The following is a 57671-nucleotide window of genomic DNA, read 5'->3' on the forward strand; positions in this document are numbered from 1 at the left end:
AGATTAGGTTATAAAACTCCGAAATTTAAGCCATTTAGAGAGTTTAGACTCCCAGTAGGATTCATGTGGTTCTTTTTAATTGTAATGCTCTTTTCATTCTTCAATTTGAAACAAAGTAGTTTCCTCAGTATAGCAGTGATTAACTTAACATATGTACTTCAAATATTACTGCTCGTTCAAGGTTACGCATCGATCTTTTATTTTAGTTATTTAAAACATTTTTCTAAAGCGGTACCAATTATTATATTAATCGCAAGTTTTATCATTCAACCATTAATTTATATTGTTTTACTAATTGGAATTGTCTCGATTGGAATATTTAATAGAAGAAAAATTTAAACTTAAAAACATATTTGTTACTAATTTGTTTTGAAAAAGTGAATAAACTTTAATATGTAAGTTAGATTTTATTTGGCTTAGGGGTTGAACATATGCAAGATTTTCATAAGAAACAGATGTTTCTTATACCCGTCTATCTTTTAACTGCTCTTTCAGTGTTTCTGATCGGAACTGTGGTCTATATTCAACCTAAAATAGGGATAGTTTTTATCGTTATCTTTTTATGCGTTATTTTTCTAGTTGTAAAGTTAGAAATTAAGTATCGCTATGTTTTAGATATGTATATAGAATCAGTTATGTCGAGAGTGAAGAATTTAAGTAATGAAGCAATTACAGAAATGCCAATTGGAGTATTACTTTATGATAGAGAGTACCATATTGAATGGGGCAATCAATATATTTTAAATATTTTAGACGATCGTTCATTAATTGGTAAACACATATATGACCTATCTGAAGGGTTAATGGCTTTAATTTCGAAAAAAGAGAAAAAAGAAGATGTATTGAATATAAGTAAAAGAACATATCGCGTAGTTATTAAAAGGGAAGAGCGATACATTTATTTATTTGATGTGACAGAACAGGCACAATTAGAGAAGTTATACGAAGATCAAAGAACAGTAATCGGAATTATTTTATTAGATAATTACGATGAAATGACACAGGGCTTAGATGACCAGGAGCGTTCTAGTGTAAATGGTGCAGTAACAACCATGTTAAATAGTTGGGCTAATAGCCATGGTATGTTCTTGAAACGTGTTTCATCCGATCGATATAGTGTAGTTTTAAATGAAGGAATTCTGGCAGCATTAGAAAATAACAAATTCTCTATACTAGACCAAGTAAGAGAAGAGACTACAAAGCGTAATTTACCTCTTACTCTAAGCGTCGGTGTCGGAGTAGGCAGTTTGAATTTAACCGAACTTGGCCAACTAGCTCAATCTGGTTTAGATTTAGCACTAGGGCGCGGGGGAGATCAAGTAACTGTTAAAAATATTAACGGTAAAGTGAAGTTTTTTGGTGGAAAAACAAACCCTGTAGAAAAGAGGACGAGGGTTAGAGCGAGAGTAATCTCGCATGCATTAAGAGATTTAATGAAGAGTAGCGCCAATGTTATGATAATGGGTCATAAGTTACCTGACATGGATGCTCTTGGTTCAGCAGTCGGTATCTTAAAAATGGTAATGCATAATGAAGTGGATGGTTATGTAGTAATTGATAAAGATGAAGTAGATAAAAGTGTTAATCGTTTGATGAGGGAAATGTCTAAAAATGAACAATTTATGTCTTGTTTTATTACACCCGACAAAGCAAAAGAACTTATTTCTGAAGATACATTAATAATTGTAGTAGATACTCATAGACCTACAATGGTTGAAGAAGAGTCACTTTTAAATGAGACAGATAAAATTGTTGTGATAGACCATCATCGAAGAGGAGAGGACTTCATTAAGGATGCAATTCTCGTTTATATGGAGCCGTACGCTTCCTCTACTGCAGAATTAGTAACTGAGTTATTGGAGTACCAACCGAAGAAAATAAAATTAAGCATGCTTGAGGCAACAGCCTTACTTGCAGGTATCATTGTTGATACAAAGAGTTTTACTTTCCGAACAGGAGCACGAACTTTTGACGCAGCGTCTTACTTGCGTTCTAACGGCGCAGATACGATCCTCGTTCAAAATTTACTAAAACAAGATATGAATGAATATATTCGCAAAGCAGAATTGATAGAGGAAGCCTATATGTACAAAGAGGGCTTTGCGATTAGCTTTGGGAAAGACAATGTAAACTATGATCAAGTTTTAATCGCCAAGGCTGCAGATACATTATTAACGATGACTGATGTCATTGCATCTTTTGTTATTGCGAAAAGGTCAGATAATGTTGTTAGTATCAGCAGTCGTTCATTAGGGAATATAAATGTTCAATTAATAATGGAAGAGCTTGGTGGTGGCGGTCACTTAACAAATGCTGCTGCGCAAATTGAATCTTCTTCAATCAGAGAAGTTGAACAACGTTTATTGAGAATAATCGATGAATATATTGAAGGGAGAACAAACAAATGAAAGTAATTTTCTTAAAAGATGTAAAAGGAAAAGGTAAAAAAGGAGAAACTAAAAATATCGCAGATGGCTATGCAAGCTTCTTAATCAAAAATGGAGATGCTATTGAAGCTACTGCAGGTAATATGAAAACTCTTGAAGCGAAAAAAAATAAAGAATTAAAAGATGCACAAATCGAATTAGAAAACTGTAAAAAGTTAAAAGAAACAATTGAAACTTTAACAGTAGAACTAAAAGCTAAATCAGGTGAGGGCGGTCGTCTATTCGGGTCAATCACAAGCAAGCAAATTGCAGATGAGCTTAATAAAGTACATGGTATTAAACTAGATAAGCGTAAATTCGAAATGAATGATGCGATTAGAGGACTAGGTGTAACAAATATTAAAGTAAAATTGCATCCTGAAGTAAGTGCAACTTTAAAAGTACACGTTAAAGAACAATAAGAAAAACAAGCATCTGGAGGACTAGAAATGAGTGATTTGCTAAATGATCGTACTCCACCACAGAATATAGAAGCTGAACAGGCTGTATTAGGAGCCATACTGTTAGATTCAGAGGCGCTGATATCAACTTCAGAACGGCTTTTACCAGATGACTTTTATCGAGCTGCCCATCAAAAAATATTTGAAGCGATGCTTAAGATTGCTTCAAGGAATGAGCCTCTGGATGTTATCACGCTAACTTCTGAACTAGCTAATCAAGGAGTGTTAGAAGAAGTAGGAGGAGTATCATACTTAAATGATTTGCTGGCTTCAGTACCAACGGCATCTAACGTTGAATACTATGCGAAGAGCGTTGAAGAAAAATCTACTTTAAGAAGATTAATAAGAACCGCTACAAATATTGTAACGGAAAGCTATGCACCAGATACTCCAGTGGATGTTGTACTAAACGAGGCTGAAAAAAGTATCTTAAAAGTAGCTCAGCGCACAAACGTTTCTGGTTTTCAAAGTATTAAAGATGTAGTATTTACTACATTTAGTAAAATTGAGACTTTATTTAATCAACGTGGAGAAATTACAGGTGTACCGACAGGATTTACTGATTTAGATCGTATGACAGCGGGATTTCAGCCCAATGATTTAATTATAGTAGCTGCCCGTCCTTCAGTAGGTAAAACAGCTTTTGCGTTGAATATCGCACAAAACGTAGCGACTAAGACAGATGAAAACGTAGCAATTTTCAGTCTCGAGATGGGATCAGACCAGCTTGTTATGCGTATGCTTTGTGCAGAAGGGAATATTAACGCACAGGCACTACGTACAGGTAATCTTGAACAAGAGGATTGGAATAAGCTAACGATGGCTGCTAGTAGCTTAGCTGGTACAGGTATATATATCGATGATACACCTGGTATTAGAGTAAATGACATACGTGCTAAGTGTAGAAGGCTGAAGCAAGAGCATGGCTTAGGAATGATCCTAATTGATTATCTGCAGCTTATTCAAGGTAACGGCAAAAGTGGAGAAAATCGTCAACAAGAAGTATCTGAAATTTCACGATCTCTTAAAGGACTAGCGAGGGAATTAAAAGTACCTCTAATAGCCTTATCTCAGCTATCACGAAGCGTTGAGTCAAGACAGGATAAACGTCCAATGATGTCTGATATCCGTGAATCAGGAAGTATTGAGCAAGATGCGGATATTGTTGCGTTCTTATACCGAGACGATTACTATGATAAAGAATCAGAGAATAAAAATATTATTGAAATCATTATTGCTAAACAAAGAAATGGTCCAGTAGGTACTGTTTCATTAGCATTCGTAAAAGAATATAACAAGTTCGTAAACTTAGAACGAAGGTTTGATGAGCAAGCACCAGGTGCCTAAAAATAGTTTGGAATCAGACAGGCGCAAATATCTTCAATCGTCTGATTGGGATCTCATCTAAAAAATAATCACATAGTGAATCTATGTGATTATTTTTTTTTGTTAGGGCAAACTATTTTTATCAAATTCTTTAGTTTGTATTTACGAACAAATAAAACTTAGAATGGAATTATTTAAAGAGATTTATTGACAAATTCCGTAAGTTTGATATACTAGTTTTGGTTTTAGTTCGGAAATAGCGTAATTTAATCGGAGGTGCAGTACATTGTCATCAGTAGTAGTAGTTGGTTCTCAATGGGGAGACGAAGGAAAAGGAAAAATTACCGACTTTTTATCACAACAGGCAGAAGTAGTTGCTAGATATCAAGGTGGTAACAATGCAGGTCATACAATCGTATTTAATGGTGAAAAGTACAAACTTCACTTAATTCCATCAGGTATTTTCTTCTCAGATAAAATTTGTGTTATTGGAAATGGTATGGTTGTAGATCCTAAAGCTTTAGTTCAAGAGCTAGCATACCTACATGATAAAGGTGTTTCAACTGACAACTTACGTATTAGTAATCGTGCTCATGTTATCTTACCTTATCATTTAAAACAAGATGAGTTAGAAGAAGAGCGTAAAGGTGATAATAAAATCGGTACTACTAAAAAAGGTATTGGACCAGCTTATATGGACAAAGCTGCTCGTGTGGGAATCCGTATGGCAGACCTTTTAGATAAAGAAGAGTTTTACGAAAAATTAAAACGTAATCTTGAAGAGAAAAATAATTTATTTGAAAAAATGTATGATTCAAATTCATTAAATATCGAAGAGATTTTTGAAGAATATTATGAGTTCGGACAACAAATTAAAAAATATGTGTGTGATACTTCCGTTGTATTAAATGATGCAATTGATGGTGGAAAGCGCGTATTATTTGAAGGTGCACAAGGTGTAATGCTAGATATCGACCAAGGTACATACCCGTTCGTTACTTCTTCTAACCCAGTTGCAGGTGGAGTAACAATTGGATCTGGTGTTGGTCCGACAAAAATTAATCATGTTGTTGGTGTATGTAAAGCTTACACTACTCGTGTTGGTGAAGGTGCATTCCCAACTGAGCTTTTCGACGAAATTGGAAATACAATTCGTGAAGTAGGTCGTGAGTACGGAACAACTACTGGAAGACCAAGACGTGTAGGTTGGTTTGATAGTGTAGTAGTTCGCCACGCTCGTCGCGTTAGTGGTATTACTGATTTATCACTTAACTCAATTGACGTATTAACAGGTCTAGAGACTGTAAAAATTTGCGTTGCTTATAAGTTACGTGGAGAAACAATTACTGAGTTCCCTGCTAGCTTAAAACAACTTGCAGAATGTGAGCCAGTTTATGAAGAACTTCCAGGTTGGACAGAAGATATTACAGGAGTAAAAACTCTTAATGAACTACCAGTTAATGCAAGACATTATGTAGAACGAGTGTCTCAATTAGTCGGTATTCCGTTATCTGTATTCTCAGTAGGTCCAGATCGTAACCAAACAAATATCGTACGTAACGTTTACGGAGCTTAATATAATAAAGCCCTTAAATAAAAATTTAGGGGCTTTTATTATTTTTTTAAAAAACTATTGCCAAATTATTAGAAAGTATGATAAGATAAATCTTGTCGTCATAACTAGTATATAGCTTATGAAGTTAATCATTTTATGAGCCATTAGCTCAGTAGGTAGAGCATCTGACTTTTAATCAGAGGGTCGAAGGTTCGAATCCTTCATGGCTCATCTTTTCTTAAATTAATGTGGCCCGTTGGTCAAGCGGTTAAGACACCGCCCTTTCACGGCGGTAACACGGGTTCGAGTCCCGTACGGGTCATCCTTTTTTAATAAAATTATCATGGTCCCGTGGTGTAGCGGTTAACATGCCTGCCTGTCACGCAGGAGATCGCCGGTTCGATCCCGGTCGGGACCGCCATATAATGGCTCGGTAGCTCAGTCGGTAGAGCAGAGGACTGAAAATCCTCGTGTCGGCGGTTCGATTCCGTCCCGAGCCATCATAAAAACTACTGTATATACAGTAGTTTTTTATTTTATATCAACCTTATTGAAAATAGAATTAAACAGTTCGATTTTACAAAAAAACCTACTTAATTTAAAATAGAAGTAAGTGGAGTAGACCTCTAGCAACAAGCTAGAGGTTTTTTTCAAAAATCTAGTGTTTATATACAAAAAAAATAACACGTCAGATCGTATTCGTATTATATTTAGAGAGATAATCCACAAAACGAAATTACTATGATAAGTTTATTTGTTGCCTAATTTAATATGAAATTGCAAAAGATATGTATAGAATTGACGGTAGCGAAAACTGACTAGAAAAGGAGTGCGGGGAATGAATAAAAAAATATTAATAGTCGATGATGAAAAACCAATTGCTGATATATTGAAGTTTAATTTAGAAAAAGAAGGTTTTGAAATTGTTTGCGCGTATGATGGAGAGGAAGCATTACAAAAAGTAGATGAGTTTCTTCCTGACCTAGTTTTATTAGATATTATGTTACCAATTAGAGATGGTTTAGAAGTTTGTAGAGAAATTAGAAAGAACCATGAAATGCCGATCATTATGATTACAGCAAAAGACTCAGAATTAGATAAAGTACTAGGGTTAGAAATGGGAGCAGATGACTACGTAACAAAACCATTTAGTACACGTGAGTTACTTGCCAGAGTAAAAGCAAATTTACGTAGACACCAAACAGGAACTCCATCTGAAAAAGAGGAGTCAGTTGAAGTTATTATTGGCTCACTTGTTATCAATCCAAATGCTTATATCGTAACAAAACGTGGCGAGAAGATCGAATTAACTCACCGCGAATTTGAACTACTATATTATTTAGCGAAGCATATCGGACAGGTAATGACGAGAGAACATTTACTCCAAACTGTTTGGGGTTATGATTACTTTGGAGATGTACGAACTGTCGATGTAACAATTCGAAGACTTCGTGAAAAAATTGAGGACAATCCAAGTTATCCACTTTTCATTGTAACAAGAAGAGGAGTAGGATATTACCTGCGTGATCCGGAGCAAGATTAATGGCAGCTTATAATAAAGTTGGTTTATTTAAATCAATTGTATTTAAATTTGTACTTGTTTATATTTTACTCATCTTGGTAGCTATGCAAATTATTAGCGTTTATTTTTCAAGAGAGCTTGAAAAGCAGCTCGTAAACAGTTTTACAGTTGCGATAAACGAACGTGCTAAACTACTGGCTTATAATATAAAAATAGAGTATGAAAAAAAGAAAACTCTGGACGACCCAGAAGTAAAAGCTAATATCCAAAAAATAGTTTCAGACTTCGGAAAGAATATTGGAATATCGGACGTAAGAGTTATTAACCAAAATAGTGAAGTCATTGCTACTTCGGATTCTAGTAATCGGTCTATTGTTGGTAAAAGAACTACTGATATTTTAGTAAAAAGAGCTCTTTTAGTAGGTACTAGAACTGAGAAAGTGTTAATTGATCCTAAAAATGGTCATCGAATGAAAACGATTGTTACCCCAGTAATGGAAGGTGACGAAATTGTTTCAGCCATTTACACAAGTGCTTCAATGGAAAGCACTTATGAAAGAATGGAATTAATTAACCGTATTTTTTCAACTGGTACACTTATAGCAGTCGCGATTACATCCATTTTAGGTATATTGTTGGCTAAAGCAATTACGAAGCCAATCTCTGAAATAAGAAGACAGGCCCAAGAAATGGCGAAAGGAAACTTCTCTCGCAAATTAAAGGCCTATAGTGAAGATGAGATTGGTGAATTAACGATATCATTTAATAATCTATCACGTAATCTACAGCAAGCCAGAGCTTCAACTGATGGAGAAAGAAGAAAGCTTCAATCAGTACTAGAACATATGTCAGATGGGGTTATTGCTACTGACCGTAGAGGGAAAATTATTCTCTTAAACGATCCAGCTGAAACGATGCTTAATGTTTCACGTGAAACAGTATTAAATAAATCGATCTTAGAGGTATTGGGAATCGAAAAGATTAATACTTTAGATGATTTATACGATGAGCCAGATTCAATCATGTTAGATTATAGTAATAATAAGAGACCAATGATTATACGAGCTAGTCTTTCAACTATTCAAAAAGAATCCGGTAAAGTTAACGGTCTAATCGCTGTACTTTATGATGTAACTGAACAGGAAAAAATAGAGCAAGAACGTAGAGATTTTGTCTCCAATGTATCACATGAATTAAGAACGCCGTTAACAACGATGAGGAGTTATTTAGAAGCATTGTCAGATGGAGCTTGGGAGAATAAAGAAATTGCACCTAAGTTTTTACAAGTAACTCAAGATGAAACAGAACGAATGATTCGATTAGTAAATGACTTATTACAATTATCTAAGTTAGATAGTACAGAATATCGTTTAATGAAAGATTGGGTTAACTTTACAGAGTTATTTAATCGTATAATTGATCGACATGAAATGAGTAAGTCTCAAGAAGTATCGTTCAAACGCGAGTTCATAAGTAAGACAAGATTTGTATTTATAGATGAAGATAAAATTACACAAGTGTTAGATAATATTATTTCAAATGCACTAAAGTATTCACCAGAGGGTGGGACTGTAACTTATCGTATTAAGGAGTCTAGAGATCAAATATTAGTTAGTATTACTGACGAAGGTATGGGAATTCCAAAAGAAAATCTATCAAAGATATTTGATCGTTTCTATCGAGTAGATAAAGCTAGATCGAGACAAGTTGGGGGCACTGGCCTAGGGCTTGCTTTGGCAAAAGAAATGATTTACGCGCACGATGGTCATATATGGGCTAAGAGTGAAGAAGGAAAGGGTACAACAGTCTATTTCACACTTCCAGTGGCTGATGACCAAGAGGATGAGTGGGAATGAGAAGAGAACATATAAAATCAGTTATATTAACTACTCTTGTTGTAGTAAGTTTAGTACTTTCATATAGCTTATGGTCATATCAACCAACATACGATGTACTTCAAAATCAAGACTATGTCCAAAAAGTTTCGATTGGTGCAAAGAGAGACTTTAAGGACATAGTAATTCCGAATTTATTAGTTGTACATGAATCAAATAAAAATTATGAAACAACTAAACAGGGCAATATATCACCAATTTATAGATCATTGCAGAAATCCGAAATCACAAATTTTGAAAACCTGACAAATAAAACATCTGAAGTTGCCTATCAATCAATTACAAAAGGAAAAAATAAATTAGAAATTATTTTTCCAACTGTAGTACCAGTAGAGACATTAGGTAAAGTTCTTAATCTAGATGCAAAACGATTACAAAATGTTTTATTTGACCGAATAATCATCAATTTATCTACTAAACAGGATTCTTCAGCAAGGATCTATTTTTCAAATGAAGCACAAAATATTCTCTATGGAGCAACCTTTGATAACTCTTCAATTATTGCTTCAGTTGAAAAGATTAGAGACAATTACGAAAGCTTTACTGAAAGCTTAAGATATAAGTTAGATTCAGGTAAAATAATTTATTTACCTAAAAAACCAATTAAATTAACTACGATGGAGTTTCTTACAACGGATATAGATGTTGATAAATTAAAAGATGCAATATTTAGTGATCCTTCAAATGTCCGAAAAGAAAGTACTGATTCAGGAGATACATTCACAGACGGTACTAGATTAATGTCCGTTTCACCATTAAATCGTTCGATTTCCTTTGTTAACCCGACAACACCTGAAAACAATAATAATCAAAGTCCTAATTTATTAGTCCAAAGAAGTGTTGATTTTATTAATGCTCATGGTGGTTGGACTGATGGATATATTTTGTCTGGGGTTAAACCTGAGAATAATGAAGTTTCATTTAGACTTTTTGTAAATAATTTACCTGTGTATAATAATTCAACAATTACGACGAGTTGGGGAGTAGACGATATAGAAACCTTTAAACGTCCATTATATAAATTTAGAATTCAGGTGGACAAGAAGGAAAGTGAAATGGAATTAATGGCTGGTCCTCAAATTATGGAGATCATCTCTAATAATAAGTCGATTAATAAATCCCTTATTAAGGATATTAGCTTAGGGTACGAGACGATATTTGATGAAGATAAATCAACCATTAATCAGCCGTACTATAATAGAGCAATCCAGCTAAAACCTGTTTGGATTATAAATTACGATGACACTTATAAAAAGATTGATCAAGATTTGCTAAGTAGAACTGGGGTGAATATTGTTGGATTGGAGTAGGATCAAAACAATATTTATTTTAACTTTCTTAGTACTAGATTTATTTTTAGCGATTCAATATTATCAAAAGCGAAGTAGCGATCAGTTTGATACGATGGCAGAATCGAGTATTGAGGAGCAATTAAAGGAAAATGATATCACGTATGTGACATTACCTAAAAATTCTTTAAAGGAATCTTATATATCAGGTAATAGTAAGGATTTCTCCAAGAAAACTATTGCTGATAGAAAAGGGCAGAATATACAAATCTACAAAGATGTATTACAAAGTCAATTGAAAAAACCAGTTCCAATTGCAGAGACAAATAAAATACTCTTCTTAGAAAACTTTGTGAAGGAGTATGTTTGGAATGGTGGTAACTATCGTTATTGTCAAATTGATTCAACATCAAAAACGATATACTTCTGTCAAACCTATAAAGATCGCCTAATTTATAATATCGAAAGCTCAGTAGTTGAAATAAAGTATAACGATAATAATGAGATTTACGGGTATCGCCAAAGATATTTAGAAAACTTAAAAGAAATGATCGATAAAAAGAATGTGCAAGAAGCTTTACCGGCAATTAAAGCCATTGAAAATTTATTTGTAAAAGATGAATTAAAACCGAGTGATCGTATTACAAAAGTTGATTTTGGCTATTATACAGTAATCCCGTTATCAAATGGAGTTAAATTCATAGCACCAGCGTGGCATATCGTTGTCAATGAACAGCAGGATTACTTTGTTAATGCCATTGAGGGACAAATAATTAAGATAGATAATGAACAATGGAGTGAATAGCGATGAGTCTGCATTTTAGTGTACTTGCAAGTGGAAGTACCGGAAATGCGTTATACGTTGGGACGGAGAAAACTAAGCTTTTAGTTGATACAGGACTAAGCGGTAAAGCGATGGAGTCTTTATTTAAAGAAATCAACAGGGATATAAAAGAAGTTTCCGGTATTCTAGTCACGCATGAGCATAGTGATCATATTAAAGGACTTGGAGTTCTTGCCAGAAGATATCAAATCCCAATTTACGCGAATGAAAAAACATGGAAAGCAATGAACCATTTAATTGGAGAAATTCCAACAGAGCAAAAGTTCATTTTTAACATGGAAACGACGATTCAGTTTGGGGATATACAAGTTGAATCATTTGGTGTATCGCATGATGCTGCTGAACCAATGTTTTACGTATTTCATCATAATGAGAAAAAATTTGTTACAATTACGGATACAGGCTATGTAAGTGACCGAATGAAGGGGATTATTTCTAACGCAGATATGTACATTTTTGAAAGTAACCATGATGTCGAAATGCTACGCATGGGTAGATATCCATGGAGCATTAAACGCCGTATTTTAAGCGATGTTGGTCACGTATCAAATGAAGATGCTGCACTAGCAATGTCAGATGTAATTGGAGATAAAACAAAACGTATTTATCTTGCTCATTTAAGCCAAGATAATAATATGAAAGAGCTTGCCAGAATGTCTGTTACACAAACATTAGAGGGAAAAGGATTTGAAGTTGGGATGCAATTTGAAATTCATGATACGGACCCTCAAAAACCAACAGATATAGTGTATGTATAAAACAAAGCGCATACTAAGGGGAGAGTTTACTTTCTCCTCTTTTTTTTACGTTAAAAATTATAAATTGGGCAGTAGGGAGTAGTACTCGACATAGTAGCCAAATTAGGAATTAGGTATAAGTGCAACTACGCCTCTGACTTCGCCTAAAAGGCTCGTCAATCGACGAGTTTTCTTTATGTGCTAAAAAAAGGAGCTGTGTATAAGTGGAAAAAATAATTTTAAGCTGTGATGAGCATATAGAATGGGCTCTTGACGATTTTGTGGATAAGTACAGTGAAACACCACTGTTGAATAAAGTCGAAAAAACGCATAATATATCCACAACCTGTGAATATTGTCAAAATGATGCCATATATATTGTATCGAACATAGATTCCCCCACTAAATGTGGATAGAAATTGTGGGTATGTGGATAACTTTTGTGTATAACTTGTTCGTAAAGTGAGGATATAGTGTGAATATCTCAATTATCAGTGTTGGAAAGTTAAAAGAGAAGTATTTAAAGATGGGGATCGATGAATACATAAAACGATTATCTAGTTATGCCAAAATGGATATAATCGAAGTCCCTGATGAAAAGGCACCAGAGAATTTAAGCGAGGCAGACATGCTAATCGTAAAGGAAAAAGAAGGCGAAAGAATTTTAAGTAAAATAGCAGAAGACGCTTATGTAATTGCATTAGCAATTAAGGGGAAGGAACATACGTCTGAATCACTAGCTAAAAAAATAGATCAACTTGCCACATATGGAAACAGCAAAGTAGCATTTGTAATTGGTGGGTCATTAGGTCTAAGTGATGCGGTGATGAAAAGAGCGGATGATACATTGTCATTTTCAAAAATGACTTTTCCACATCAATTAATGAAATTGGTTTTAGTCGAGCAAATCTATCGTTCGTTTAGAATTAATAGGAATGAGCCGTATCATAAATAGAGATAGTTTATTTTAAAATAGAAAAGGGAATGTGCTACCAAAAGTTTTCTGGATCACATTCCCTTTTCTATATATTTAGTCTAATTTTCCATCATAAGTGAAGAAACTATTATCTTATCTAGACTTAATTTGTAGGACCATTGTCAACGCTAGCTTCTACGGCACTTTGAACGTTAGCCGGCACCGAGGATAGGAAGTCATAACCCGTCATAGACTCAATTGAATCTACACTTACTCTATAGTAGCTCCAAGGATGGCTAGAAGTTGTTTGATCATTTGGCAGCACTACTGCGATTACCCTCGTAGAAGTAGCAACACGACTTATATCACTATTCCCATTAGGTAGTACAACAATTACTTTCCATGTTTTTGCTGGTACGACAACACCATTCCCAACAGTAGTTTTATATCCATTAGGCCCAGTGCCCCCGGATCCATAGCCGCCAGATATTACATATAATTCGTTTCCAGCTGATACAAGTGAACGACTATACTCCTCTAAATTTGCCCAAGTAATTTCATTGTTATTTGGAGCTTGAGGAATCATATTGCTCATTAGAAAAGTTGCTGAATTATTAGCAACAGTAGATGTACGGTCAGCGGATGGACACATGTGACCTCGATCAAATCCACTTCCTGAAAATTCACTAGCAGTGACTTGATACCACCCTGATGGCAATGTAATATCAGCACGGAAGTCATCCTGACGAGCCACACTTCCAAGATCAGAGGAACCTATGTGCCAGCTAACCCAGTTAGGCTCGTGTTTGCTATTGTTATAAGATAAATCATACTGAGGTTTAACCATCAAATAATTATTAGAGTTAGAGATATTATTTGTAGCACCACTTGGATTCCCCAGTCCTATATGATCATTATCAGTGCCTGTCTGTGTTTCTGTTGAAGGTTCAGCTGTTGAAGACGAATTTTGAGGAACTAAACTGCTTGTAACAACAAAGTCATTAGCATTATTATTCGTGTCCCAACCATTCCCTTGGCCTTGGGCAGTTCCACCATTGTTGTCCTTACGTTCTACACTTGTCGTAGCGGAAAGAGTACCTACTGGTGTAGTTTCTGAATCATTTGCAGAGCCGAAACCAACAAAATCCACCACATTAGAATTTGTCGAACCTGATACCGCTGTAGTAACTTTTGCTAGTGCAACTTTTCCGCTACTTGCACTTAAATTTATTGTACCTGTACCATCTGCAGCTGGTAGATCAACAGTTCCGCGACCACCACTTGCTTCTTTAATTAAATAATACTGGTGTGCCCCAATACTACCTGTCAAATTTGTAATGCTGCTGAATGTACCAGTGGAAGAAGCATATTGGACAGACCATCCAGAAAGACTAACACTTAAATCTGTAGGATTATAAAGTTCAATATAATCATTTTTGTAGGAAGTACCACTATTACCTCCGCCACCATAAACTTCGCTGATCACGACATGCGTTCCAACAGCAGCTTGTGCAGGTTTCGTAAATAAGTTTCCTAAAGCACTACTAAAAAAAACTAAACTAGAACAAACGAGGTAGGCCGTCCTTCTTTTTAAATTTTTCTTAATTTTTTTAGCTAACATAGTTTTTTGTAACGATCGACTTTCTAACATAAACTAAAAACCTCCTACTAAGTTTTGAAAAAATACTGATAGAGTAATTAAAACAACCCAAGAATATGAACTTGATCCATTCGTCGTGTAGGTTTAGGGGAAATAAAATGGTAGGTGTCCTAAGACTGGTGTTCTGGTTGAGGATTCTTGTGGTACCTTGGACCCTGGGTTATAGAGAAAATGGGCTAATAGGATAATTTGTACAGAAAAATAAAAAAACATGTTTATTAGAGCAAAAAAACTATTACTTAATCTAGATTAGATTGTTTACATAAAAATACCAATAAAAACGTTAAGCACCTCCTAATAGTATTTTCCGCGAATTCAATTTTGGCTCAAAGGCAGATGGGGCAACTATTCTGTATTCACATAAAAACTATAAAAGACTTAAATATGTACTTTTTCCATTGCCTAATTCCACCATACTATTATTTTTTTAGAACATTTTAAATTATTTGTAAATAAATGTCCAACTTTTATTAAGGATAATAAAGGGCTATTTTTAAATAATTGATTCAAGCCCTCGCTTTAGAAACTGAAAGCAATATTATTACTAATTTCGAGCTGGCAGCATTATAAAAGAATACCAATTCTGTATTTTTTAATAATCCTAAGAAAATCTTAAGATTTACATTGAATGGATATTAAGATTTTACTGTTATCATCCTCTTAACATGAAAAATAAAGAGGTGATACAATTTTGAAAAAGGTAAATAGGAGAGAGATACATGAACATATTAGTATGTGATGATGATCAGTCTATTGTTGAAGCAATTTGTATTTATCTAGAAAATGAAGGATATAGCATGTTTAAGGCCTATAACGGAGTAAAGGCCCTGGAGATCATCGAAAACAAAGAGATCCATCTCATTATTATGGATATTATGATGCCTAAATTAGATGGAATTCGGACTACGATGAAGATTAGAGAAAATTATGGTGTACCTGTCATTATGCTGTCTGCAAAATCCGAGGATTCTGATAAAATTTTAGGCCTAAATTTAGGAGCAGATGATTACATAACAAAGCCATTCAATCCTTTAGAGCTCATCACACGAGTTAAATCACAACTGCGGAGATATACAAGCTTAGGCAGTCTTGAAACGAAGAACAGTTTATATCGTAGTGGAGGGCTTGTAGTCGATGATGAAAGAAAAATCATTACAGTTGATGGGGAAGTTGTTCATCTTACTCCAGTTCAATATAAGATTGTAAAGCTCTTAACTGAAAATGCAGGTAGGGTATTTTCAATTGAAGAAATTTATGAAAGAGTATGGAACGAAACGGCTTTTAATCCCGAAAATACAGTATCAGTCCATATTCGAAAAATTAGAGAGAAGATCGAAATAAATCCTAAAGAACCGAAATATTTGAAGGTGGTGTGGGGAGTTGGATATAAGGTTGAGAAAATATAGTCATTCGATAACAACAAAAGTAATTGTTTTTACAATAGTCGTTTTATTTTTTTCAGGTTTACTTAAGTCTATTGCAAATATGGAAGCTTTAACTGATGATGATTTTGGAATAGTCTTTGAAGACAATTACTTTCTTAGTAAATCCTATATGTTGGAAGTTGAGCCTATTTTAAGTAGTCTGACTCAATTAGTAAGTGAGTATAAAAGTGAAGAGAATATTTCAAAGGGTGGGACAATTAGCACAGAGGATTTGAAAACAATTGAAGAATCTTTATATCCTGACTTTGAGGCTCGGTCGAAAATATATAATCCAAGCTTAAGTGAAGAAGAAAACTTTAAAAATTTTAAAGAGGCTTATGCAAAAGAAATTAATCAGGCAAAGAATCAGATGCTAACGGATGATCTAAAAAGATATCAAGGGTTAATTCAAGTAGTAGCTGGTAATAAAGATCTATTATATTATGCCAATGATGGTGTTAATGAATTTACGAATAATACTTTAAAAGGCCAATTTAAAGGAAATCCTTCCTATGTAATATACAAAGATTATAAAAGAGAAATTTATCCAGCAACAATTGAAAAGAATAAGCGTTTTAATTGGATTACTGAAGATTTAGATCCGTTGAATGCAAAGAATATGGAAGTTTCTATAGCGTTCAAGCAAGATGCTTTGGATCAAAAAGTAAAAGAATGGAAAGAAAATAAGTCAATTGCAACGAAGGCATTCATTCTTTTCATAAGTTGTTCAGTTGGGTTTTTACTATCTTTTGCGTACTTAGCATTCATTATTGGTCGAAAATCATTTAGTGATCAAGAATTACATTTAAATGCCATTGATAAATTATTTAATGATATTAACTTAGTACTGTTAATAGCTCTAATTTCCTCTTGGGTAGCATTAGTAGATATGCTGACAATTGAAGTCATTAATAAGGTAGTTTTCTTCCTTACAATACCATTTTTAATTGTAGCGCTAGTGCTGATTCTATCATTAATAAAAAATATTAAAAGTGGAACACTGATAAAACATACTTTAATCTATCTTTTATTCAGTAAGTTTTGTACATTTATTAAAAATGTATATAAGAGCGGCAATATTGGCGTAAAAACTGTATTACTCGTAGTTGGTTACCCAGTATTAATTGCATTGACGTTTTATATATTCCCAATCACGATAGGCTTTGCTGCATGGTTTGCATATAAACAAGTTAAAAAATTCAATGCGATTAAAGAAGGGGTCGAGCAAATAAAAGCAGGCGATTTCCATCACCGTATAGAGATAGATGGGAAAGGTGAGTTTGCAAGTCTTTCTAATAATATAAATACCATTACAGATGGTCTGAAAACAGCTGTTGATCGTGAACTAAAGAGTGAGAGGATGAAAACTGAGCTTATCACTAATGTATCACATGATATTAGAACACCACTGACTTCGATCATTACGTATGTTGATTTATTAAAAAAGGAAAAGGACCCTATTAAATTACAAAAATATGTAGAAGTTTTGGATCAAAAATCGCAAAGATTAAAGCTATTAACCGATGATTTATTTGAAGCAGCAAAAGCCTCTAGTGGAACGATTCCTATTCATCTTGAGCGTATAGATATTTTATCGTTATTAACCCAGGGATTAGGTGAAGTTAATTCAAAAGTTGAGGCTTTAGATTTAACATTTAAAATAAACCATCCAAAAGATAAACTCTTTGTTACAGCAGATGGAAAACTATTATGGAGATCTGTAGAGAATCTACTATCTAACATTTTTAAATATGCACTTAGAGGATCAAGAGTATATATTGATATAGAAGATATGGGGAATGATATACTGCTTACTTTCAAAAACATTTCAGCTTATGAATTAAATATTTCGGCTGATGAACTAATGGAACGATTCAAAAGAGGCGATGAATCGAGAAATAGCCAAGGTAGCGGGTTAGGTCTTTCGATAGCGAAAAGTTTGATTGAAATTCAAAAAGGACAGTTTTCAATTCAAGTTGACGGTGATTTATTTAAGGCGATGATTCGAATACCTAAACATAATAGTTTAATTTCTTAATCTATAATAATTCAGACCTAGCACTCCTGTTCAAATGGGAGTGCTTTTTTAATTAATGAGACAAAACTGTAAATCACGAGTCATGCAGAAATTTAGGAAAACAAAGTATACTTAGACTAGATGAATAGAACGACTAAATTCAATAAAGGGGGAACTACATATTGAGGGGAAATGTAAAAAGAATTCTTAAATCACTATTAACAAATCCGATTTTCTTAATTGGGTACTGGGTTTTTGCACTAAAGTTAGCTTCAATATGCAGTTATGGAAGGATCGATAAAAATCTACCTATTTTATTAGTAAGTTTAGCCTCATTAATATTGGTCATTTTATTTACCATAATAAAGGTTATAAAATGCAACGAGCGTAAACCAAATAAACTTACAGACTTAAAAGCATGGAAATTGATTTCTATTGTCTTGTTTGTTGCAATTACATTATTTTACGGAGCAAATATATATAAAAGTGCGACAAAATTTGGCGGTAAACTTGCGTGGTATATAGAACGGTTAAAAAATCAAAGATCGATTAAATTTGAGCATAACAATATCTATCAATATGGTGTAGAGGGCATTTTTGAAGATATAAGTAATAAGCATACATTACCCAAGAAACTATATATGAAAAATAATTTTTCCCTTAAATTTAATTCAAATGGATTAATTACATCCTTTGATACATTTGTTTATGGAAAGAATGACGATGGGAAAGAAGAAAGCTTTCTAATAACTTATGATAAAAACAAGTCAGAAAATATTACCGTATATTTACACGGGTATGCCGCTCCTAATTATAATGATGACAATCTGTTAGACCCTTTAATTGAAACTACTAATGTGATTCCAATTAAAAAAGCAGTTAGCAAATGGAATGAAAATCAGTATGGATTGATTTATTACGGTAAAAGAAGTTGGGGCTACAATACAAATGGAATCATTAATATCGATAAGGATGGAAGAGAATATAGTCCGGAAACAGCAAGTACTGAAATAATTGGCTATACAGTATCCTTGTTTGTCCCCAGGATGGAAAAAGAGATTACACCTGCTAGATATAATTTAATAGGTAATCCAAATTGGAGTAAACCACCTACTACCCCAAATCAAGCTACTTCAGATGAGAAGAAAAACGAGCAAACTAATACAAATGAACAGTTTTTTCTATCTAAAGAAGTTGGTTATAAATTAAATGTTGCAGATAAAGCATTAGGAAGCACATTTTATTCATTAAGCAAAACCACTGATGGTGGAAATACATGGACGGTCATAAATAATGATCCATACAGTGGAACAGTTGGAGGTGCTTCGGGCATCGTCTTTTTGGATGACAAACTCGGATTTTTAGAAGCAGTTAATCCTTCCGGTAATGAAGGAGCTTTATACCGCTCAGAAGACGGGGGCAAAACATACAAAAAAATAAACTTTACATCTCATGGAGTAAAGTTGAATAATGAACAGACTATAAAACCCTTTGATACACCAAGTATGCCATTTATGATGGGCGGAGTTTTAAGTATGTTGGTTGGTCAAGGTACAGATGGGGATTATAACGGAAATAGTAGCGAACTTTATCAATCAAACGATAAAGGACAAACATGGAAATTTGTGAAAGAGGTTAAAAAATAGGGCTCTTAATCAATCAGTTGATTCTATAAATAACATAAAGAAAGATCTCTCAAAAAAATTGAGAGGTCTTTCTTTATGTTATTTACTTGAGTATGTAGATTAAAAATTACTAATTTATCCCAAGAAATTGAAATTATCAAAAAATTTGGTGTAACAAGTTGCAATTCCCCCAAATCCATTCCTTCAAAATAATCATATAAAACAATGAGAAAATGAATAACACTCCAAAATTTTAACAAAATATGACAATTTTTTTCCTGCATTTTACGCTAAAATTCCCCAATTTACTGTCCCTATAACCCAACATATAATGAAGAATGGCGACTTAATTGTCGTAAAATTTTCAAAAATATTAAAATTCTGTCATTAAAGGGGGGAATAGGGCTTTTGCTCTATATTAAATTAAAGAAGGGGAATGAGAAGGTATGAGCCATCGTAAAATGAAAAAGATGGTCATGTCAACGTTTCTTGCATCTTCAACACTGCTAGGCTACACAGCTCAGGCTTTTGCCATGACAGGTGGAACATCTGCAAGTAATAGCCAAACTGTTCAGTTAGACAGTAATAGCAAACTTGACTTGACTCAAGCACAACAATTGCAAAATTTATATTTAGAGAAGCTTCAATTTGATCCGAAGCTATTAAATTCTTCAGATCAACTAGATTTAATTATTCAATTTAATGTTGATCCAGCTCCAATTCAAATGAAAAATCAACAGAAGAATGCATCTTCTGGAAAACTTTCTGTTAATCAAGAAAGCACACCTGCTGTTACGTTAGAAAGTGCCCAAGCAGAAGTAAATCAAACACACAATGACTTTAAGAGCTTCGTTAGCAATGAATCTAAAAAATTGAAAGCTACAGGCGAATCCTCTAGCTCTATTCATTTAGGAAGAGAGTATTCTCAAGTATTTAACGGGATAGCTGTCAAAATTCCTAAAAGTTCACTCAATGATCTATTGGCATTACCTTACGTAAAGAGTGTGTATCAAAATGTTAAATATGCTCCAATTCCAGCTTCTCAGTCAACCGATATTTCGGCGAGCGTAACAGGAGATGGAAAGGTTTCCGATCAAAAAACAAATCCAAATTTATTAACTACTATTCGTTCAAATCGCTCTAACGTACAAGCAGCAAGTAGTACTTCAGTTAGCTCTTCCGTATCAGAGAAAACAGTTAATACGCAGTCTGGGACTGTCCCACCTCCAGGTCCAGAAGGTCCACAATCTGGTGAAACAGCAGTTCTGGATTGGTTGAAAATACACGATCTACAAAATGAAAACATCACAGGAAAAGGCGTAAAAGTCGGCGTTATTGACACAGGTCTTGACTATAATCACCCGGATCTTGCTGGAGAATATCAAGGCGGTAAGGATTTTGTAGACAATGATAATGACCCGATGGAAACAGTCTATTCTGATTGGTTAGCTGCAAAGAATGCTAATGACTCACTTCCATCTAATCAACAAGATCCAAACTTCCCAACGGATTACCATAATTATATTACATCTCATGGAACACACGTAGCTGGAACAATTGCAGGTCAATCAAGAAGTAGTTCTCCTTATGCAGTTAGAGGAGTTGCTCCTGAAGTTCAGTTATATGCTTACCGTGTACTAGGTCCTCATGGTGGAACAGATGAGGCAGTTATGGCAGGGATTGAGCAATCCTATAAGGATGGGTGTAAAGTAATTAACTTATCACTTGGTGCGAATTATAATGATTCATTGTCTTCAAATGCTGTTGCAATTAACAATATTTCTGACCTTGGTGTAACTGCGGTTATTGCTGCTGGTAATTCTGGTCCGGGGGCTGGAACAGTGGGAACTCCGGGGGCTGCAGCAAAAGCAATAACTGTCGGCGCAATTGCCACACCTACCCAAGTTCCAACGTTTGACATCCATTCATATGGGGCATCAGGGGAAGACTCATTTGCGATTACAAATACTCGTTTAATCGGAAAGGATTTCACGGAATCGAATTCAAAGATTAGTGGATCGACTCAGTATGATATTGTAGATGCTGGATATGGCACACCTGCTTGGTACGATTCTCTACGTAATAAAAATATTGATGTGAAAGATAAGGTTGTTCTTGTCAAGCGTGGTGCTGCGTCTATGGACCAACTAATGGCGTACGCGGCTAATGAACATGCTAAGGCTATGATTTTATGGAATCCATCAGACAATCCTGATCTTCTATTTGATGAGCAGGGGTATTATCCATTTTATTTTGGTTCTAAAGGTAGTACGGTTTACACTTTGCAAATAGGCAAGAATGATGGAACAAAATTCTATAATGCTTTTAAGGCCGGTACGATCAAGAAAATTTCAGTATCGAACGCTGGCAATTACACAATGCCAGGGAATTCTCTTGCTAGTTTTAGTTCTACCGGTCCTGTTACCGGTTCATTAGCAATTAAACCTGATGTTGTTGCGCCAGGTGTAGATATTTTCTCAACAGCTCCTTATGATATATGGGAACCAGATAACAAAGATTATTCGTATACTTACCAATCAATGTCTGGTACATCAATGGCTACTCCTCATGTTGCTGGTATGGCAGCATTGATTTTGTCAGCTCATCCAAACTATAAGCCCGAGGATGTCAAAGTAGCATTGATGCAAACTGCTGATGCGATCGACTCACAAAAAAGTTTATTCCAAATCGGCTCGGGTAAAGCCGATCCATATCAAGCAGTCCATTCTGATATGCAATTTAAAGTAAAGGATTTTATTCAATCACGATCATCAACTGATGATTCATCAAGTTCAAATATTATTAACATAGCAAATACAACAGGTTCATTTTCGTTTGGCTATACATCGCGTTCAGTAGATGGTTCTGTTACGAAAACAGGCGACTTGTATATTACTAATAACGGGAATGCTGACAAGACCTTCAATGGATCGAGCGCTTTCTTTAAGGATGCGTTCATGATAAATGGACAAGATGGGAAGGAACAGGGTGCTAAAATTAGCATAAGTAATGCCACATCGCCTGAGACTGAATTAAAGTCAATTACAGTTCCAGCAGGAGGAACAATTCACCTAACAGTAAAATTCACTGCTCCTGCTTCAGCTGAAAGTGGATATTACGAGGCATATATTAACTTTGTTAATCCAGCTAATCCTGATGAAACTTACCGTATGCCTCTTGCTATTAACGTTCAAAGTAGAGGACTAGATTTCAGGGTCCAAAGAAAAGCTATTACCCTAAGTGGCGATAAAAACTTTAATCCGAATACTTTCGCTGTTACTCCTCAATCTTGGGCAGAGGTTCGATTGAAAAGTCCACTTGACCCTTCATTTGGCTTTAAGCTTTATGTTATGGATGTAACTGGAAGTAAATATATAGGATTTATTGGTGCATTGAATATTTCTGCTTTTACTCTCGGTAATTTAACATATGTTCCATTTTTAACGAATGGAAGTTATTATCCTTATAGAGATCCTATTTCGAAGGATGACCCTAATTTAGCTGTGAAACTGACACAACAATTGCCAACACAAAAGCAGGCTGGAGAAGGCGGCTATACAATCCAAGCTCGTGCTTTAGATGCTTCTAGTGGTCAGTTATATGAAAAAAATAGCACGGTTTATGTTGATAACACTCCACCTACAGTGCAAATGGATGAAGGAAGTAAACCAGGTATTTATGAGATTGATCCAAATGGTCCTATGACTGATGGAGCGCTAAAGTGGTTCTCAGGAAAAGCTTACGATTCAAATGTTGATTATATGAAAAACGTTGGGCATGAAACGCAAGTTCCTGCACCGCCGAACTATGATACTGATACAAATGTAAGTCAATCTTTAGGTAGAATTGACGGAATGCTAGGTGATTCAAACTCAGCACCGTACGTCAACTACTTCCTTAACCTCAGTGATGACGGAAAATTTAAATTTGGTATTAGTAAAGAAGACCTTGTGAATACTGATGCTGACCCTCTGAAAGAAAATTACGGGGTACAGTTCAGAATTTATCCTGAAGATTATTCATTTGCAGGTAATCTTGAAACGCAAGGACAATTTTATTATTTTGTAAAAAAAGGTAATGAGTATGTAGTGAATCGATTTGCGCGACTTGATTCGCCTGGATCGACTACATTAAATGGAGTAGATCCTGACTTCCTTGTTGATAAAACATTAGTCTCTAAAGGAGATAATTTTAAATCAACATTATCTATTAAGTATCCGAAAAAACTTGTAGGAGCAAAGTTTTATATTGATAGCCTTTATTTTGCTGATATTCAGGATATTGATTTTAGTCCAGAATACAAAGCATTTTTAGCATCAAAAGGAATTACAGCTGATAAATCTTGGATTCATCAAGATAAGGATGTAAATGGAGATTTTATATTCAATTTCAATCTTCCGAAAGATGTACAAGCTCAAGGTGTATTAAATACAGCTGACACATTAAGCGGCGGTGTTGCCCAAGAAATGCCTCTTCTTGATATTAAATACCAAGTGACAAATGATGCTGGATTAGATACATTATGGCTTCAAGGATCTGCGAATATCCCGGAAATCACAACGTATGACGGTGTGAAAAATGGGATGGATCGAGTTCCTACATTCCTAGATAAAAAACTTTACATTAAAGGCTCAGCTTATATTAGTGGAAGTATTAGACCAGAAGGATTCCAAAACTATCCAACGGGAGGTGTGTATGGAAGGTCAACACCGATAACATCCGATGGTTCAGGTGTTGAGGTTAAGTTTGAAGACCCTAATGCGGGTGGTATTACGTCTAAATTGCCTATAGCTCAGGATACTACTGCCGGCGCATCAAGTGCAAATTCGGGTATCGTTCAGAGTGGTTTATTTAGTTCAGACCTTCCTATGCAAGCAGGAACTAAACCATACAATTTTACAATGAAGATGCCAGGGCATTTAACGTACTATGGAACATTAGCCGTGAACAATGCAGGACAATATAATTATGCAGCAGGAGGAATCTATTCTGTTCCGAATGCGATTATGCTTGCAGGTGACGTGAATGGTGACGATGTGATTGATATGAAAGATATTGAGGCGGAAAGTGCAGCTTACAATAGCTTTGTTGACGCATCATCAACGTACACAAGGAATGCTGATTTTAATTTCGATGGTACGATTGATTATAATGATTTTGAATACATCATCAAAAACTTTGGAAAATACAATACAACTGCACCTAATGCATCAACTTTAGAAGGAAAAATCGTTTTAACGACAAGTAAAACAATAACGATCACTGGATTTGGCACTTTACCAAGTGGTTCAGATCTTACTGCTTTTAACACTGTTGTAAAACCAGTGCCATATATTAAAACAAGTGATAGCACCGCCTTTGTATATTATGGAAAAGTCAATCCGTTTCAATTATTTTCTGTTGGCTATAAGACACCAGACCTTACAACTGGAGCTACCACACTTACACAAATTGAAGATACAGCTTGGAGAGCTGCATTAGATGGTGTTGGCGGGCAAATTTTAATTGATGGCATTGATCGTAAGGCAGCTACGAATATGTATAATGGATCTACTACGAATTCGATCATTGAAAAAGTTGTTTCTAACAAAGGGCAATATGAATTTGATCCATCACTGTTCAAAAAAGCAGGAGTCCACACAATTGTGTTCAAGGCGCCAGGCTATATGGACCGCTCTTTAAAATTTAAAATGCAAAATGGTGGAGGAACTAGCTTTTCACTTTTATCACCAAATAACGTTGCAACAATTGGAAAAGCGCTGACTTACACTCGATCTGATACTACAGGCTCAACAGCTGCGCACTATCGTGATATTTGGCAGCCAAATATTAATTCAATAACAGTAACAGACCCAAATAATAATGTTGTTAAAAACTATACAGGAGCTGAATTGGCAGGACTCTTTAACCAATTGACGCCAGCAAACGCAACAACATTTAACTTTACAATCCCGGCAGGTGTTTTCTCAACACCATCATTGAGTGGAGCAGATTGGAGGATTACAATCGCAGCGGATAATTACGATACGTATTCATTCACACAAAGAATTAATGCGTTCGCGTCTCCAACATTGACGGCCGAAGCAAATCGTTATTTTAATGATAGCAATTCAAACCCAATTTCAATTGGAGTTGGAGCTACAAACGATACACAAGCGTGGAGAGATGCCATTACGGCTGTTCAAATTGGCGGTACTACAATTAATAGAGCGGATTTTGAAGCTAATAAAATCATAGTAGGTGCTCCAGGAACACTAATTAAGATTGATGAAGCGCTAATCACTGCTCCAGGAAGTATAAAAATCAATATAATCGCATCAAATTACCAAACTGCGTCTATTGATCAACCTTTCTACAAACAAGGAGTAACACTTACAAATCCAGCAGGCACGATTTATGCAGGAAAAGACTTAGTAATGTCATTTAATCCAGGTACTACTGCATCTGATTGGGTATCTGCAGTGAAGTCTAGTGGTACGATTAAATTTAATGGAAATTCGATCAAAACTAGAGTTGTAATTGATGAAACAGCAGGAACATTAACAATTCCATATGACCTAGTAAGAACAAACGGTGGAGCTGCAGTTTCTAGAAGCTTAGTTGTATCAGCTCCAGGTTACGCTGATGTTAGTTCGAATGTAACGGTTACTCCTCAAACTGCACCTGTACTGACGCTTTCAGCACCTACAGGAACACCACAGTTTGGAGACACTATTACTTACACGATCAGCGGTGATGATAATCCATTATGGAGAAGTTCAATTTTACTTGCACCAACATCTGATCAAACGATTGACAATGGTGATGTTACAATTCAAATGTCATCCGTTACATCGGTAAAACCTTATGTAAAAACGTCTGTAACAAATGGCACAGGAGCAGTAACGATTGATGGCACTGTAACGCAATCTAATACGGCTGCAGGTAATAAGAACGTTAAGTTCGTATCACCTTACTTTACGCCAATTACAATTGCTCAACCATTTGCTCAAAGAAAAGTACCAACACCTAACTTGACTCCAAGTGGTGTTAATAAGCCAGTCATCATTACAGTACCTAACAATACTGAAAATATGAGATGGGCAAATGCATTAAAAATAGTTACAGGTGATGTGACAGTAGATGGAGTATCGGTTAAAACTGATACGACAATCTCATCAGACGCAAGCAATATCACCATTACACTACCTGGAACAGCATTTACAACTACGGGTAATAAAGAAATTAATTTTACCGCGTATAACTATCCAGAGACTAAGGTAACTCAAGTAGTTAAGAGCAATTCGCCAGTGTTTAGTTCAAAAATTGCTTATATTCAAGAAGATACACCAATCACAGTTAGTTACAATCAAGATTCAGATTGGCTTGCAGCTTCACCAGTTGTTTCACTAAATGGTAAAGTAGTTGATTCTAGCAAGTACGCTCTAACAGCTAAGGAACTGACATTTGTTGATCGATCTTTATTTAAGGATCTAGGTGAATATAACTTTACAGTGACTGCGCCTGGTTATATTGACACTTCATTTACAGTTATCATAAGTGATGATTTGTCACATATGATTACGGCAAAAGCGGACAGCAATGGTAAAATTGATCCGGACGGAGTAATTTCGTTGAAACATGGATCTAATCAAACGTACAAAATCACACCGAATACGGGTTTTGAGATTGGAAGCGTTAAGGTCGACGGACAAGAAGTAACAGTAACAAACGGAGAGTACACATTTACAAACGTAACGAAGAATCATTCAATTGATGTGACATTTAAACAAATCGTTCATATCATTACGGCAACAGCTGGAACTAACGGAATGATTAGTCCAAACGGTAGAATTGCTACAAATTACGGAACAAACCAAACGTTTACAGTCACACCTTATGACGGTTTTGAGGTTGCAACATTTAAAGTAGACGGTGTAGATGCACAATTAACAAACAATACGTACACGTTTACGAATGTAACAAAAGATCATACGATTAATGTAACGTTTAAACAAATCGTACACACAATCACAGCAGCAGCTGGAAGCAATGGTACGATTAGTCCGAGCGGCAATGTATCTGTAAACCATGGAAAAAATCAAACGTTTACGATTACACCGAATAAAGGCTATGAGGTTGCTACATTTACTGTTGATGGTGTGAATGCAAATCTTACAAACAACTCTTACGTATTTACAAACGTAACAAAAGACCACACGATTAACGTAACGTTCAAGAAAATCGTTTACACAATCGTAGCATCAGCTGAAGGCAATGGAACGATTAGTCCGAGTGGTGTACTTTCAGTAGATGAAGGAGCAAATCAAACATTTAAAATTACACCTGATAAGGGTAGTTATGAGGTTGAATCGTTTAAAGTAGACGGAGTAGAAACAAAGTTAACAAATAATACGTACACGTTTACGAATATAACAAAGAATCATACAATTAGTGTAACGTTCAAACATAAAGGAAGCAGTGGGAAGTAATAGCAACATTTATGAAAAATAAGTGATGCTATATAGTAGAAAATATATTTTTTCAAATGAGGAATTAATGGGCTCATTTTGAGTCGCACTAGGCTGTCGGGACCTTCTCGACAGTCTCTTTTTTTGTGAATAAATCATTCAAGGCGGAGTAATTTTAGACTAAAATTTGGTTCAATTAAATAATTTTAAAATAATAAGCAAATCTTTCCTTCAGTTATTTTATATTGTATACGAGACAAACTTAAAATAAGAGCTTACTATATAAAGGTAGGGTACATTAAATTATAGTGGGTCAGAATTTGTTTTTCTAAAATAAGGACCTTAATGATAGATTTTTAACTTTTGTACATTGTTTAAATAGTTTATAATTATCAGATAAAGAAAAAAATTTTTTTAGGGCAGTTAATAATAGAAATATACTATTAATTGGATATAATTAAATAGTGATATACTATTATTAAAATGTAGTTTAAATGTGTTATACTATTAATAAGATATAATTGAGACAGAAAAGGTATGTTCCTAGGTGGTGCCTTGCTTTTTGTGACACCTAAGCAGGAAAACCTACTTTTTGCAAAAAAAGGGGAAAAGGAAGGTTATTATGAGCAACAGACAAACTAGAACAGACATTATCTTAATTGGTGCCGGAGTCATGAGTGCGACTTTGGGATCATTACTAAAAGAATTAGCACCGGAAATGGAAATTAAAGTATTTGAGAAATTAGAAAAAGCAGGAGAAGAAAGCTCTAATGAGTGGAATAATGCAGGTACGGGACATGCTGCATTATGTGAGCTTAACTATACATCAGAAAAAGCTGATGGATCAATTGATATTAGCAAAGCAATAAAAATTAATGAACAGTTTCAACTTTCAAGACAATTTTGGTCATATCTTGTAAACAACAACTTAATTGGTAATCCACAAGACTTTATCATGCCAATTCCTCATATGAGTTTAGTGCAAGGTAAAGAAAACGTGGAATTTTTGAACAAACGATTTGAAGCGCTTTCTAAAAATCCTCTATTTAAAGGGATGGAATATTCAGAAGACGCTAAAAAGTTGAAAGAATGGATCCCGCTAATCATGGAAGGACGCACATCTAATGAACCAATAGCGGCAACAAAAATAGACTCAGGAACAGACGTAAACTTTGGCGCTTTAACGCGTATGATGTTTGAGCACTTAGAGAGTAAAAATGTAGAGATAAACTATAGACATAGTGTTGAAGACATTAAACGCACTAGTGATGGCGAGTGGGAAGTAAAAGTGTATAATATGAGCACTGGTAATATCGATTCCCACATTGCTAAATTCGTTTTTATTGGAAGTGGAGGAGCTAGTCTACCTTTACTGCAAAAAACTGGTATCCCTGAGTCAAAACATATTGGTGGGTTCCCTGTAAGTGGACTATTCTTAGTATGTAAAAATCCAGAGGTTGCCAAGCAGCACCATGCAAAAGTATACGGAAAAGCCAAAGTTGGTGCACCACCAATGTCTGTTCCGCATCTTGATACAAGATATATCGATAACCAAAAGTCGTTATTATTTGGACCGTTTGCTGGGTTTTCACCAAAGTTCTTAAAAACAGGTTCAAATATGGATTTGATTAGTTCTGTTAAACCAAATAACGTTATGACTATGTTAGCAGCAGGCGTAAAAGAGATGTCATTAACTAAATATTTAATCCAACAAGTCTTATTATCGAATGAAAAGCGTATGGAAGAATTACGTGAATTTATTCCAAATGCTAAGAGCGAAGATTGGGATATCGTAGTTGCTGGTCAACGTGTACAAGTTATTAAAGACACGCCAGCTGGAAAAGGAACGCTTCAATTCGGTACTGAAGTAGTAAGTGCAGCTGATGGCTCGATTGCGGCATTACTTGGAGCATCTCCAGGTGCTTCGACAGCTGTTCACGTAATGCTTGAAGTTTTAGAGAAATGCTTCCCTCAACATATGATGGAGTGGGTTCCAAAAATTAGAGAAATGATCCCTTCATTTGGTTTATCACTAGAAGAACATCCAGAACTTTTACAAGAAATTCAGGCTTCAACTTCAAATACGCTTGGATTAAACGAAAAAGAGCTAGCTTATAGTTAATTTTTTTTAAATAACATTAAAGTAAAGAACCTTCAGTTGAAATTGGATTGAAGGTTCTTTTTGTTATGGTAGGAAATAAGTTATTAGGGCTAAAAAACGAAGATCATGATGAATCATGTCGATTTAAATTTTTTGAAAAATTGAAAAAAAGTGTTCATGATTTAAAAAAGAGGTGATATACTACATACAACTGGTAATGACATCATTACTAATATGATTTTATGAAAGTTATAACTGGGGGGGTGAATCTTTTCTTAGAAATTAAACATTTTTTGTAAGCCTTTTCAAATTAACTGGTAATAACATCATGACAACGTGTTGATGGAGCACAATATTCCATATCATGATTTTTAGAGCAACTACTGGATTAAAAAGCTATTAAACTTTTAAGAGAAAGAAGGGGAATGGGATGAAAAAGTGGCTTGTTTTACTACTAACCTTGGCTTTAGGCTTACTAGGATTAGCTGGATGCGGCAGCAGTGACACATCAGGGGATGCGAAAGATGGAAAGGTTGAAATTACTTACGGTTTTTGGGATAAGAAGCAAGTTCCCGCAGTTGATGAAATTATAAAATTATTTAATGAAAAGTACCCTAATATAAAAGTGAAAACTGAGCTTACTCCATATGCACAGTATTTTCAAAAGCTAGAAACGGCTGCAACGGGTGGAGCATTGCCTGATGTTTTTTGGATGAATGGGGCACATGTAGTCCAATATGCAGAAGGTAAAGTAATTGTCCCTCTTAGTGATTTAGCATCAAAGGACAACTATAGTCTAGACAATTATCCTAAGTCATTAGTTAATCTTTATACAGTTGACGGAAAACTTTATGGGATCCCAAAAGATTTTGATATAACTGGATTTTGGTATAACAAAAAGATTTTTGATGAAGCAGGTATCCCTTACCCAGATAATACTTGGGATTGGAATAAGCTAAAAGAAGTAGCTAAGAAGCTTACTAATAAAGATAAGGGTGTTTATGGCTTTGCAGCTTTAATGGGTAACCAAGGCGGATATTATGATTTCATTTGGCAAAATGGTGGACATATTATTTCTGATGATGGCAAATCAGTCGGATTTGATCAACCTGAGGCTATTGAGGCACTTAAATACAACATTAGTTTTATAAAAGAAGGCCTTTCTCCAACACAAGCTCAAATGACAGAAACAGCACCATCGGAGTTATTCGCTTCAGGCAAAATTGCAATGATGTTTGATGGACCTTGGATGGTTCCAGAATATAAGAAAAATCCAGATTTAAATGTAGCTGTAGTACCAAAAGGAAAACAACGAGCAGTTTCTATTCATGGATTATCAAACGTGATTGCGGCAAATACGAAGCATAAAGACGCTGCTTGGAAGTTTGTGCAATTCCTAGGTTCAAAAGAAGCAGCAGAAATATATGCGAAAACTGGAACTGTCATCCCTGCTTATAATGGTACACAAGATGCTTGGTTAAAATCAGTTCCAAATTTAAATCTACAAGCCTTTATTGATGGAGTTGACTATTCCGTTCCATTACCTAGTGTGAAAAATACCGGAGAAATCTGGCAATATGAAACAGATATCTTGAAAAAGGCATGGAGTAATGAAGAAAGTGTTGAGGATGCTGCAAAAGAATTAACGAAAAAGGCAGACGAGGCACTAGCTAAGAACTAAAAAAATGAAGAGAAGAAGCTTTCTATAGCTAAAATTACTTCTTCTCTTTATTTCCCTTAAAAGGAGTGAATACAGTGAAAGAAATGCCTCTACAAGTTGAAGTGAAATCAAAAAGTAAACTAAAAATACTAAGCTTATCAAAGACGAGAAAACGATCAGATTATTTATGGGCGTATTGTATGATTGCACCAACAATGATTGGTTTAACTATTTTCTATTTGTGGCCAATCATTCAAACGATTTACTTCAGTTTTACAGAATGGGGAGCATTTGGACAATATGAATGGACAGGATTAGACAATTATAGACGAATGCTAGAAGATTCTAACCTATTACAGTCGTTTAAAAACACAGGCATTTATATCGTTTTTACGGTTCCGATTGGTATTTTTTTATCGATTCTTATAGCAGTCCTCTTAAACCAAAAAATTAAGGGAAAATCTGTTTATCGCACCTTGTATTTTTTACCTGTTATTACCATGCCAGCAGCAATCGCTATGGTTTGGAGATGGTTATATAATTCTGATTATGGGCTCCTAAATTATCTTTTATCCATCTTTGGAATAAAAGGTCCACAATGGGTAAGTGATCCAAAAATTGCACTGTATTCAATTATTGTAGTAGCAATTTGGAGTGGACTTGGTTACAACATGGTTATTTTTCTTTCAGGACTACAAGGGATTCCAAGATCATATTACGAAGCAGCGGAGATAGATGGTGCAGGGCCAATCAAGGTCTTCTTTAAAATAACACTACCGTTACTTTCCCCGATTATATTCTTCGTTACAATCATGTCCTTTATTGGAGCGTTCCAAGTGTTTGATTTAATTTTTATGATGATTGGCAAAAGCAGTACAGCACTCGAAAATACTCAATCAATTGTGTACTTATTTTATCAGCATGCATTCGTGTTAAATGATAAAGGTTATGCTGCTGCAATTGCAGTTTTACTACTAATCATTATTTTAATCATTACAGCAATTCAAATGGTTTTACAAAAGAAATGGGTTCATTATGATTGAAGGAGGAGTAACCATTGGAGAAAGCAAGATACCAGATCACAAGTAAAACAATCTTAATTCATTTAATCCTAATTGTCGGCGCCTTGGCGATGGTCTTCCCTTTTATATGGATGTTACTAACTTCATTAAAAACTTATGCTGAGTCGATTCATGTTCCACCTGTTATTGTTCCAACGCACTTTCAATGGGTGAATTATAAAGATGTTTTTGATTTACTACCATTCTTTAAATTTATGTTTAATACGCTAATCATTACAGTGATTCGCACGATTGGACAATTATTATTTTGTTCTTTAGCCGCGTATGCATTTGCAAGAATCGAATTTCCGGGAAGAAACATTCTTTTTTTAATCGCATTATCAGTGTTAATGGTACCTGGGCAAGTCTTTTTATTGCCACAATATATGATCATGGTGAAATTAGGGTGGTTAAACACTTTACAAGCGGTAGTCGTTCCAGGTTTATTTAGCGCATTTGGTACATTCCTTTTAAGACAATTTTTTATGGGGTTACCAAAGGAATTAGAAGAAGCAGCTAGATTAGATGGCTGTAATCATTTCCAAATTTACTGGAAAATCATGCTTCCTTTAGCAAAGCCAGGTTTAGTTGCTTTAGGTATATTTACAACGCTTTGGAGCTGGAATGAATTAATGTGGCCAATGATTGTTAATAGCTCACCAGAATCAATGACGTTGTCTGTCGGTTTGTCATCATTACAAGGACAATATTTAACCAACTATCCAGTTTTAATGGCAGGATCATTTTTAGCCATTTTACCAATGCTTATTTTATTTATGATCTTACAAAAACAATTTATTGAAGGTATTGCAGTTACAGGAAGTAAATAAAAATCTTACAATGCTTGGAGGAAACTAATTATGAAAGCAGCTTTAATAGGCGCGGGAAGTAGAGGATTTTATGCATACGGATCATATGCTTTACAGTATCCACACGAAATTCAATTCATTGCTGTAGCGGAACCAAATAAAGAAAAAAGAGAAAAGTTCGCGGAAGCTCACAATATCCCTGAAAATATGAGATTTGAAGACTGGACTGAGCTATTAGAAAAAGAACAGCTATGTGAGGCCCTATTAATTTGTAGTCCAGATCGGAACCATTATAAGCCCGTTATGAAGGCAATTGAAAAAGGTTATAGTATTTTATTAGAAAAACCGATGTCACCAGAACCAATTGAGACGTTAGAAATAGCGGAAGCGGCAGAAAAGCATAATACATTATTAACAGTTTGTCATGTTATGAGATATGCGCCATTTTATCAAGCATTAAAAGAAGTTGTTGATCGTAAAGTAATCGGTGACATCGTATCGATCCAGTGGAATGAGAATGTAGGTTACTTTCATCAAGCTCATAGTTTTGTACGTGGTAACTGGAGCAATTCGTCTGAATCTAGCTCAATGCTCTTACAAAAAAGCTGCCACGATATGGATATGCTTGCGTGGCTAATTGGTACAGAGTGCAAGAGTGTATCTTCATATGGAAGTTTAACTTACTTTAAAAAAGAAAACGCACCAGAAGGTTCAACACATCGCTGTTTGGATGGTTGTAAGGTAGAAAAGGAATGTCCTTATTCAGCAGCTAAATGGTATTTACACGACCGTGATGTTTGGCCAGCAAATGTTATTTCAGCAAGTTCAAGTCTTGATAGTAGACTTAAGGCAATTCAAGAGGGACCATATGGTCGCTGCGTGTATCACTGTGACAATGATGTTGTTGACCATCAAGTAGTCAATTTATTATTTGAAAATGACGTAACAGTTGCATTTACGATGACAGCATTTACAAATGAAACATTCCGCAACTTCAAAATTATGGGAACAAAAGGCGAAATAATTGGAAATGATGCTAAAAATGAAATTGAAATTAATTATTTTTCAGGTAAGAAAGAGTTAATTAAGCCATCAACTGTAGATGGTGGGCATATGGGAGCCGACACAAGTATTATGGCTGATTTTATTCAACGTGTTACTAAGAAGGACAAAGGCAGCTTAACATCAGCTATCGTATCAGCTAAAAGTCATATGATCGCTTATGCTGCAGAAGAATCAAGAGTTTCAGGAACAATGATTTCACTAGATGATTATGAGAAAAAATTAAGAATGACAGAAGAGAGAGTTTTGTAGTAAATTCCGTTGCGACATAAGGTGGTATCTTTTTCAATATTATGTATAATAGATGTATATTAAACTGGTTATGACAAAGATACCACTAAAGGAGCTAATCATGGTAGAAAAGGATTCCCGACTTCCTCTTTATTATCAATTAATGGATATTTTATTAGAAAAAATCGAATCAAGTGAACTTGCTGAAAACGATCAGCTACCATCTGAACGAGAATTATGTGACACGTATAAAGTTAGCCGTACAACGGTAAGACAGACGATGCAAGAGCTTGAAAAACAAGGCTATATTTATAAAGTTCATGGCAAGGGGACATATGTTTCTCCAAGAACGTATAACCAAAGTCTTGTAAAATTCTATAGTTTTACGGAAGAAATGAAAAAAGCGGGGAAAATCCCAACGACAACGGTCGTTTCTTTTGAAAAAATCAATTGTGACAGTAAAGTAGCAAAGGTCATGGATCTATCGGTAGAAGAAGAGGTATTTAAGATTGTTCGGTTAAGACTTGCAGAGCAGGAACCGATGTTATACGAAACCTCTTATGTACCTGTAAAGGACTTTAAAAATCTTTCGAGTGAAGAATTGCAACATACGCCGATGTATGAAATCTTCAGAACTCAATACAATGTGAATATTTCCAGCGCTTTAGAAAGCTTTATGGCTGTTAGTGCAAATAAAGTGGAGTCAGAAATGTTAAACATAATCGAAGGTGCACCATGTCTAATGCTTAAACGAGTAACTTACGATCAAAGCAAAGTAATTGAATATACAATCTCTATTGCAAGAGGGGATAAATTTACTTATACAGTAGAGCTGAAATAGACACTTCAGGCTGGCCGCCAAAGCTGGCTGGCAAAGTCTGAAAACCAGCTTTTATGGTTTTTTCTACACCTAAAAATAGATACAGAAGTATCTATTTAATCCAACTGGTAATGATGACATTAACAGTTAAAAATAGGAGGAAATAGTATGGAGCTATTAAAATCGAGTGAATATGAAAGAATGAATGTTGGCGCGGGCCATACAGCAAAAGAAATAGCCCAGCAACCTAGATTATGGAACGAAACAAAGGATATTCTTTTATTTAATAGAGACCGAATTCTTACATTTTTAAAGAGCGTTAAAAATAAACACGATCAGCTACGAATTATTTTAACTGGTGCGGGTACATCTGCATTTGTTGGTGACACAGTCCTTCCTTATTTAAAACAAACCGTTAACAACAAAAAAATAGTAGTAGAGAGTATTGCTACGACAAATATTGTGTCAAATCCATATTCTTATTTAAGCAAGGACCTTCCGACAATTATGATTTCATTTGCTCGTTCAGGAAATAGTCCAGAGAGCTTGGCTGCTATTCATTTAGGAGAACAAGTTATAGATGATTTTTATGGAATCGTTTTTACATGTAACCAAGATGGGCTACTGGCTCAAAAGAAGAAAAATGATCACAATCATTTAGTCATCTATATGCCAGAAGAAGCAAATGACCAAGGATTTGCAATGACGAGTAGTTTTACGACGATGCTTTTCTCAGCTTTACTTCTTTTCAATATTGATCAGATTCATACGTGGGAGAAGAAAGTTGATGAGCTTATACAAGCTGGCCATTCAATTATTAGCGGGAGCGAGCAAAGTATTAAACAGTTGGCGAATTCGTCTTTTCAAAAAGTAGTTTATTTAGGCTCAGGAGTTTTTGAAGGATTGGCACGAGAAGCATCATTAAAATTGTTGGAGTTAACAGGCGGGACAATACCTTCTACTTTTGATACTTCATTAGGTTTTAGACATGGCCCTAAGTCTATTTTAGATAAAGATACTGTTGTATTTGTATTTTTATCTTCTAACCCTTATACAAGACAGTACGATCTCGACATTTTAGAAGAGATTTACAAAGAAACCAATCGAGGGAAAGTAGTAGCAATTTCATCTTTAAAGGATCAGGTTGCTGAAGAATATAGTGATCTTTTCTATTATGTAGATCTTCCTAAAATTAATGAGGATATTTTTCTAACCTTCCCTTTTATCTTATACGCACAAACTTTTGCTATGTATAAATCTATTAATCTCGGCTTTTCTCCAGATAACCCTTCTCCATTAGGAGTAGTTAACAGAGTTGTTAAAGGAGTTACGATTCACCCTTTTGCAAATGAGATGAAGAATGGAGGAGATTTATCTTGATTACATCAAGAAGTACGATTCTTTTAGATGCACAAACAAATGGCTACGCAGTTCCAGCATTTAATATTCATAACTTAGAAACAATGAAAACAGTTTTAGAAACAGCTCAGGAGCTGCGTTCACCGGTTTTGATTGCAGCTACACCAAGTACAGTTAGTTATATGGGGGAAGAGTTTCTAATTAGTATGATGGAAGCTGCAAAAAAAAGATACGATATTCCAATTTGTTTTCATTTAGATCACCATGAAAAAGTTAAGGATATTAAAACTTTAATTGATAGTGGAATTCACTCAGTCATGATTGATGCTTCTCACCATGACTTTGAAGAAAATATTCGAATCGTGCGTGAAGTAGTCGATTATGCTTCTTCATTTGGAGTTTCTGTGGAGGCGGAGCTTGGCCGACTAAGTGGGGTAGAAGATGATCTTGAAGTGGATGAAAAGGATCAAATTTATACAAATCCAGCACAAGCTAAAGAATTTGTTTCAAGAACAGGAATTGACTCGTTAGCTGTTGCCATTGGAACGGCCCACGGTCTATATAAAGGAGAACCTAAATTAGATATTGAACGATTAAGTGCAATCCAAAGAGAAGTTGATATTCCGCTAGTTCTTCATGGAGCTTCGGGCTTACCAGATGAATTAGTACAAAAAACGATTAAAAATGGCATATGTAAAGTAAATATTGCTACTGAATTAAAAATAGCTTTTGCTAATGGGTTACGTGGTTACTTAAATGAACATCCAGATGCCAATGACCCTAGATATTATTTTAAAGATGCAGTAAGAGAAATGAAAATAGTCGTTACTGATAAAATTAAAATGTGCGGTAGTGTGAATCGGGGTTAGAAAAATGATTGCTACAATTACATTAAACCCAGCTATTGATATTCGGTATAATCTTCCCGTCTTTCAATTAGATGGCGTAAATCGTGTTACAGCTATAGATAAAACAGCTGGTGGTAAAGGACTTAATGTTTCACGTGTATTATCTCAACTAGGGGCTAAGGTTACTTGTACCGGGTTTTTAGGTGGAAAAAGTGGCGAGTGGATAGCTGGTCAACTCCAAAATTACAATTTAATTAATCGTTTTGTAGGAATAAAAGGAGAGACAAGATTTTGTATAGCAATTGAATCTAAAGAAGATCATACAGAAATTCTTGAACAAGGGCCAGCGATATTGGAGAATGAAAGAGAAGAATTTTTGAAATATTTTGATACGATTCTAGAATCGAATAACTATATTGTAGGTTCTGGCAGCTTACCACATGGAATCAACTCTGATTTTTATAGAGGCCTAATAGAAAAAACAAAACAAAAAGAGAAGTATTTTCTTTTAGATTCAAGTGGAGAATCACTAGCCCATGGCATAAAGGGTAAGCCTTTTTTAATTAAGCCGAACAGAGAAGAGTTTTGCAAGTTGATCGGGTTAAACCAATTATCAATAGAGGATATGATCTGGCACGCCCGAGAAATATGCCAAAAGGGTACCCAATACGTTTTACTTTCTTTAGGAAAAGAAGGTGCTCTTTTAATTAGCAAAAGCATCACACTGCAGGCGGTTATTCCAACTTTGACAGATGTGCACCAAGTTGGATCAGGAGATAGTATGCTTGCAGGCTTTGCCTTTGCTCATTCGAAAGGTTATTCAATTGAAGATATTTTAAAGTGGTCATGTGCCTGCGGAATATCTAATGCTGCCTCAGAGCGGACTGGATCAGTTGAATTAACAAAAGTTCAACATTATTTTAAGCTAATTAGGGTGAAGGAGTTAACAGGGGGTGATTAAGGTGGAAAATATAGTTTGTTTTGATATCGGGGGTACATTTATCAAATTTGGACTAATAAATCGTAATGGGCAAATCGTTTACAAAGATAAAGTACCGACACCTAAAAGTAATATACAAAAGCTGCTTCCTGAACTTTTAGCTGAGAAAATAAAAAAGCTCCAAAATGATTTTTTAATAGCAGGAATCGGAATTTCCTCATGTGGTCTTGTAAATCATGAAACAGGTGAAATTTTATTCTCCAACAATATACCCGACTATTCAGGAATGAAGCTAGGCGAAATACTATTCAACTTATTTAAATTACCCGTTAGTGTAGAAAATGATGTGAAAAGTGCTTGCATCGGTGAAATGTGGAAAGGTGCAATTCAAGGGAAGAAAGATGTAGTTTTTCTGACATTAGGAACAGGTATTGGAAGCACCATTATCATTGATGGGAAGATTGTAAGCGGATCTCGTCATTTAGCTGGTGAACTAGGTCATATCGTCATCATTAATAACGGACGTACTTGTGGTTGCGGACGGAGAGGATGCTTTGAAAGATACGCTGCTACTTCAGCCTTAGTAAGTGATTTTATTGATGAAAAGAACAAAAATGGTGAGACTATGGAGAAAATCTCTGGAGAAGAAATCTTGGCTCTAGTAGAAGAAGGAGATTCAATTGCTACCGGCGTATATAAAAAGTTTATCTATTATATAAGCATTGGTCTATCAAATATAGTCCATCTTCTGAACCCAGAGGCAATTATTATCGGGGGAGGAATAGCTGAGCAAGGAGACCGATTTATTCAAGACATCAACTCTGAGATTAAAAAGGAAACCATGCCAATTTATCATCAAGAAACAATCGTATTTCCTTCGATTCTTGGGAATGATGCCGGGCTGTATGGAGCATGTTATTTAACTTTAAAAAAATTAAACTACTTACACGTATAAGTTTTAAGCAAACAGGCAGCATCCTATTTGGTGTTGCCTATTCTTCTTTAAGAAAAAGTATTCCTGCGAACAATAGAGGGGGAAGTTTTATGAAAGCAATTAAGGTAGAAAAGGTATATACACCCGATAAAGTAATTGAAGCTGGCTATATACTGATTAATAACGGAAAAATAAATGGTGTAACAACGAATAAACCCACCTGTGAAATTTTGGATTATTCTAGTTTTGTAGCCATTCCAGGCATGATTGATTTACATATTCATGGAATTGCTGGAAATGACACGATGGATGGTAGTATACAATCATTACAAGAAATGTCTATGTCGCTTGCACGTCATGGGGTTACGGGGTTTTTGCCAACTACACTGACTCATGATTTCGAAAAAATTAAAAAAGCTGTAATGACCGTAAGTGAGGCGATAGGACAGACAGAAGGAGCGGAGATCATTGGATCGTATGTTGAAGGCCCATATATTACAACTGAGCATCGTGGTGCTCATCCGGTCAAGTATATTCGTGAACTAAATACTGATGAGTTAATTGAACTCATAAAGGTTTCCAATAATACAGTTAAAGTGATCACAATAGCTCCAGAAAAAGAACATGCAAATGAAGCTATTAAATTGCTAACAGATAAAGGAATCCACGTGTCTATAGGGCATACAAATGCAGACTATGACACAACGAATAAAGCAATTGAACATGGGGCAAGAATTTCTGTTCACACTTTTAACGGCATGAGAGGATTCAATCATCGTGATCCTGGGTGTCTTGGTGCCCTTCTAACAAATGATCAATGTTATTGTGAATGTATAGCAGATTTACAGCATGTCCACCCGGGAGCAATTAAGCTGCTATACAAAGCAAAAGGAACAGAACGGATATTTTTAATAAGTGATTCAATGGCAGCTGCTGATTTACCAGATGGATATTATACGCTTGGTACATTAGATGTTAAAGTGGAAAATAAAATTGCTCGAACAGTAGAAACAGGCTCATTAGCTGGCAGCACGACTAATTTAATGGAGTGTTTAAAAAATGTAAAAGACGTTTTAGAGTTGCCTTTAGAAACTATTTTACCGATGGTCAGTCTTAATCAAGCAAAATTACTTAATATTGATTATGAAGTTGGAAGTATAGAATGTGGAAAAAAAGCAAATATCGTCTTAATTGATCGTCAGTTTAATGTTCAAGCTACTATTGTGAATGGAGTATTTGTATTTAGGAATGTCCATAAATAATATGAGGTTTCTGAATAAAGAAGAAATATTTTATAAAGGTAACAAATTGAAGTATGTATAGAAGAAATTAATAAATAATAAGGATGACCTTACTATAAGTGATTAAATAATCATTTTTGGGTAGGTCATTTTGCTTTTTTGAGTATGCGAAAATTAGTAATTGAGATGAAATAATGATGTTTTCAAACGAGGACTATTGCCTAAAAGATAAAAACGTGGTAGATTAATACAGTATATATAGTAGAAAAAACACAGAGGTCATATTTTCCCTACTTTAATTTTACTATACAAATCCTCTTGAGTCAACCCCCATTTTTATCTTTTAAAGGAGTGCATGAAATGAACAACGAACTTCAAAAAGAACAAGTAAGAGTAAATGCTGTACTAGATCTAATTACGGACAAAATTAGTAAATTAACAGACGAAACAGCCCAACGAAGAAACGAAGTCATCAATGTTCGTAAAAACTTTTGGGATGAGGTTAAAGTTAATACGGATAGCTTTGATGACTATTTAGAGACGGTTATTAGTTTAAGACAACAATCTCAACTTTTGGCGATCGGCCAAATTAATCATAAGCAATCTTCAAATCGATTATCAGCACTTCGTCGAATGAAAGAAGTCCCTTATTTTGGTCGCATTAACTTTACAGAAGAAGGTATGTCTGAAACGGAGCGTATTTATATTGGCGTTTCAACTCTAATGGATGAAACTGGTGAGAATATTTTAGTTTATGATTGGAGGGCCCCAGTTTCGAGCGTTTACTATGATTATCCACCAGGTCCTGCTGAGTATGATACACCTGGGGGAAAAGTGAGTGGCGTATTAGACCAAAAATGGCAATACATTATACGGAACGGTGTAATTGAATCAATGTTCGATACAAGTCTCACGATAGGTGATGAGATTCTGCAGCATGTGCTAGGCAAAGGTACAAATAAGCATATGAGAAGCATAGTAGCCAGCATTCAAAAAGAACAAAATCAGATTATTCGTTATGACAAAGGTAGATTATTGATTGTTCAAGGGGCGGCTGGTAGCGGAAAGACATCTGCAGCTTTACAAAGGATCGCATATTTGCTCTATAAATATAGAAATTGGATAAAAGCAGATCAAATTATCTTATTTTCTCCTAACGCAATGTTTAATAACTACGTATCGAGGGTTTTACCTGAACTAGGTGAAGAAAATATGCAACAAGTTACATTCCAAGAGTATTTAGTTCATAGGCTTAGTGATGCGTTCAAAGTTGAGGATAATTATGAGCAACTAGAATACGTGTTAACTGCTATAGATGATCCTTCCTATAAGACTAGGACTTCAAGCATTCGATTTAAAGCCTCAACTCATTTCTTTGAGACGATTAAGGCATACAGACAATCATTGGAATTATCCGGCATGGTTTTTAGGGGATTTAAATTTAGAGGCAAACCAGTCGTTACAGCTAAACAAATATATGAAAGATTTTATAGCACTGACACTTCTTTAAAATTTAACAACCGATTAGAGAAGTTGACGGAATGGTTAAACAAACAAATCAATGAAATGGAAAAGCAAGAATTGAAAAAAACATGGGTACAGGACGAAATCGAGTTACTCAGCAAAGATGATTATCAAAAAGCATATAAGTACTTACAGAAAAAACAATCTAAAGAAGATTCATTCGATGACTACGAACAAGAAACTAAAGTATTAGGTCGAATGGTCGTTCGTAAAAAGCTAAAACCACTACGTGAATGGGTTAGAGGATTGCGTTTCATTGACATAAAGGGTGTTTATAAACAGTTATTTTCCAATCCAACTCAAATTGAACAATGGATCGAAGGCGATACTCCTGAGAATTGGGAGGACATATGTCAGTTAACATTAAAAATGTTAGATGAAGGTAAATTGTTTTATGAGGATGCTACGCCGTATTTACTTTTAAAAGAATTGGTTCAAGGCTTCCAATCAAATGTTACGATTAAATTTGTACTCGTAGATGAAGCTCAAGATTATTCTCCTTTCCAATTTGAGTTTTTGAAGAGATTGTTTCCTTCTGCAAAGATGACTGTTTTAGGTGACTTTAATCAGGCGATCTTTGCGCATGCCAGTGAAATGGGAGATTTTAATGTCCTTAAAGGCCTATATGGGCCAGATGAAACAAAAGTGATTAATCTGACACGCAGTTACAGATCGACAAAACCAATTGTAGAGTTCACACGTAGACTCATACCTGGAGGAGATTTAATTACACCTTTTGAACGAGTTGGGAATAAGCCTGTGTTAACGCAGTTATCTAATCGTGAAGATTTGCATAGTCATATTGCATCTAAAATCGAAGACTTAAAGAAAAGTGAATTTAATACAATTGCTGTCATTTGCAAATCTGCTGAAGAAAGTTTAGCGGCATATGAAGCATTAAAAGATGTAGAAGGAATCAAGCATGTGAAGAGAAACTCAGTTGAATATGAACAGGGTGTAGTCATTATTCCTGCGTATTTGGCAAAAGGAATTGAATTCGATGCAGTGATTATTTATGATGCATCAGCTCAAGTTTATGGAGATGAGCGTCTCCAAAGACTATTCTATACTGCATGTACAAGAGCGATGCATCAGTTACATTTATATAGCTTAGGCAAAGCGACTCCTTTTTTACATGATATAGATTCAGAGTTTCTACTATTAAATCAGACGATCGCTCACGATTAACTTTAAAAACTTCCCTTACGTAAATTAAGGGAAGTTTTTTGTTTTTAGAGTGAACGCTAGTTTCTCTAGCTTGTAACTATTCGTAAAGAAAATTTTTATTTAAAGTTCATACTTAATTCATAATTGGTCGATATATTCAACTTGTAATAAGTCGTAAAGGAGGAAGTAAATTGGAATATTTAAATAAAAAAACAATTACCCCAAATAACGGAGATTTAGCTGTTGAAGCGAGTGGTTTAGTGAAAATATTTGGTGAAAATCGTGCGGTTGATGGAGTGGATTTAAACGTTCGTGCTGGAAGTATTTACGGTGTACTTGGTCCAAATGGTGCAGGGAAAACAACGACAATTAGAATGCTGGCTACACTACTTAGACAAGATGCAGGTACTGCACGCATATTCGGACATGATGTTTTAAAAGAAGCTCAAATTGTGCGTCAATTAATTGGTGTTACTGGTCAGTACGCTTCAGTTGATGAGTCACTAAGTGCTACAGAGAATCTTATTATATTCTCCAGATTACTAGGTCTAAGTAGAGCGGAATCGCGAAAGAAAGCAGCAGATTTGTTAGAGGAGTTTGGCTTAACGGAAGCAGCAAAGCGCCCATTAAAAAACTTCTCAGGTGGAATGCGTCGAAGATTAGATTTGGCTGCAAGTTTAATTGCTCAGCCACCACTTATCTTCTTAGATGAGCCGACAACTGGTTTAGACCCTCGTACTAGAAATCAAATGTGGGATACCATTCGTCGTTTAGTAAAAGAAGGTTCAACAGTTCTATTAACAACACAATATCTTCAAGAGGCGGATGAACTAGCTGATCGAATTGCAGTAATAGATCGCGGTCATGTAGTTGCGGAAGGTACTGTTGATGAATTGAAGGCTTCAGTCGGTAGTTCATCGTTACAATTAAAAATTCAAAATATAAAAGATGTTCAAAAGGCGCGTCAGACAGTAGAACATGTACTAAAAGTAAAATCCAATATCACATTAGTAGAAGGAAAGATTACTGCACCTATGGCGGATGCTGACCGAGTAACCGACCTACTAATCGCCTTACGTGATGAAGGGATTCATTTAGCTGAAATGAGTGTACAAAAGCCGACTCTTGATGAAGTATTCCTTACGATTACTGGTAACAGCGTAGATGATGATGGATCAAAGGAGTCAGCTAAAACAAAAGAAATGGAGGGAGTAAGGGTATGAGCACTTCAATAAAACGAGTTGCTTATCGTGAATTAAAAAATAAAACTAGCATTAGTCAATCAGTAAAAAATTCATTTACGATGGCTTATCGTGGTCTACTAAAAATAAAACGTACACCAGAACAATTATTTGATGTTACGTTACAACCTATTATTTTTACACTTATGTTTACTTATATCTTTGGTGGAGCAATCTCTGGGAATGTTAAGAGTTATTTACCGGTAATCATACCAGGAATCTTAGTACAGACGGTCATTACTACTTCGATTGTTACAGGTGTCCAATTGCGTGAAGATATGGATAAAGGTGTATTCGATCGATTCAAGTCGCTGCCGATTGCACGAATTGCACCACTGGCTGGAGCCTTATTGGCGGATACGATACGTTATACGATTGCTACTGTTCTTACTTTCACTATGGGGTATATAATGGGATATCGCCCTGAAGGTGGCTTGGGCTTTGTCATCTTAGCTGGACTACTTGTAATTGTATGTTCATGGGCGATTAGCTGGATTTTTGCCTTTTTTGGAGTAATTGCACGAACAGCGTCAAGTGTACAAGGGATTTCTATGCTAGCACTATTTCCATTAACATTCCTTTCAAATGCCTTTGTACCAGTCGATACAATGCCAAATTGGCTTCAATGGTTTGTGAAAATAAACCCAATTTCACATCTGATTACTGCTGTAAGAAATCTTACGAACACAGGAACTGCAGGTTCGGATCTAATCATTTCGCTTATTGGAGCTGCTGTAATTGTAGCCATTTTTGCACCGCTAACTGTAAAAGCTTATATGCGTAGAACATAATAGAAGGTGTTCCATTAGTTTTTTTCTAATGGAGCACCTTTTCTTAGCATTTTCTACTTGAAAATATTGAATAGCATGTGTAACATAATCAAGGTACAAATATATAAATAACTCATATAATCATGGGGATATGGCCCATAAGTTTCTACCGGACGACCAATATAATCGACCGACTATGAGTGAAAGCACATCTAGGGTTCCGCATTATTGTATAAGTAAAATGGCTGGTCCGAGCGATGTGGGCACTACACGTGCTACACCATTAGGGATAAAAACCCAGAAGGACAGGTTTCACTTGAGAGAAACATACTCAAGTGGAACCTGTCCTTTTTTGTTTTATAAAGAGTAATAACTGTACGCAATCAATTTTGATAAATTCAGCAATGACAAGGGAGAGAATCAGATTGTTAAGTAAACAAAAAGCATTTACATTAGGTTTTCAACACGTCATGGCTATGTATGCAGGTGCAGTTGTTGTACCCCTTATAATAGGTGGCGCACTTAAACTTACGCCAACTCAGATCGCTTATCTAATAGCAGCAGATTTATTTACTTGCGGTATCGCAACAATCCTGCAAAGCATGGGGACTAAATACATTGGTAGCAGATTGCCAGTCGTTTTAGGATGTACCTTTACAGCGGTAGGTCCGATTATTGCAATTGCATCATCTTCTAACTTACCAACAGCATACGGTGCAATCATTATTTCTGGGATCTTTGTAATATTAGCTGCTCCTTTTTATGGCAAGCTTTTAAAATTTTTCCCTACAATTGTTACAGGATCAGTTGTAACGATAATTGGACTTTCTTTAATTCCAGTAGCTATGAATAATGCAGCAGGTGGACAAGGGAGTTCAGACTTCGGTCAAGTACACAATTTATTACTTGCCCTTCTTACACTTATCGTAATTTTAGTCGTTAACAGATGGGCTAAAGGATTTTTACGTACAATTTCCGTACTTGTTGGTTTGGTTGTAGGAACAATTGCCGGCTATGCAATGGGAATCGTTCACTTTTCAAGCGTATCAGAAGCATCGTGGTTTAGTATCGCTCAACCATTCTATTTCGGGACACCAAAAATCAGTATTACAGCAATTATCACAATGATCATCGTATGTATTGTTAGTATGGTTGAATCAACTGGAGTCTATTTCGCAGTCGGAAAAGCGATTAACCAAAAGGTTAAACAGGATCAAATCGTAAATGGATTGCGTTCAGAAGGTCTTGCAATTATGCTTGGTGGTATTTTTAATGCATTTCCGTACACAGCATTTTCACAAAATGTTGGTTTAATTTCACTTACAAAAGTTAAATCTAGGGAAGTTATTTATGCTGCGGGAAGTATCATGGTTGTTCTTGGATTATTACCTAAACTAGCAGCTTTAACGACTGTTATTCCAAATGCTGTTCTTGGAGGCGCAATGATTGTTATGTTCGGATCTGTCGCAGCTGCCGGGATATCAATTCTTTCAGAAGTCGATTTAGGTAAAGGAGAAAACCTATTAATCGCAGCATGTAGTATAGCGGTAGGCTTAGGTTCAGCTACCCTTCCACAAATGTTCGACCAACTACCTGACTTTTTAAAAATGTTAATGCAAAATGGAATTGTGACAGGTTCATTAACTGCAATTATTTTAAATTTATTCTTAACAAAACAAGATGTAGCAGTAGAAGTGCAAGTTACGAAAAAAATATCATAAGCTAACAAAAAGAGACCCCTAACTAGTCATAGGGGTCTTTTTAGTACTTGTTACTAATAAACTTCGATTTTAAATAATGCAAAATCATGTACGAACTGACAACTAACCTTGCCGTGCTCCCATAAACGCTTATAAATTTGCCTTGAATTGCTGAAATCTCGATATTAAATTGCATACGTTTTGAATATCGATCCCAACACCCAAGCAGTATGACTGTGAGGAAACCGATTTGTGGAGAGAACACCGGCTCATCAAATACACCCGTAAACAAAATAATTGGTAGGCCGAGTAAAAAACTGTTGAAAAAACATTTTTTGCTGCGCTCAAAAAAGAATAAGTGAATGCATTTTACAATATTTATACTAATTAATGTTATAAAAGCCAATCCTCCTAATGTTCCGTATTCCGCAAACATACCCAGCAGTAAATTATGTGCATGGGGGATGAAATGACCATATTGTATGACATATTCTTGACCAAATCCGATTGGTGTCACACCAAAGAATGGGTGATTTTGCCATATAGTATATGCGTTTTTCCAAATGTCCAACCTTTTATGCCCTGCTTGAATAACTGAATCGGCCCTTGGCATTATATAGAGCAACCATTTCGAAAAGAATAGTCCGATGATTGTACAAACAAAGAAAAAGATTCGATTAAGTCGGAAGATAAAAAGTAAATAAATCAAAATCATCGTCGCAAAGCCAGCTCTTGAACCCGTAAGATAAATTCCATAACTAAGTAGAAGTTGGATCGGAAGCTGCCACGCAAAGTTAATAAAGTGTTTTCTCTCTAAACTAGAAAGTAGACTGGCAAAGAGAAAGGAAATAGCGATTAATAAAATAAATACAGTAAAATTGGGATTATATGCACAACCAATTAGGCGGTTAAAATTCTTAGGTTCCACTTCTCCAAAAAGTACTGTTCCTAATAAATAACCAACAATTTTAGGAAAAACAAACCATCTAGATATCCATCCAATTACACAACTATATACTCCTCCAAAGATTATAATCATGCGAAATCTCTGAAATAATTGACCTTTCTCAGTTACTAAAATCCTACAATAGATTCCCCAGTAACCAAGAATCATGATATTAACCAATAAAAATAATATATTTCTAAATAAAAGGGTAGCACCAATAGAAGATATAAGTAGGCATAAGAAAAAGTACGAACTAAACGAATAAATAAACCGTTTATTAATAAACCATTGAGTATAGAGTGTACGAAGCCCAATGATCAATAGCAATGAAATACCTACTGGAGGTATGAGAAAGCAGAGAAGTGCGCTTTTCTCCACTAACGAGAAATTTTTATAAAACTGTATAAACTTTTTCATTGTATACCCCTAGTTAAGTGACATAAATATCCTTAATCATATGGAGGATGTTGTCTTCTCATCTTTAAAATAAATTGTATTTTAGTTAAGTTGTCATCAAATTAACAAACATATTTTAAATACATAGGTTTAAAATACCACAAGAGTTTATTAATTATGTTTTGAAATTGTAAATTGAGCTTAAACTTTTTTGCTAGACAAATTAATGTATAGATTATAAATTTATGCATCTTTTAAAAGAAAAATTGTTTGTGGTGGTTTGATGAATATGACATTTATTTGAACAAAAATACGATTTAATAATATGAAATTTCTTCCTTATGAATTTAAGTGTTGAAATTTTATTTCAAAGATAGTTATAATATATATGAAATTAAATTTATTTTTAAAAAATTACTTGAGGTGAAGCAAACATGCTTGAGAATTTAACAACCGAAACAAGAAATGAAAAAACAATGAATTTAGATGAAATGTCTATAGAAGAATTTTTAACCGTAATGAACGAAGAGGATGCTAAAGTTGCCGCGGCCGTTCGAAATGAAATTCCTAATATTTCTAAAGCTGTTGAAAAAATTGTAACTGCTTTCAAAAGTGGGGGTCGCTTGATTTATATAGGAGCAGGCACAAGTGGCCGCATAGGACTTTTAGACGCAGTTGAATGTCCTCCTACATTTGGAACAAGTCCAGAAGAGGTAGTAGGGTTAATTGCAGGTGGAGAAAAAGCTTTTATTAAAGCAGTTGAAGGCGCTGAGGATAGCGAAGAACTTGCAATTGAAGATTTAAAGGAAATTAAGTTAAGTAAAAATGATATTGTAGTCGGGATTGCAGCAAGTGGTCGTACACCTTATGTCATTGGTGGATTAAAATACGCTAAAGAAATTGGTGCTTCTACTGTAGCGGTTAGCTGTAACAAGGGTTCAAAGATTGGTCAAGAGGCAGAAATAGCAATTGAAGTTGTTAATGGACCTGAAGTATTAACTGGTTCAACTAGATTAAAGGCAGGTACTTCTCAAAAGTTAGTATGCAATATGTTATCTACAGCATCAATGGTTGGTATTGGAAAAGTATACGGCAACCTAATGGTTGATGTTCAATCAACAAATGAAAAACTAGTTGAGCGTTCAAAGCGTATTGTAATGGAAGCAACTTCTTGTACGTATGAAATTGCAGAAGAGTATTTAACGAAGTCGAATCAAAGTCCAAAAGTAGCAATCGTTATGATTCTTACTGGGTTTAGTTATGAGCAAGCAATTGAGCAATTGAAAAAATCAGAAGGATTTGTTCGAAAAGCAATACAAAAATAAATATTGTTGGGGGAGTAGAAGATGGATAAATATCAAAGATTAGCTTCTGAAATCGCTGATGCAATCGGCGGTACTGATAATGTAGTTTCATTTACAAACTGTATGACAAGACTTCGTGTTAATGTTGCTGATCGTGATTTAATCAATGAAGATCAAGTTAAAAAAATTAACGGAGTTTTGGGAACTGTTGATGACGAGACTTATCAAATCATTTTAGGTCCTGGTACAGTAACTAAAGTTGCAGAACAATTTGGTCATCTGAAAAACAGCTCATCAGGAAAACAAGTTACTTCATCAGCGGCTTTAAATGAAAAAGGTTCAGATCTTAAAGCCGAATTAAAAAAGAAAAATAACACACCTTTTAAAAATTTCTTACGAAAAGTCGGTAATATCTTTATTCCATTAATTCCAGCATTCGTTGGTGCAGGTTTAATTGCTGGTATTGCTTCGATTCTATCAAACAATATTACTGCTCAAAACCTAGATGCAGCAACTTGGTCACAATATGTTACAGTTTTAAATGTAATTAAAAACGCAATTTTTGGTTATTTAGCAATTTATGTTGGTATTAACGCAGCGAAGGAATTTGGGGCGACACCATCCCTTGGTGGAGTGATTGGTGGGGTAACACTTTTAAATGGTATGCTTCCGGATCAACCAATTAAAAATATCTTTAATGGTGATCCATTAGCTCCAGGTCAAGGTGGTATTATTGGAGTACTACTTGCAGTCTATTTATTATCAATTTTAGAAAAACAATTACGTAAAGTTATTCCAGATTCGATAGATATTATAATCACGCCTATGATTGCTTTATTAGTAGTAGGTTTGCTTACAATTTTCTTCATCATGCCATTCGCAGGATTTATTTCTGATAACTTAATTGGCTCAATTAACTGGATTATTGCAAAAGGCGGTATTTTAGCAGGATTTATTTTAGGTATGGGATTCTTGCCATTAGTAATGTTAGGTTTGCATCAAGTTTTAACACCAATTCATATCGAATTAATTAATACAACTGGTGCGACTGAATTATTACCAATGCTTGCAATGGCAGGTGCTGGACAAGTTGGAGCAGCATTAGCTTTATGGTTACGTTGCAAAAAGAATAAATCATTATCAAATATGATTAAAGGTGCTCTTCCAGTAGGTATTTTAGGTATTGGTGAACCATTAATTTACGGTGTTACATTACCTCTTGGTCGTCCATTTATCACTGCATGTATCGGTGGTGGTATAGGAGGTGCAGTAATTGGAATGTTTGGTAATGTTGGAGCGATTGCAATTGGTCCTTCAGGCTTAGCGTTAGTTCCACTTATTGCACACGGAATGTGGCTTAAATATGTGATCGGATTACTTGCTGGTTATGCCGGTGGTTTCGTCCTAACGTATTTATTCGGTACTCCAAAGGATGCAATGGCTGAACAAGAATAAATAATAAATAAAACCCGAATAATTAGACCTCTCAAGTCTATTATTCGGTTTTTTTATTTAATATACATTAGAATCAATATACTGAACGATTCTTTCACAAATTTCATGAGTGATTAAGGAATCATTTATTGAAGGGTCTGGGGTTTTATTCTGTTCTATACAGTCAAGAAAGTGATCAACAATTTGGTAAAACCCACGTTTATATAGTGTTGGTTCCCAATCACCAAATTTTGTAATATTGATTTCTTTATTATGATAATGGGTTGTTTCGACTAAACTACTCACTACATATTTATTTTGTGGTGTCATATATTCAATAATTTCTTCCGTTACACCGTTGTTTCTGTTCATCATTCCAATTGCCGTGCATCCCTCACCTATAAGTTGAATGATTAGGTGATCGAGCATATTATCTTTTTTTAAGAAATTGACTTTTAAATCAACTACATTAGTGGACATTAAATACCTAAGTGTATCCACCACATGAATAAAATCCTCTACAACAAATCTTCTAGTATATTCAGGAAAGTTAAATCTATTTTTTTGCATGATTATTAAGCTGGCCTTTCCATGCATGGTAAGCTCTTTTACTCTAGGGGTAAACCGTCTATTAAATCCAACCATCGCTATTTTTCCTTGTTCTCTAGCTAGATTTACAATTTGTTCAGTCTCTTTGAAATTCATTGAAATAGGTTTATCAATATATACATTTATACCATTTAATAATAACTTTTTCGTTATCATATAATGAGCTTCCGTGGCAGTACTAACAAATGCTGCATCAATATTCTTTTCTAACAATTCATCTACTGTATTAACCGTTTCATTGATTCGATATTTGTTTGATAAATGGTCTAGTGTCTCATTACTTCTTGTACATAGCACCAACTCGATCTTTTCTTTTTCAGAAAGAACAGGTAGATAGGCCTTCGCAGCTATATCTCCTAAACCGATTATTCCAATTCTCATATACTAACACCTCACTTGTTATTAATTGAAACATAGAAAAGCCGTAAAGTAAGTAATTGTATGTAATTTTACTTAAAAAATTTTCGCTACTCAAAACAAATACCTAGGTTAAATCAAATTGTTTTTTAAATTTTCAAAAAACTATTTATTCATTTAAGCTTTTCCATTATAATAAGGTCTAAAGTTGATTTTTATAATGATTTACTATTCCATTTTTCCTTTCCACACTAAACTTAGCAATTGCCCCATTTTGCAATTTACATTCAATTAATTTCAAAGATACTATTTTAAACGAATAATTTGTAAGTGTTTTCTGGTAGAGAGATATTCATTAATTAGGCAATGTATATGAATAATTGCCCTAAATCTTTTATGCTTTCATACATACAAGAACGAGCAGTCAGTATTAAAACTTAATATAAAAAAGGTTCATAAGCGAAAGGGGAAAATTATGAGTACTTCACATTTTGCGTATTGGCCAAAAAGGGTTTCTAAATCTTTGACTTTACCTGAGACAACCCTTTATGATAATTTAGTCGTTTCGGCAAAAAGGTATCCAAATAAAACTGCAATCGAGTATTATGGCGCTTCAAAAACGTACAAGCAGCTTCTTGAAGAGGTTGATCATTTAGCAGGTTATCTTGAGCATAGGTTAGAAATATCCCCTGGTGAACGTGTAATGCTTTATATGCAAAACTCACCCCAATATGTTATCGCCTTTTATGCAATATTAAGAGTAAGAGGAATTGTAGTACCAATTAACCCGATGAACACCACAGATGACCTTGAATTTTACATAAATGATTGTGAAATTAAAACCGCAATCATTGGCCAAGAACTATCCCCTCAAATTGAATCTTTACAAGCTACGACTGGATTAGAGAATTTAGTAGTTGCAGTTTACTCTGAATACTTACCAACCATTCCTTTAGTTTCCGATTTAACGGCTGAAATAACTGAATCAAAGAAAATCTATCCAAACGAAAATTTATTTTATTGGGAGGATGCAATACAAACACAGCTCACCCCATCACTATATGAAGGTAACTCAGATGATGTTGCGGTCCTTCCATATACTTCAGGAACAACCGGTTTACCAAAAGGCTGTATTCACACACATAAAACAGTACAAGCAAATGTAGTAGGATCTGCCGTTTGGATGAATATTTCTGCAAATGCCGTTAGCTTTTCAACTTTACCCCTATTCCACGTAACAGGAATGGTTCATGGCATGCATACACCGATTCTTACTGGTTCAAGTATGGTATTGCTAACAAGATGGAATCGAAACCATGCATGCAAACTGATTGAAAATTATCAATGTACCCATTGGGTAAATATTAGTACAATGTTAATCGACTTTTTAGCAAATCCAAATTTAAATACAGATGACATTAAGTCTCTTGTAAATATTGCAGGTGGTGGGGCTCCTCTTCCAGAAGCAGTAGGAGAGCAGTTATTCCAATTAACAGGGTTAAAGTTCGTAGAAGGGTATGGATTATCCGAAACAATTGCACAGACACATTTTAATCCGCCAGATCGACCAAAACTACAATGTCTTGGAATTCCATCATTTGACGTAGACGCCAGAATTATCGAGCCGGTAACATTGAAAAAGTTAGGTGTTGGTGAAGTTGGTGAGATTGTTGTTAATGGGCCACAAGTATTTAAAGGCTACTTTAACCGACATGAAGAAACAAATGACGCCTTTATTGAAATAGACGGGAAACAATTTTTCCGTACAGGAGATATTGGTCGGTTTGATGATGAAGGCTACTATTTTATCGTTGATCGTGTTAAAAGGATGATTAACGCGTCAGGCTTTAAAGTTTGGCCAACCGAAGTGGAAAACCTACTCTATAAACATCCGGCCATTGAACAAGCTTGTGTTGTTAGTAAGCCTGATGAAAAAAGGGGCGAAACAGTAAAGGCATATGTGATCCTAAATCCTATTTATTCAGGCAAAGTAAGTGAGGATGACATTATCGATTGGTCAAAAGAGCATATGGCTAACTATAAATATCCGAGATACGTCGAATTTATTGATAAATTACCAACTACTGCAAGTGGGAAAATTTTATGGCGAACTCTTCAGGAGGCAGAATGGAGTAAAGTTGAACAAGTTAATGAGTGAGAAAAGTCAAAAGTTCAGGGAAGGGGTAAATAAATAGTAACTAAATGAAAAGGGGAGCCTCGACATCATATGTTTAGGTTCCTCTTTTTTGTGTTGATTTTTTATTTAAACTAATTACAATTATCCCAATATTGCCCTTAAACTACCTGGTAGTTATTACTAGACAGGTGTTTTTAATATTCAGACTAATAATAAATATAGTATGATAATTTTTAAAGAAAACCCTTACACTAACTTACTACTGAAAAGGTGATTACAATCGTCAAATTTAGATTACGGTTAAGAAAATTAAACACTTTACGAAATCAAATATTGGGTGTCTTCTTGATTGTTATGGTGATTGTTTTATCCATTGTATCCATTATGGTATATAACCAAGTTGGAACTTTAATGAAAGATACAACAGAAAAGCAAATCAAACAAACGGCTATTGAAGCAAATGGAAGAATGGAAACCTTGTATAAGCAAATTGACACTTTATCAAATCAATTAATGACCAACGAGACGGTTCAACAAATATTACTCGGATTGAAAAACGGAGAAAGTGTTGATTTTGCAAAAAGACAATCACTAATTAGAGTCATAAATAACTTTTTAGCTTACTCAAATGGAATCTCTTCTTTTGAGCTATATTCTTCAGAAGGTAATCGTATTTTTCCATTTGGTGATAAAAATTTATCTAGTGTAATCGATGAAAAATGGGTAAAGGAAGCAGAAGCCGAGAAAGGAAGATTAGTATGGGTAGGGAAAGATCCTAAAAATAGTAACTATTCTTATGCGATAAGAAGGGTTAGTTTAATGGATCGTTGGTTTTCAAATGGAGGATATTTAGTCGTAAGAATACTTAATAGTTATTTTCAGGTTGAAGAAAGTAATTTATCTCCTGGAGAGAAGGACTATATGATGCTGCTTGATAGGGATTTAACTCCGATAACGGATAACTACGGCATTGATATTCAAAAGTTTTTATTAGAAGGATACGAATCGATAAAAGTAAATAAAAAACAATATATGATTGTTACGCAACCATCTACAAAAACGGGCTGGACACTTGTTATTTTAAAACCTACAAGCTTTTTAAATGAGCGGGTAACACCGGTGAGAAAAGCGACCCTATTATCTGGTGCGATTGGATTGATCATTTTTGTTATATCATCAATTATTCTAGCAACAATGATCACAAGACCGATAAAGAAACTTACAATTACAATGAAGAACGCGAAAATGGACGAGTTGAAAATTAACAAGGAAAGCGCAGCTTCATTAGAAATTATTGAATTAAATAGAACGTATAACCAGATGGTAGAAAATACGAATCATTTAATACAGGTCGTTTATGAAAAAGAATTACTTCGTAGTCAAACGGAGTTGAAGGCACTACAAGCCCAAATCGATCCGCACTTCCTTTATAATACGCTAAATGCACTTTACTGGTCTTTAGATGATCGAGGTGAGGAGGACTTAGCAGAAATAGTGATTGCAATGTCGGGATTATTTCGCTATACAATCGGCAATGCAAACAGTAGTGAATGGGTAACTATACAAGCTGCTCTCGACCAAATTGAACGATATTTACAGATTATGAAAATGAGATTAGGAGAACGGTTTTTTTGGGAGATATCTGTTGAGCCAAATCTATTGGCTATTAAAATACCTAAACTGCTAATCCAACCTTTAGTTGAGAACGCCATTATGCATGGTATTGAAAGTAGTCGAGAACAAGGGATTGTTTTAGTGAAGATTAAAAGGATTAATGACTCATCTAATTTATTAGTGACTGTTAAGGACAATGGACCGGGGATTAATAGAGAAGCTCTTAATGCCCTTAATCTAGCAATTAAAAATGATAATATATCATCCTTTAAAGGAATGGGAATGGCGCTTACGAATGTAAATAAAAGAATCAAATTATATTACGAAAGATATGATTTAGGTGGCCTTCGTTTAGAAAGTGAGATCGGTAAAGGTACAACTGTATTATTCGAAGTTCCAGACAAAGGTGGAGAATAATTTGGATACAAAAACGATTCTAATTGTTGATGATGAACAAGCGACTAGACAAGGTTTAAAAAAAACATTAGAGAAATGGTCAAACGGTAAATTTGAAATTCTTAGTGCAGCAAATGGTCAAGAAACAGTTGAACAGATGAGCAGAACAAAAATTCATCTATTAGTAACTGATATTTGTATGCCTGAAATGAATGGTTTAGAGCTTCTAAAAAACCTAAAGGATAAAGGACATAGGTTTGTTTCAATCATAATTTCTGGACACCCTGACTTTGAATATGCCCAGGAGGCTATTTGTCTAGGAGTTGTAAATTACTTATTAAAACCAGTAAGTAAACAAAAATTAATTGAAGCTATTGAGCAAGCGCTTGAAAAGGAAGCAAATATTGAACGGATTGAATATATGGAAAAAGTGACTGATCAGAAATTATTAAAACTAGATCAAGTTAATAACCGCTCTAACTCAATTAACGGAGCAAAGACCTTTATTAATGAAAATATAAGAAATCAAATTTCCTTAAAGGATGTAGCAGAAGCGGTACATCTAAATGCGAGCTATTTTAGTGTGTTATTTAAAGAGCAAGTGGGATTAACATTTAGTGAGTACTTGACTAGAAAGAGATTACAAATTGCAAAAAATCGCCTACTGACAACAGATTTGCAAATTGAAGAAATTGCACTAGAAGTAGGCTATCAGACAGCTAAATATTTCATTAAGATCTTTAAGGATTACGAGGGTATTACCCCTAGTAAATTTAGAAAAGTATCGGAACTTGATGATTCACTAATCCAAAAATAGTGGAATTTTATCCAATCGTGGTTACCTTACCGCGTTTTTTTTTTAG

Annotated in this window: 39 protein-coding genes, 4 tRNA genes and 1 riboswitch (1 of these 44 cut by a window edge); of the genes, 40 read left to right on the forward strand and 3 right to left on the reverse strand. The window is 35.0% G+C overall.

All coding sequences use genetic code 11. The features are described from left to right. The 16 genes from V5E38_RS21320 to rlmH form a co-directional block, all read left to right on the forward strand. A protein-coding gene (locus V5E38_RS21320) for a YybS family protein (RefSeq protein WP_499211359.1) crosses the window boundary here: on the forward strand, positions 1-339 show its end. Its footprint begins 588 nt before the window's first position; the window shows 339 of its 927 coding nt (coding positions 589-927); the start codon falls outside the window, past its left edge; the stop codon is at positions 337-339. Between the two features lie 92 nt (positions 340-431). Continuing rightward, positions 432-2408: a DHH family phosphoesterase gene (locus V5E38_RS21325; protein ID WP_499211360.1), complete on the forward strand. Its 1977-nt coding sequence runs from the start codon at positions 432-434 to the stop codon at positions 2406-2408. After that, the gene (gene rplI / locus V5E38_RS21330; protein WP_097976432.1) at positions 2405-2848 is read left to right on the forward strand and encodes a 50S ribosomal protein L9; all 444 of its coding nucleotides are present in this window, start codon (positions 2405-2407) and stop codon (positions 2846-2848) included. The genes V5E38_RS21325 and rplI overlap by 4 nt, the downstream gene beginning before the upstream one ends. A gap of 27 nt (positions 2849-2875) precedes the next feature. Then, the gene (dnaB, locus tag V5E38_RS21335) at positions 2876-4234 is read left to right on the forward strand and encodes a replicative DNA helicase (RefSeq protein WP_056467182.1); all 1359 of its coding nucleotides are present in this window, start codon (positions 2876-2878) and stop codon (positions 4232-4234) included. Positions 4235-4499: 265 nt separating this feature from the next. Next, positions 4500-5789, forward strand: coding sequence for an adenylosuccinate synthetase (locus V5E38_RS21340; protein WP_499211361.1), 1290 nt, complete (start codon positions 4500-4502; stop codon positions 5787-5789). Positions 5790-5926: 137 nt separating this feature from the next. Further along, positions 5927-5999, forward strand: a tRNA-Lys gene (locus V5E38_RS21345). Positions 6000-6018: 19 nt separating this feature from the next. Continuing rightward, positions 6019-6090, forward strand: a tRNA-Glu gene (locus V5E38_RS21350). A 23-nt stretch (positions 6091-6113) separates the two neighbouring features. Beyond that, positions 6114-6189: transfer RNA gene (locus V5E38_RS21355), tRNA-Asp, on the forward strand. A gap of 6 nt (positions 6190-6195) precedes the next feature. Next, positions 6196-6268 (forward strand) — tRNA-Phe (locus V5E38_RS21360). 338 nt (positions 6269-6606) lie between these two features. Then, positions 6607-7311, forward strand: a complete 705-nt coding sequence (yycF, locus tag V5E38_RS21365; protein ID WP_097976436.1) for a response regulator YycF — start codon at positions 6607-6609, stop codon at positions 7309-7311. Next, the gene (gene walK, locus V5E38_RS21370) at positions 7311-9146 is read left to right on the forward strand and encodes a cell wall metabolism sensor histidine kinase WalK (protein WP_097976437.1); all 1836 of its coding nucleotides are present in this window, start codon (positions 7311-7313) and stop codon (positions 9144-9146) included. The genes yycF and walK overlap by 1 nt, the downstream gene beginning before the upstream one ends. Next, entirely contained in the window at positions 9143-10495 is a 1353-nt protein-coding gene (locus V5E38_RS21375) for a YycH family regulatory protein (RefSeq protein WP_499211362.1), read from the forward strand. The genes walK and V5E38_RS21375 overlap by 4 nt, the downstream gene beginning before the upstream one ends. Then, entirely contained in the window at positions 10482-11279 is a 798-nt protein-coding gene (locus tag V5E38_RS21380) for a two-component system regulatory protein YycI (RefSeq protein WP_499211363.1), read from the forward strand. The genes V5E38_RS21375 and V5E38_RS21380 overlap by 14 nt, the downstream gene beginning before the upstream one ends. Before the next feature lie 2 nt (positions 11280-11281). Further along, entirely contained in the window at positions 11282-12076 is a 795-nt protein-coding gene (locus V5E38_RS21385) for an exodeoxyribonuclease YycJ (RefSeq protein WP_097976443.1), read from the forward strand. A gap of 203 nt (positions 12077-12279) precedes the next feature. Beyond that, positions 12280-12471 (forward strand): CxxH/CxxC protein, encoded by a 192-nt coding sequence (locus V5E38_RS21390; RefSeq protein WP_387325021.1) that lies wholly within the window; start codon positions 12280-12282, stop codon positions 12469-12471. A gap of 59 nt (positions 12472-12530) precedes the next feature. Beyond that, positions 12531-13010: a 23S rRNA (pseudouridine(1915)-N(3))-methyltransferase RlmH gene (rlmH, locus tag V5E38_RS21395; RefSeq protein WP_097976445.1), complete on the forward strand. Its 480-nt coding sequence runs from the start codon at positions 12531-12533 to the stop codon at positions 13008-13010. Between the two features lie 124 nt (positions 13011-13134). Here rlmH and V5E38_RS21400 read toward each other — a convergent pair whose 3' ends face one another. Continuing rightward, positions 13135-14622 (reverse strand): DNA/RNA non-specific endonuclease, encoded by a 1488-nt coding sequence (locus V5E38_RS21400; RefSeq protein ID WP_499211364.1) that lies wholly within the window; start codon positions 14620-14622, stop codon positions 13135-13137. A gap of 728 nt (positions 14623-15350) precedes the next feature. Between V5E38_RS21400 and V5E38_RS21405 the strand changes: the two genes are divergently transcribed. The 19 genes from V5E38_RS21405 (at position 15351) to V5E38_RS21495 (ending at position 47636) form a co-directional block, all read left to right on the forward strand. Beyond that, the gene (locus tag V5E38_RS21405) at positions 15351-16037 is read left to right on the forward strand and encodes a response regulator transcription factor (protein WP_499211365.1); all 687 of its coding nucleotides are present in this window, start codon (positions 15351-15353) and stop codon (positions 16035-16037) included. After that, positions 16012-18093, forward strand: a complete 2082-nt coding sequence (locus tag V5E38_RS21410; RefSeq protein WP_499211366.1) for a HAMP domain-containing sensor histidine kinase — start codon at positions 16012-16014, stop codon at positions 18091-18093. The genes V5E38_RS21405 and V5E38_RS21410 overlap by 26 nt, the downstream gene beginning before the upstream one ends. A 158-nt stretch (positions 18094-18251) precedes the next feature. Further along, positions 18252-19718 (forward strand): WD40/YVTN/BNR-like repeat-containing protein, encoded by a 1467-nt coding sequence (locus V5E38_RS21415; protein WP_499213618.1) that lies wholly within the window; start codon positions 18252-18254, stop codon positions 19716-19718. 425 nt (positions 19719-20143) lie between these two features. Next, positions 20144-28168, forward strand: a complete 8025-nt coding sequence (locus V5E38_RS21420; protein ID WP_499211367.1) for a S8 family serine peptidase — start codon at positions 20144-20146, stop codon at positions 28166-28168. A 598-nt stretch (positions 28169-28766) separates the two neighbouring features. Beyond that, positions 28767-30269: a malate:quinone oxidoreductase gene (locus V5E38_RS21425; protein ID WP_499213619.1), complete on the forward strand. Its 1503-nt coding sequence runs from the start codon at positions 28767-28769 to the stop codon at positions 30267-30269. A 409-nt stretch (positions 30270-30678) separates the two neighbouring features. Next, positions 30679-31929 carry an ABC transporter substrate-binding protein gene (locus V5E38_RS21430; protein WP_499211368.1) on the forward strand — a complete coding sequence of 417 codons (1251 nt, stop codon included), beginning with the start codon at positions 30679-30681 and terminating at the stop codon, positions 31927-31929. Between the two features lie 83 nt (positions 31930-32012). Then, a complete protein-coding gene (locus V5E38_RS21435) occupies positions 32013-32951 on the forward strand; it encodes a carbohydrate ABC transporter permease (RefSeq protein ID WP_499213620.1) in 939 nt (312 codons plus the stop codon). A gap of 89 nt (positions 32952-33040) precedes the next feature. Next, complete coding sequence (locus V5E38_RS21440) at positions 33041-33799, forward strand: carbohydrate ABC transporter permease (RefSeq protein WP_499213621.1); 759 nt, start codon at positions 33041-33043, stop codon at positions 33797-33799. A gap of 27 nt (positions 33800-33826) precedes the next feature. Then, positions 33827-35092 (forward strand): Gfo/Idh/MocA family protein, encoded by a 1266-nt coding sequence (locus V5E38_RS21445; RefSeq protein WP_499213622.1) that lies wholly within the window; start codon positions 33827-33829, stop codon positions 35090-35092. A 100-nt stretch (positions 35093-35192) separates the two neighbouring features. Beyond that, the gene (locus V5E38_RS21450; protein WP_499211369.1) at positions 35193-35912 is read left to right on the forward strand and encodes a GntR family transcriptional regulator; all 720 of its coding nucleotides are present in this window, start codon (positions 35193-35195) and stop codon (positions 35910-35912) included. A 147-nt stretch (positions 35913-36059) separates the two neighbouring features. Next, positions 36060-37271, forward strand: a complete 1212-nt coding sequence (locus tag V5E38_RS21455; RefSeq protein WP_499211370.1) for an AgaS family sugar isomerase — start codon at positions 36060-36062, stop codon at positions 37269-37271. Continuing rightward, positions 37268-38119 carry a beta/alpha barrel domain-containing protein gene (gene gatY / locus V5E38_RS21460; protein WP_499211371.1) on the forward strand — a complete coding sequence of 284 codons (852 nt, stop codon included), beginning with the start codon at positions 37268-37270 and terminating at the stop codon, positions 38117-38119. Before V5E38_RS21455 ends, gatY begins: the two co-directional genes overlap by 4 nt. Positions 38120-38123: 4 nt before the next feature. Then, complete coding sequence (locus V5E38_RS21465) at positions 38124-39059, forward strand: 1-phosphofructokinase family hexose kinase (RefSeq protein WP_499211372.1); 936 nt, start codon at positions 38124-38126, stop codon at positions 39057-39059. Position 39060: 1 nt separating this feature from the next. After that, positions 39061-39993 carry an ROK family protein gene (locus tag V5E38_RS21470; RefSeq protein ID WP_499211373.1) on the forward strand — a complete coding sequence of 311 codons (933 nt, stop codon included), beginning with the start codon at positions 39061-39063 and terminating at the stop codon, positions 39991-39993. Between the two features lie 89 nt (positions 39994-40082). Further along, positions 40083-41234 carry an N-acetylglucosamine-6-phosphate deacetylase gene (nagA, locus tag V5E38_RS21475; RefSeq protein WP_499211374.1) on the forward strand — a complete coding sequence of 384 codons (1152 nt, stop codon included), beginning with the start codon at positions 40083-40085 and terminating at the stop codon, positions 41232-41234. 339 nt (positions 41235-41573) lie between these two features. Next, positions 41574-43925: an RNA polymerase recycling motor HelD gene (gene helD / locus V5E38_RS21480; RefSeq protein WP_499211375.1), complete on the forward strand. Its 2352-nt coding sequence runs from the start codon at positions 41574-41576 to the stop codon at positions 43923-43925. A gap of 170 nt (positions 43926-44095) precedes the next feature. After that, positions 44096-45127 (forward strand): DrrA family ABC transporter ATP-binding protein, encoded by a 1032-nt coding sequence (locus V5E38_RS21485; RefSeq protein ID WP_499211376.1) that lies wholly within the window; start codon positions 44096-44098, stop codon positions 45125-45127. Beyond that, positions 45124-45936: an ABC transporter permease gene (locus tag V5E38_RS21490; RefSeq protein ID WP_499211377.1), complete on the forward strand. Its 813-nt coding sequence runs from the start codon at positions 45124-45126 to the stop codon at positions 45934-45936. Before V5E38_RS21485 ends, V5E38_RS21490 begins: the two co-directional genes overlap by 4 nt. Positions 45937-46028: 92 nt before the next feature. After that, positions 46029-46132, forward strand: a riboswitch (purine riboswitch). Positions 46133-46340: 208 nt separating this feature from the next. Then, the gene (locus tag V5E38_RS21495; RefSeq protein WP_499211378.1) at positions 46341-47636 is read left to right on the forward strand and encodes a nucleobase:cation symporter-2 family protein; all 1296 of its coding nucleotides are present in this window, start codon (positions 46341-46343) and stop codon (positions 47634-47636) included. A gap of 40 nt (positions 47637-47676) precedes the next feature. Here the strand turns inward: V5E38_RS21495 and V5E38_RS21500 are convergent, their stop codons facing one another. Further along, on the reverse strand, positions 47677-48654 hold the full coding sequence (locus V5E38_RS21500) for an O-antigen ligase family protein (RefSeq protein ID WP_499211379.1): 978 nt from the start codon (positions 48652-48654) through the stop codon (positions 47677-47679). A gap of 737 nt (positions 48655-49391) precedes the next feature. On the opposite strand from V5E38_RS21500, the gene murQ reads away from it, so the two are divergent. Both murQ and V5E38_RS21510 read left to right on the forward strand, forming a co-directional pair. Beyond that, entirely contained in the window at positions 49392-50282 is an 891-nt protein-coding gene (murQ, locus tag V5E38_RS21505) for an N-acetylmuramic acid 6-phosphate etherase (RefSeq protein ID WP_098565828.1), read from the forward strand. Positions 50283-50303: 21 nt separating this feature from the next. Further along, positions 50304-51716, forward strand: a complete 1413-nt coding sequence (locus V5E38_RS21510; protein WP_499211380.1) for a PTS N-acetylmuramic acid transporter subunit IIBC — start codon at positions 50304-50306, stop codon at positions 51714-51716. 57 nt (positions 51717-51773) lie between these two features. On the opposite strand, the gene V5E38_RS21515 is transcribed toward V5E38_RS21510, so the two are convergent. Then, positions 51774-52685, reverse strand: coding sequence for a Gfo/Idh/MocA family protein (locus V5E38_RS21515; protein WP_499211381.1), 912 nt, complete (start codon positions 52683-52685; stop codon positions 51774-51776). A 451-nt stretch (positions 52686-53136) separates the two neighbouring features. On the opposite strand from V5E38_RS21515, the gene V5E38_RS21520 reads away from it, so the two are divergent. The 3 genes from V5E38_RS21520 to V5E38_RS21530 all read left to right on the forward strand — a co-directional run bounded on the left by V5E38_RS21520 (position 53137) and on the right by V5E38_RS21530 (position 57625). After that, positions 53137-54819 (forward strand): long-chain fatty acid--CoA ligase, encoded by a 1683-nt coding sequence (locus V5E38_RS21520; RefSeq protein WP_499211382.1) that lies wholly within the window; start codon positions 53137-53139, stop codon positions 54817-54819. Positions 54820-55152: 333 nt separating this feature from the next. Next, positions 55153-56829 carry a sensor histidine kinase gene (locus tag V5E38_RS21525; RefSeq protein WP_499213623.1) on the forward strand — a complete coding sequence of 559 codons (1677 nt, stop codon included), beginning with the start codon at positions 55153-55155 and terminating at the stop codon, positions 56827-56829. Between the two features lies 1 nt (position 56830). Further along, positions 56831-57625: a response regulator transcription factor gene (locus tag V5E38_RS21530; protein ID WP_499211383.1), complete on the forward strand. Its 795-nt coding sequence runs from the start codon at positions 56831-56833 to the stop codon at positions 57623-57625. Positions 57626-57671: the final 46 nt, after the last annotated feature.

Origin of the sequence: Rossellomorea sp. GAMAL-10_SWC, assembly GCF_049568075.1 — a bacterium.
Lineage (GTDB): Bacteria > Bacillota > Bacilli > Bacillales > Bacillaceae_G > Gottfriedia.

Excerpts from the sequence above, each read along its gene's own strand:
- V5E38_RS21325 (WP_499211360.1), top strand. The coding sequence starts at position 432 with ATGCAAGATTTTCATAAGAAACAGATGTTTCTTATACCCGTCTATCTT.
- rplI (WP_097976432.1), top strand. The coding sequence starts at position 2,405 with ATGAAAGTAATTTTCTTAAAAGATGTAAAAGGAAAAGGTAAAAAAGGA.
- dnaB (WP_056467182.1), top strand. The coding sequence starts at position 2,876 with ATGAGTGATTTGCTAAATGATCGTACTCCACCACAGAATATAGAAGCT.
- yycF (WP_097976436.1), top strand. The coding sequence starts at position 6,607 with ATGAATAAAAAAATATTAATAGTCGATGATGAAAAACCAATTGCTGAT.
- walK (WP_097976437.1), top strand. The coding sequence starts at position 7,311 with ATGGCAGCTTATAATAAAGTTGGTTTATTTAAATCAATTGTATTTAAA.
- V5E38_RS21375 (WP_499211362.1), top strand. The coding sequence starts at position 9,143 with ATGAGAAGAGAACATATAAAATCAGTTATATTAACTACTCTTGTTGTA.
- V5E38_RS21385 (WP_097976443.1), top strand. The coding sequence starts at position 11,282 with ATGAGTCTGCATTTTAGTGTACTTGCAAGTGGAAGTACCGGAAATGCG.
- V5E38_RS21400 (WP_499211364.1), bottom strand. The coding sequence starts at position 14,622 with ATGTTAGAAAGTCGATCGTTACAAAAAACTATGTTAGCTAAAAAAATT.
- V5E38_RS21405 (WP_499211365.1), top strand. The coding sequence starts at position 15,351 with ATGAACATATTAGTATGTGATGATGATCAGTCTATTGTTGAAGCAATT.
- V5E38_RS21420 (WP_499211367.1), top strand. The coding sequence starts at position 20,144 with ATGAGCCATCGTAAAATGAAAAAGATGGTCATGTCAACGTTTCTTGCA.
- V5E38_RS21430 (WP_499211368.1), top strand. The coding sequence starts at position 30,679 with ATGAAAAAGTGGCTTGTTTTACTACTAACCTTGGCTTTAGGCTTACTA.
- V5E38_RS21435 (WP_499213620.1), top strand. The coding sequence starts at position 32,013 with ATGCCTCTACAAGTTGAAGTGAAATCAAAAAGTAAACTAAAAATACTA.
- V5E38_RS21440 (WP_499213621.1), top strand. The coding sequence starts at position 33,041 with ATGGTCTTCCCTTTTATATGGATGTTACTAACTTCATTAAAAACTTAT.
- V5E38_RS21450 (WP_499211369.1), top strand. The coding sequence starts at position 35,193 with ATGGTAGAAAAGGATTCCCGACTTCCTCTTTATTATCAATTAATGGAT.
- V5E38_RS21455 (WP_499211370.1), top strand. The coding sequence starts at position 36,060 with ATGGAGCTATTAAAATCGAGTGAATATGAAAGAATGAATGTTGGCGCG.
- V5E38_RS21465 (WP_499211372.1), top strand. The coding sequence starts at position 38,124 with ATGATTGCTACAATTACATTAAACCCAGCTATTGATATTCGGTATAAT.
- nagA (WP_499211374.1), top strand. The coding sequence starts at position 40,083 with ATGAAAGCAATTAAGGTAGAAAAGGTATATACACCCGATAAAGTAATT.
- helD (WP_499211375.1), top strand. The coding sequence starts at position 41,574 with ATGAACAACGAACTTCAAAAAGAACAAGTAAGAGTAAATGCTGTACTA.
- V5E38_RS21490 (WP_499211377.1), top strand. The coding sequence starts at position 45,124 with ATGAGCACTTCAATAAAACGAGTTGCTTATCGTGAATTAAAAAATAAA.
- V5E38_RS21500 (WP_499211379.1), bottom strand. The coding sequence starts at position 48,654 with ATGATTATAATCTTTGGAGGAGTATATAGTTGTGTAATTGGATGGATA.
- murQ (WP_098565828.1), top strand. The coding sequence starts at position 49,392 with ATGCTTGAGAATTTAACAACCGAAACAAGAAATGAAAAAACAATGAAT.
- V5E38_RS21510 (WP_499211380.1), top strand. The coding sequence starts at position 50,304 with ATGGATAAATATCAAAGATTAGCTTCTGAAATCGCTGATGCAATCGGC.
- V5E38_RS21515 (WP_499211381.1), bottom strand. The coding sequence starts at position 52,685 with ATGAGAATTGGAATAATCGGTTTAGGAGATATAGCTGCGAAGGCCTAT.
- V5E38_RS21520 (WP_499211382.1), top strand. The coding sequence starts at position 53,137 with ATGAGTACTTCACATTTTGCGTATTGGCCAAAAAGGGTTTCTAAATCT.
- V5E38_RS21525 (WP_499213623.1), top strand. The coding sequence starts at position 55,153 with ATGGTGATTGTTTTATCCATTGTATCCATTATGGTATATAACCAAGTT.